The organism is Kribbella sp. NPDC002412, assembly GCF_053592935.1.
This window is the reverse complement of the sequence record NZ_JBSFBL010000039.1, coordinates 1-55,886: the sequence shown is the minus strand read 5'-3', so window position 1 is coordinate 55,886 and position 55,886 is coordinate 1. Positions and strand designations below refer to the sequence as shown.

The following is a 55,886-nucleotide window of genomic DNA, read 5'->3' as shown; positions in this document are numbered from 1 at the left end:
CGGCTCCGGTCGACTCCGCAGTTCCCCGCCGGTGGTGAGATCACCGAGTTGAAGGACAAGCTGCACCATGCCGGCTTCCACGTGATGGAGAGCCAGCGCGAGCGGTACGTCTACCTGATCCGCACCCGCGACGACGCCCAGCGCCTGGTCAACGCGCTCTACCTCCCGGGCACCCCGGACGCCCGCCGCGACACCGCCGCCGGCTGGCTGGCCGACCGCGCCGAGTCCAAGGACGGTCTCGAGGTCGCGATCCCCATCCGCCGAATCACCGCGATGCGTACGAAGTTGGCACTGACCGGAACCTGAACACCCACTTCAACAGCGGCCACGGTAGGTAACGTGTGCCTGTGAGTGCGCTGCGCTGGTTCGTCCGGACGGTCGACCGGGCGCTCGACGGTGAGACGGTCTACCGCGAGCTGCTGGCCGGGGAGACCGTCGCGTTCTGGCTGGACGGCAGCCTCACCGACCGGGCGGTTCGCCGGGTCTCGGTGCTCGGTACGACGCTTGGCGCCGACGCGGAGGTCGTCGTACGGGCGGTTGCCGACGGCGACGTGTTCGCGGAGTTGCAGGCGCTGATGGCGGACAAGGCGGCCCGGCTGGACGGCGTACCGGACGAGCTGGCCGGGCTGTTCAACGGCGGGTACGTCGGCTACTTCGGCTATGAGCTCAAGGCACTGACCGGGGGAGCCGTGGCGCACGAGGCGCCGACGCCGGACGCGCTGTGGATCTGGGCGAACCGGTTCGTCGTCATCGACCACGATCGGGAGATCAGCTACCTGGTCAGCCTGGACTCGGCCGACGACGGCTGGCTGGACCGGGCCGCCCGGATCGCCTCGCACTGGTCGATGGCCGAGATCGAGCCGCCGGCCATCGCACGTCTCGACCTCGAGGCGCACCTGGAGCAGGACCGGGCGACCTACCTGGCCGGGATCGGCAAGTGCATGGCCGCGCTCGAAGCCGGCGAGACCTACGAGGTCTGCCTGACGAACCGGGTCCGGCTGCCCGCCGTCCCCGAACCGTTCGACTTCTTCCTCTGGCAGCGCGCCCACAACCCGGCGCCGTACGCCGCCTTCCTCCGGTACGGCGACCTCGCGGTGGCCAGCTCGTCGCCGGAACGGTTCCTGACCGTGGACGCGGACGGCTGGGCCGAGTGCCGGCCGATCAAGGGCACCGCACCGCGCGACCCGGACCCGATGCAGGACAAGCTGGCCGCGAAGGCGCTCGCCGAAGACGAGAAGACCCGGGCCGAGAACCTGATGATCGTCGACCTGATCCGCAACGACCTCGGCCGGGTGAGCCAAGCGGGGACCGTGCACGTCCCGCAGCTGATGCAGGTCGAGACCTACCGGACCGTGCACCAGCTCGTCACCACGGTGCGCGGCCGGCTGCGGCCCGGGGTGTCCGCGGTCGACGCGGTCCGGGCCTGCTTCCCGCCGGGGTCGATGACCGGCGCGCCGAAGATCCGGACGATGGAGATCCTCGACGAGCTCGAGGACAGCGCGCGCGGGGTGTACTCGGGAGTGCTCGGCTACCTGACCGTGGACGGGCGGGCAGACCTCGGTGTGGTGATCCGTACGGCGGTCCTGACGCCGTCGGAGACCGTGATCGGTGCGGGGGGTGCGATCGTGCTCGACTCGGACGCGGTCGCGGAGTACGACGAAATGGTGCTGAAGGCAACGGCAGCCGTGGGCGGGAACGCCGCGGCCGAAGGGTGGGGGAGATGAGTGGTTTGCAGGTGGCGGATTCGTTCCTGGTGGCCAACGGGCGGGGTCGGGGGATCGACCTGCACCGGGAGCGGTTCGTCGGGTCGTGTGCGGCGGCCGGTGTCGACGCGTCGGCCTTCTGGGCCGAGCAGATCGGCCGGCTGCCCGGGTTCGGGCGCTGGTTCCCGCGGTTCGAGCTCCGGACCTCGGGTGAGCTGGCCGTCCAGCTCCGGCCGGCGCCGCCGGTCGGGGGCCGCCTCCGGGTCGTCGTCCACGAAGGTCCGGATCCGCGGACGGCGCCGCGGGTGAAGGGCCCGGACCTGGAGCTCCTCGGCAAGCTCCGGGAGACCGTTGCCCATCGCGCCGACGAGATCCTGCTGCTCGACCAGGACGGCACTGTGCTGGAAGCGGCGTACTCCGCCATCGCCTGGTGGGACGGCGACGTGCTGTGCTTCCCGCCGTCCGACCGTCCGCTGCTCCCGTCGGTCACGGCCAAGCTCCTTCGCCGGATCGCCGCGGCCCAGGGTGTCGAGGTCGCGGAACGGCCGGCCACTCCCACCGACCTTCAGTCCTGCGAGGTCTGGCTCCTCAACGCCCTGCACGGCATCCGCCCGATCCACGCCTGGTCCGACTCGGCCATCGACCCGCTCCCCAACTCCCGGTCGACCACCTGGCAGCAACGCCTCACCGACCTCGCCCAGCCGCTGTAGCACCCGCCGCTGCCGTCCGGCGGCGGAGCTGCGTTGAAAAAGTGATATCACAATGCTAACTTGAGGCTATCGAGAGGAGCTTGTGATGGCGGACCTGGATGTTGCGGTGGAAATGCCGGCCCCGAAGGTGACCGAGCGGACGGCGCGGGAGATCAACGGGTGGCCGATGGCGGCGCTCGCGTTCGCGCTGGTGGTCGTCGGCGTGGTGCTGTTCGTCCTCGGGATCGGGGGCGGGCAGGGCGCCGTGGTGGTGATCTCGATCCTGGTGTTCCTGGCCGGGCTGATCGTGGCCGGCGGGCTGACGCCCGTGGCGCCGGGCCGCGCGCGGGTGCTGCAGATCCTCGGTCGGTACGCCGGGACGATCCGCACCGACGGGCTCCGCTGGGTGAACCCGATCTCCACCCGCAAGGAGGTGTCCACCCGGATCCGCAACCACGAGACCGCCGTTGCCAAGGTCAACGATGCCGACGGCAACCCGATCGAGATCGCCGCGGTGGTGGTCTGGCAGGTCGAGGACACCGCGCAGGCGATGTTCGAGGTGGACGACTTCGTCGAGTTCGTCGCGATCCAGACCGAGACCGCGGTCCGGCACATCGCGAACAGCTACCCGTACGACGTGCACACCGAGGACGGCGCGCTGTCGCTGCGGGACAGCACCGACGAGATCACCGAGACGCTGTCGGCCGAGATCTCCGCCCGGGTGCAGGCCGCCGGGGTCCGGGTGATCGAGTCCCGGATCACCCACCTGGCCTACGCGCCCGAGATCGCCCAGGCGATGCTGCGCCGTCAGCAGGCCGGCGCCGTCGTGGCCGCTCGGCAGCGGATCGTAGAAGGCGCGGTCGGCATGGTCGAGCTCGCGCTGGCCCGGCTGTCCGAGCACGAGGTCGTGGAGCTGGACGAGGAGCGCAAGGCGACCATGGTCAGCAACCTGATGGTGGTGCTCTGTGGCGACCGGGACGCTCAACCGGTCGTGAACACCGGCACGCTCTACCAGTGAGCGTTCGACGTGGCCGTCGAACGCAAGAAGGTCCTGCTCCGGCTGGATCCCGTGGTGCACGACGCGCTGGCCCGCTGGGCGTCCGACGACCTGCGCAGCACCAACGCCCAGATCGAGTACCTGCTCCGCCGGGCGCTCGCCGACGCCGGCCGGCTCCCGTCCGGAGTCGGTAAGCTGCGCCGGCCGGGCCGCCCGTCCAAGGAAGAAGATGATGAGTAAAGTCGCCTCAGGCAACCATCTGACCCTGGTGCGCGGCACCCGCGGGACGCTGCCGCGCCGGCCGCCGGCCCGGCGCCGTCAGGTCGCCGCGCTGGGCCGGGTGAAGGCTCCGGACGCCTTGGCCGCAAGGCTTTTCCTGCTCGCGTACGACCCGTCGACCGGTCGCCTGGCCGGGCGCTGGACGAGGCTGGGCCGGATCCTCCGGGCGGCTGCGCTCGCCGACCTGCAACTGCGCGGGAACCTTGCCGACGACAACGGCCGGGCCCGGCTGACCAAGGTGGCCGATCCGGTCGACCCGGTGCTGGCCGGGGTGCTGAACGACATCCGCAGGATCGGTCCGCGCAAGTGGCGGACCTGGATCGACCGGCGGCACGGCCGGATCGTCCGTGACGTCCGCGACGAGCTCGAACGCGCCCGCCTGATCAAGGTCGAGCACTACCGCGTCCTCGGTCTGTTCCCCGCCGACCGCATCACCCTTCGGCATCCGCTCGTCCGCCGTCAGCTACTTCGCAATGCGACGGACGCCCTCCGCCCGGCCCGTCTCGTCACCCGGGTCGACCTCCGCGACGCAGCAGTCGTCACCCTCGCCGCTACCGGCGACCTGCGCACCGTCCTGACCAAGGACCAGCGCAAGCGGCACAAGGATCGTCTGGCGCAACTCGCCGTACGGGTCGGCCCGGTGGTGCCGGCTCTGAAGAAGGCCTTGCAGCAGTCGAACAGTCAGGCCGGCGGATGAGCGCTCAGTCGCGCGCCGGAGCCTCGGCCGACCGGCTCGCGAGCACGCTGAGGCTGTGCGCGATGGAAGTCAGCGCCAGCGCCGCAACCGAGTCGTAGGTGCCGGGCTTGAGCTTGGCGGCGGTGCTCGCGGCCTGCTCGGCGTACGCACGGGCCGCCTGCAGGTCCTGCTCCAGGTTCGAAGTCATGACGTGACCTTAGTTGACCGGTGAACCCGGCGTGGTGCTATGGTTCGTTACTCAAGTAATGAACCTAAGAACCTGCCTTGGGTGAGAGGAGGCCGGGATGTTCGACGATCGGAGTCCGATCTACCTGCAGATCGCCGAGCAGATCAAGAACGACATCGTCACCGGCGCGCTCGCCGAGGACGAGCAGGTGATGTCGACGAACCAGTACGCCGCGTTCTACCGGATCAACCCGGCCACCGCGGCGAAGGGGTTCGCCCAGCTGGTCGACGAGGGAGTGCTCTACAAGAAGCGCGGGATCGGGATGTTCGTCAGCCCGAACGCGCGGGAGCTGCTCCGCACCGGCCGGCGCGACTCGTTCTTCGCCGACGTGGTCGACCCGATGATCCAGGAGGCCAAGGCGATCGGCGTACCACTGAAGGACGTCGTCCAGCACATCCGAACCTACGGGGACGCGTGATGACCAACCGCACCTGGGAAACCACCGAGCTCGTGAGTACGACGCGGACCGAGCCGCCGCTCGCGGCGCGGACCGAGAACCTGTCGGTCCGGTTCGCCGGTGAGCCCGCGCTGGACCGGCTCGACCTGCGGCTGGCGCCGGGCAAGATCCACGGCCTGCTCGGCCGCAACGGCTCCGGCAAGAGCACCCTGGCCGCGACACTGGCCGGCTTCCGGCAGCCGGACGAGGGCCGCGTCCTGATCGAGGGCGGCCACCTCGGTACGGCGGCCGAGCCCTACGAGGACGCGGTCGTCACCAGCCGGATCTGCCTGATCCGCGAGTCGGGCGACCTGGTCGCGTCGGCCGCGGTCAAGCACGTGCTCGGTCTCGCCGCCAGCCTGCGCCCGTACTGGGACAGCGAGCTCGCCGGCGACCTGCTGGACCGCTTCGAGGTGCCGACCGGCAAGAAGGTGCACAAGCTGTCCCGCGGCAAGAAGTCCGCGCTCGGGGTCGTGCTCGGGCTGGCCAGCCGCGCGCCGCTGACCATCTTCGACGAGACCTACCTCGGCATGGACGTGCCGTCCCGCAACCTGTTCTACGACGCCCTGCTCGCCGACTACACCGAAGTGCCGCGCACGATCGTGCTCTCGACCCACCTGGTCAGCGAGGTCAGCACGATGCTCGAGGAGGTCGTGATCCTGGACAACGGCCGGCTGGTCACCCAGTCGCCGGTGGACGCGCTGCGCGGTCGCGGCGCCTCGATCGTCGGGCCGGCCACTGCGGTGGACAGGTTCACCGCCGGGTTCACCGTGCTCGCCGAGGAGCGGCTCGGCGGCACCAAGTCCACCACCGTGCTCGGCGACCTCGATCCCGACCTGGTCGCCCACGCCGGGGCGGCGGGGCTCGAGATCGGGCCGGTGGGACTGCAGGACCTGTTTGTGCACCTCACGTCGAACGGCAAGGGGGTCCGCCGGTGACCACGCTCGACAAGGCCGCACCGGCGTACGCGCTTCCGCGTGGTGTCACCGCGACGCACCGGCTGCGGCAGGTGCTGCTGGCGATGGTGGTCGGCACCCGGCCGGCAGTGCTCGGGTACTGGGTCGTGATGCTGGTGTCGTTCACGGCGATCGGCGTCGGGTTCCTGATCGCCACCGGCAGGCTCGACCAGAGCATGTGGGACTTCGGCACCCAGTCGCCGAAGTACTTCTCGATGGCGATGGGCATCACCCTCACGCCGGCGTACTTCACGCTGCTGGTCGCGCAGGGCGTCACCCGGCGGATGATGTCGGTTGCCGCAGGCATCTATCTCACCGGCGCCGCGCTGGCGACCGCGGCGTTGTGGGTGCTGGTGTACCAGGTCGAGCACGTCGTCTACAGCTCGCAGGGCTGGTCGCAGGCGCTGCAGAACCCGCACCTGTTCACCGACACCTCGCAGCGCGGGCTGATCTTCACCGAGTTCTTCCTGCTGATCCTGTCGCACGAGGCGGCCGGCTGGCTGCTCGGCATCACGTTCTACCGGTTCGGCTTCTGGCGCGGCGTGCTGATGCTGCCGCTCGCCGTGATACCGGCCGCGGCCGCCGAGTTCCTGTTGATCGCTCAATGGCTCGCCGATGTGCTGAACCGGCTCGGCTACCAGCGTCCACCACTCGCTGTCGCGGCACCCGCGATCCTGGTGGTCAGCGCGCTCGGGTGCTACGCCGGCTACCTGTTGCTGCGGCCGATGGGACTGAAACCGTCGAAGAGTTGACCCCGGTTATGCACAGGGGGTGTGTATAAGTCGGGTGATACCTGTGGATGGTTGTGGTATCGCTGTGGACGACACGCACTCGATGGCGAATTGACGAAATCTCTAGGAAGGAAAGGGTTGTGCGGCCCCGGAGACGGCGGTAGAAATATCGACACGCCGCTTCTGATCTGAGCGGCGGGTCGAACGGAAACCGAGGACCCTGGCGGTGGGGATCCCCACCGAGGTAGACCGGTGACGGGGTCTGCCGGCCCCACGGATTCGTTCGGGAGGCTGGAGACGTCACCTTCCTTCAGCTATTGCGGGGCCCCTCCGACTCATACTCGGAGGGGCCCCGCTTCCGTGTGCGCAACCGGCACCGACCAGTGCCGTCAACCCATGACGAAACCGGCCGGCGCACAGGACGGATGTGCGTCGGCCGGCGGTCCGGGGCCCCACCGGGTCGGGGGCCCCGAAGTTCAATCAGTTGAGTGTGATCTTCAGTGACGGAGACGAACCGCGGCCCGCCACGTGCACCTCCACTCCACGCGTCGTGGTGACGAGCTGGTACGACGCCGAGCGGCCGTCGAGCGTGACACTCTTGACCGTCGCGCCGGCCGGCAGGACGGCGCCGATCGTGAACTTCGCGCCGACACCCTTGACCTTCACGTCGGTCCGCAATTCCTTGCCTGCAAGGCGTGCGGACACGTCGACGGATCCGCGACCGAGCCGGATGTTGCTACCGGCCACCTTCTGCTGGCCTTCCGGCAGCTGCGGGACCACCGCGACCCTGCCGTGCCCGAGATCCGGCGCGACACCGAGCTGCTGGTGCACGACCGGCCACAGGATGCCGTACGCGCCCCACGCCTGGAGCGACATCGAGCGGTCGTAGAACGGCCGGCCGATGTTCGCCGGTGAGTCGGGCGACGGTGCGATCTCCGGCATCGCGCCCGGCGTCTCCCAGACCGACGGGTCGAGCTGGATCCGCGCGTTGCCGGTCGTGTAGAACTGCTGCTGGTCCTTGCCCAGCCGACCGAAGTTGCCCTCGGCAACAGCCATGATCGCGGTGTTCAGGCCGAACATCGCGCGCTCGCTCTTCACCTGCGAGACGACCGGGTCACACGACGGTCCGGGGTTGCCGGCCGGGTCGGAGGTCGGTCCGGTGCCGGTGTGGTACAGGCCGAACTCCCCTGTGAAACAAGGCCTCTCGCGCTGCTCGAGCGCGATCTGCCCGTGCTCGGCGGACGCCAGCGGGGACGCCGGCCGGCCGGGCCGGGTCAGCACCGCCTCCATCGGCGTGACGCCGATCCAGTGCCGCTGGAAGATCGGCGTGTTGTCGTTGGCCGGGTTCGCGGGGTCGTCGATCGAGTCGGCGTACCCCATCGCCTGCGGGACCCACCACTGCGCCTCGAAGCGGGACTCGAGGTCGTTCGCGCGGGCGGTCGCCCACTGCTGGACCTGGGTGTCGCGCTTGGACGCGGCCAAGTCGGCGAGGTCGCGCAGACCGCGGGCGAGGTAGACGGTGCTGTCGAGCTTCTCGACACCCATGCCGGCCCGCTCGACGTTCGCCAGGCCCTCCGGCCAGCCGTCGCCGTCCTTGTCCAGCTCGCGGTAGACGTACTGCAGGTTGCGGACGCTGAAGTCGTACATCGAGTCCCGGAACCGGTCGTCGCCGGTCCACCGCCACAGCAGTGCGACCGCGCTCGGGAACTTCACCGTCTCGTCGGTGTTGCCCGCGCTCTGGTTGGAGCCGAAGTACACGTCGCCGGTCGGGACCACCTCGTGCGCGACCTTGCCGCTGCGGTTGTTCAGGATGTCGCTGATGTCCCGCAGCGCGCGCAGGTGCTCCTTCACGGTGTCGAACTGACCGGCCGCGACCGCGGCGAAGGCCATGTACTCACCGTCGGTCGCGAAGATCCACGGGTAGTCCGGGAAGCCCGCGCCGAACCAGCGAGCCGCCTCGACGGTTCCCACCGGCGCCGGGTAGTCCTTGCCCTCGTTGACGTCGCGGATGCGCAGGTTGCGTGCCTCCTGCACCGAGTCGGCGAGGTTCTGCTTGCTCCACTCGACACTCTGCTGCAGTAGCCGGTCACCAGGCAGGTCCACCGCGGACAGACTGTCGATCTCCTTGCGGTCTCGGATCTTTGCCTTCAGCAACGCGTCCGGGCTGCTCAGAGCGCGGCGGTACTCGCGCTGCGCGGCGGACGTGCCGTCATCCGACCCGGCCACCGCGAACCAGATGGTCTTCGACTGACCCGCTGCCAACTTGACGTCGTACGTGAGCCGGCCGCCAGTACCCTTGCCGATCAGCGAGTCGTCGCAGCGGGCGGGCGTCGTACCGTCGGCCGGGCAGATCACTGCCGGGTCCTGCGGGCCGCGGTTGTTCGGGCTGAGGGCGTGGCTCGTCGGACGCAGGGACGATCCGACGAATGCGGCGTAGTCGTGCTCGGTCGCGTTCGGGAACGACGGTGTGCCCTGCTCGCGGAACCGCAGTGAGCCGTCCGCGTAGGCGCCCGTGTCCTGCAGGTTGGCGGCGGCCGCGCTCGGCGTCGTCCAGCCCCACGGGTACGAGGCCATCAGTTCGGAGTGCGCGTCCACGTCGAGCTTGACCGTCTTCGCCGTACCGGACTGCAATGTCAGGCCGACCAGCGTCGCCCGGATGCCGTCCGGGACGAAGTCGGTACGGCGGACGCGGACGTCACCGGAGTAGTCGATGCGGCTGTAGCCGTGGCCGCTGGTGTACTTCTGCGCGGCCACGTCCTTGCCGAGCCAGGCGCCGTCGAGGCCGAACCACAGGCCGTCGAGGAGCTTGATCGGCTGGGTCCAGAAGCCGCCCATCTCACCGCGGATGTGCCACCCGGCGGCGGGGTAGAGACCGGTCTCGTCGCCCATCGCGTAGGCGCGGTCGCCGACGACGAGCGAGCGGCGGTCGGCCAGTCTCGTCGTCTCGGACAGCTCTGATGGTTGGACAGTCGGGCCGGCGGACCCCTGGGACGGGGTCGAGCCGGCGGTGGCGGAGGCCGTGCCGGCCAGGATGGCGGCTGCGGCGAGCAGCGTGACACCGGCCGTACGGCGGGCCCGGCGCGGCGGGGCGGTGCTGCGTCTGACGGTTCGGCGTGGAGACATGGCGGGTCCTCCTTCTCGCGGCGCGCGTGCACCGCAATCAGCCAGGGGCTGAACTGCCCCTGATCACCAGTTCGGGTTGCAGCAGGCGTTCGGTCGGCAGGCCGTTCGACGTGCCGGTCAGGATGTCGATGAGCTCGGAGGCGATCTGGTCCATCGGTTGCCGGAGGCTGGTCAGGCCGGGGGAGACGACCGAGGCGAGCGGGGAGTCGTCGAAGCCGGTGACGCCGATGTCGACGCCCGGGGTGAGACCGCGGTCGCTCAGCTCGCGGTGCGCGCCGAGGGCGAGAATGTCGCTCAGGGCAACGATTCCGTCCGGCGGCCGGCCGCTGTCCAGCAGCTCGGCGGTGGCCCGGGCGCCTTCGGCGATGCTGTCCTCGCGGCAACGCACGGCCAGGTTGCCGGTCGGCAGGCCGAGCTTCTTGCAGCGGTTGCGCCAGCCGGTCAGGCGGTCCTCGGCCAGGCCGGACGACTTCGGCCAGCTGAGGAAGGCGATCCGCCGGCGGCCGGCGTCGTACAGGTGCTGCACGGCCATCGCGGACCCCGCTGCGCCGTCCACGTCGACCCAGGGTCCGGGCTGGGTGGTCTCCTTCCACACGCGCCCGAAGGACACGAACGGGATCTGCTTGTCCTTCAGCCAGCCGTGCCGCGGGTCGTGCGTCTCCGTCTGCGAGAGCACGAACCCGTCGACCAGGCGGCGGGCGTGCAGGTCGTCGTACACAGGCATGCCCTGGACCGCGGCCGGGGCGGTGAACAGCAGGATGTGCCGGCCGCTCGTCTCCGCCGCGGCGCAGAGCGCGTGCAGGAACTGGTCCATCACCAGGTGGGTCTGGTTCGGCCAGCTGGGGACGCAGTAGCCGATCAGCTCGACCGCGCTGGTGCGCAGACTGCGGGCATTACGATTGGGCCGGTAGTTGAGCAGCTCGATCGAGCGGTTCACCCGTTCGAGCGTGTCAGGCCGGAGGCGATGCGGTGCGTTCAAGGCGTTCGACACCGTCTGCACCGACACCTCGGCATGCGCGGCGACCTGCTTCAACGTAGCCACCGCAACCTCCCACAGGTGTTTTGAACGTTAAAAACACCCGCAGTCTCCCTCCCACCCCGCCCCCTGTCAACGCCTCGACGCCACTGCTTCGGGTGCGACCTTCTCAGGGCGTCGAGGCAGTGGCGTCATCGGTGCTGCGGGTCAGGCGGTGTGGCCGCCGTCGAGGGTTAGTTCGGTGCCGGTGAGGAAGGCGGCTTGGGGGCCGGCCAGGTAGGTGATGGCGGCGGCTACTTCGGTGGGGGTGCCGAAGCGGCTGAGGGCCAGGTCGGCGATCTGCGGTGCGGCGAAGGGGCCGTCGGCCGGGTTCATGTCGGTGTCGATCGGGCCGGGCTGGACGACGTTCGACGTGATGCCGCGGGCGCCGAGCTCGCGGGCCAGGCCCTTGCTCAGGCCGACCAGTGCGGCCTTGCTCATCGCGTAGAGCGTCATGCCCGGGCTGGTGACCCGAGCCGCCGCGCAGCTGCCGAGGTGGATCAGCCGGCCGCCGTCGGACAGCCTCGGCGCGGCAGCCTGTGCGGCCGCGTAGACACCGCGGATGTTCACCGCGAGCACCCGGTCGATGTCGTCCAGGGTGAAGTCGTTCATCGGCCCGATCGCGCCGACGCCGGCGTTGTTGACCAGGATGTCGAGCCCGCCAAGCCGTTCCGCGGCCAGCGCAACGCCGTCCGCCACCGCGCTTGCGTCGGCCGCATCGACCGGCAACGCGTAAGCGCGCCGTCCGAGCGCCTCGATCTCCTTCACCACCTTCGCCGCCGCGTCCGGGGAGCTGTTGTAGGTGAGCGCGACGTCGGCGCCGCGCTCGGCCAGGGCGATCGCGGTCGCCGCGCCGATTCCGCGGCTGCCACCGGTCACGAGTGCTTTCTTGCCAGTCAGTTCGTTCATGTGTCCAGTTCACCCGCAGCAGCAGGCAGACTCTGGCGAGAAAACGACCCGGGATCCTGACGTCGTTTTCTCGCCATACCTCCATGTCGCAAAACCGCCAGCGACTGTCGGTGGCAGCAGGGATGCTGGAGATGTGTATGAGTGCAGAGAGCGGTGCATCCGCGCGGTCCAGTCGAAGGACGCGCGGTTCGACGGGTGGTTCTTCACCGCGGTGCTGACGACGAAGATCTACTGCCGGCCGAGCTGCCCGGTGGCGCCGCCGAAGGTGGAGAACATGCGGTTCTACCCGAGCGCCGCCGCCGCCCAGCAGGCCGGATTCCGCGCCTGCAAGCGGTGCCGCCCGGACGCCAGCCCGGGGTCACCGGAGTGGAACGACCGCGCCGACCTCGTCGCCCGCGCGATGCGCCTGATCGCCGACGGCGTCGTCGACCGGGACGGCGTACCAGGACTTGCCGGCCGGCTTGGCTACAGCGTCCGCCAGGTGCAGCGCCAACTGCAGGCCGAGCTCGGCGCCGGCCCGCTCGCGCTCGCGAGGGCTCAGCGTGCACAGACCGCGCGCCTGCTGATCGAGACCAGCGAGCTGCAGATGGCGGATGTCGCTTTCGCGGCCGGGTTCTCCAGCGTGCGGACCTTCAACGAGACGGTGCAGGAAGTGTTCGCCCTCCCACCGACCGAGCTGCGCCGCAGGGCCAAGAAAGGTACGGCGACCTCCGCGCCGGGCACGATCTCGCTGCGGCTCCCGTTCCGCGCCCCGCTGACACCGGACAACCTGTTCGGCCACTTGATCGCGACCGGCGTGCCGGGAGTGGAGGAGTGGCGCGACGGTCACTACCGGCGCACGCTGCGGCTCCCGCACGGCCACGGTGTGGTCGCGCTGAAGCCGATGCCCGACCACATCGCCTGCCAACTGTCCCTCACCGATCAGCGCGATCTGGCGATCGCGATCAGCCGGTGTCGCCGGATGCTCGACCTCGACGCCGACCCGGTCGCGGTGGACGACCTGCTCAGCAGCGATCCGGTGCTCGCGCCGCTGATCGTGAAGGCGCCCGGCCGCCGGGTTCCGCACACGGTCGACGGTGAGGAGTTCGCCGTACGGGCGGTGCTCGGGCAGCAGGTGTCGACCGCGGCCGCCCGGACGCACGCGCATCGGCTCGTCCTGCAGCACGGCGAGCCGATCGATGACGCGGCCGGTGGGCTCACGCATCTGTTCCCGACCATGGAGGCGCTCGCCGGGCTCGATCCGGAGACGCTCGCGTTTCCGAGATCCCGTCGTACGACGCTGATGACCTTGATCCAGACGCTGGCCGCCGGTGAGATCGACCTGGGGGCGGGCGCCGACTGGGACAAGGCGCGCGAGCAGTTGACCGCGCTGCCGGGGATCGGGCCGTGGACGGTCGAGTCGATCGCGATGCGGGCGCTGGGCGACCCGGACGCCTTCGTGGCCAGTGATTTGGGTATCCGGTACGCGGCCCGTGATCTAGGCTTGCCCGAGGCCCCCAAACCACTGACCGCCCACGCGTTCGCGTGGCGGCCCTGGCGTGCCTACGCGGTGCAGTACCTGTGGGCCACCGGCGACCATGCGATCAACAAGATCCCCGCGGAGTGAGAATGACCGAACTGTCCACCAACCGTCTCCTGCTGCGCCAGTGGCGCGAGTCCGACCGCGAGCCGTTCGCCACGCTGAACGCGGACCCGGCGGTGATGGAGCACTTCCCGTCGATCCAGACCCGGGACGTGAGCGACGCCCTGATCGATCGGAACATCCCCCTGATCGACGAGCGCGGCTGGGGTCTGTGGGCCCTCGAAGTGCGCGAGACCGGCAGGTTCATCGGCTTCACCGGGTTGTCGGTGCCGAGCTTCGACGCGCACTTCATGCCCGCGGTCGAGATCGGCTGGCGACTCGCGAAAGAGGCCTGGGGCAACGGTTATGCGACCGAGGCGGCCCGGGCCGCGCTGGCGCACGGGTTCGGTCCGGCCGGGCTGGAGGAGATCGTGTCGTTCACCGCGACCACCAATCTGCCGTCCCAGCGGGTGATGCAGCGGATCGGCATGACGCATGACGCGGCCGGAGACTTCGACCACCCTCGCCTGCCGGACGGTCACCGGCTGCAGCGCCACGTCTTCTACCGGATCGCCCGTGCGCAGTGGGAGGCGATGCGGTGACCTACGCCATGATGGACAGCCCGCTCGGCCCACTCATGCTGGGCGAGCGGGAGAACTGTCTGGCCGGTGTCTACATGGATCGGCACCGGCACCGCCCGCCGATCGAGACCTTCGGCGCCCGCGACGACTCGGTCCTGCCCGAGGCAGCCGAGCAACTGGCCGAGTACTTCGACCACGGCCGGACGACGTTCGACGTACCACTGAACCTGGTCGGCACCCCCTTCCAGCAGCGCGTGTGGACCGCACTCCTGGACATCCCGTACGGCGAGACGACGACGTACGGCGAGCTCGCCCGAACCCTCGGCCTGGTCCCGGGCGCATCCCGCGCGGTCGGACTCGCCAACGGCAAGAACCCGATCAGCATCATCGTCCCGTGCCACCGGGTGGTCGGTTCGACCGGCAGCCTGACCGGGTACGGCGGCGGCCTCGAGCGCAAGCAGGCCCTGCTCGACCTCGAACGCGGTCAGAAAGTGCTCATTGGTTGAGCACTTATCCGGCGCATGCTGTCAGGTATGAGCACGCTGACTGATGTGGACGCGCTGGAACTGACCGCCGACGAGTGGCGGGGCTGGCTGGCCGCGAACGGGCGGACCGAGCGCTCGGTCTGGCTGGTCGTGCACCGGGACGCGGCCGGCCCGAACCTCGCGGAGGCGGTGGAGGACGCGTTGTGTTTCGGCTGGATCGACAGCAAGACCGTGAAGCGCGACGACAAGACGACGTACCAGTGCTTCACGCCGCGGAACCCGCGCAGCACCTGGAGCAAGGTCAACCGCGAGCGCGTCGAGCGCCTGACTGCAGCCGGGCGGATGGAGCCGGCGGGGCAGGAGCTCATCGACCTGGCCAAGCGCACCGGCACCTGGGACCTGCTCGCCGACGCGCAGAACCTGATCGTCCCGGCCGACCTCGCCGCGGCGCTCGCCGAGAAGCCCCAGGCCGACAAGCACTTCCGCGCCTTCCCGCCGTCGGCGCGGCGGGCGATCCTCGAGTGGATCACGCTCGCGAAGCGGCCGGAGACCCGTGCGCGCCGGATCGAGGAGACAGTCGCGAAGGCTGCTCTGAACCAGCGCGCACGGTGACTCAGGTGCTCGCGGGTTCTTCCAGCCGTTCAGCGGTCGGCGCCTGCTTACGGGCGGTGAGGCGGCGGGCGATCGGTTCGGTGTAGCGGGCGGCGATCGGGCCGAGGATGACCAGGATCAGCACGTACGCCGTCGCCAGCGGACCGAGCCGTGGTTCGACACCGACCGCCAGACCGGCGATGACGATCGAGAACTCGCCGCGCGCGACCAGCGTCCCGCCGGCCCGCCAGCGTCCGGCCGTCCCCACGCCGGCCCGGCGGGCGGCGAACCAACCGGTGGCGACCTTGGTCAGCGAGGTCACCAGCGCGAGCCCGAGCGCGATCGCGAGCACCGGCGGGATCGCCCGCGGATCCGTGCTCAACCCGAAGAACACGAAGAACACCGCGGCGAACAGGTCCCGCAGCGGGCTGAGCAGGTTCCGCGCGCCATGCGCGACCTCACCCGACAACGCGATCCCGACCAGGAACGCGCCGACCGCCGCCGACACCTGCAGTTGCTGCGCGATGCCCGCGACGAGCAACGTCAGTCCGAGTACGACGAGCAGCAGCATCTCCGGGTTGTCCGACGACACCGCCCGGCTGATCACCCGTCCGTAGCGCAGGGCGACGAACAGCACGACGCTCACCGTGCCGAGCGAGATCAGCAACGTGATGCTGCCACCCGCGAGCCCGACGCCGGCGAGCAGCGCGGTCAGGATCGGCAGGTAGACCGCCATCGACAGGTCCTCGAGGACCAGGATCCCCAGCACCACCGGGGTTTCCCGGTTGCCAAGCCGGCCGAAGTCGCCGAGCACCTTGGCGATCACGCCCGACGACGAGATCCAGGTGACACCGGCCAGGGCGACCGCGGCGACCGGGCCCCAGCCGAGCAGCAGCGCGACGGCCGCGCCCGGCAGCGCGTTGAGCAGGAAGTCCACGGCGCCCGAGACGTACTGCGTCTTCAGCGTGCCGACCAGGTCCGACGCGGTGTACTCGAGGCCGAGCAGCAACAGCAGCAGGATGACGCCGATCTCGGCGCCGGTCGCGACGAACTCCTCACTGGCCGCCAGCGGCAGCAGGCCGCCGTGCCCGAAGGCCAGGCCGGCGAGCAGGTAGAGCGGGATCGGCGAGAACCCGAACCGGGAGGCGATCCGGCCGAGGATGCCGAGGGCAAGGATGACCGCGCCCAGCTCGATCAGCAGGGCGGTGATGTTCTCGTGCACGTCACCCTCCCGCGATCAGGTCGTGCACGGCGTCGACGCCCTCGCGGGTGCCGACCACGACCAGGGTGTCCCCGGTCGCGAACCGGAAGTCCGGGGTGGGCGACGGGGTCGCGCCGGTCCGCCGCAGCACGGCGACGATGGAGGCGCCGGTCCGGCTGCGGGCCTGGGTGTCGCCCAGTGTGCGGCCCGAGTACGGCGACTTGGCCGTGACCGGGACGTGCTCGGTGATCAGGTCGATCTCGATCTCGTTGCGGACCGGGTCGAGCGGCGCCGGGATCAGCAACGCGGACAGCGCGGCCGCCTCACCGGGATCCAGCGGGACCGAGTCCTTGCAGTTGTCGTCGTCGTCGGGATCGTGGAACCCCAGGAACCGCCGGCCGTCGTTGTGCACCACCACCGAGACGTGCTTGCCGCCTTCGGTGATCAGGTCGTACCGGGTGCCGATGCCGGGCAACGTCGTCCTGGTCGGGTGGGCCTGCTGGTCCATGGTTCCTCGATCCCGCGATAGATGGCGTCTGCAACCATTCTTTCAAATCAACAACCGCCGCCGGGGTGTGATTCCGCTTGCAATCAGGTGCACTGCAACGAGTTGCATAGGTACAGTGCTGGTCATGGCGCTGGAGCACGCGATTCTGGTCTCGCTGACCGAGCGGTCCGGGTCCGGTTACGAGCTGGCCCGGCGGTTCGACCGCTCGATCGGCTACTTCTGGCCGGCCACCCACCAGCAGATCTACCGGGTGCTGCGCCGGATGGACGAGGCCGGCTGGGTCCGGCACACCGAGATCGCGCAGGACGGCCGCCCGGACAAGAAGGTGTACCGGATCTCCGCGGCCGGGAGGGCGGAGCTCGCCCGGTGGCTGGCCGAGCCCGAGGACCCCGCGATCCTGCGGGACGGCCTCGGCGTGAAGCTACGCGGGGCGTCGTACGGCGATCCCGGCGTCGTCCTGCGCGAGGTCGAGCGGCACCGCGCCGAGCACGCCACCCGGCTCGAGGTCTACCGCGGGATCCAGAAGCGCGACTTCCCGAAGCCGGCCACGCTGAACGGCCGCGACCTGCATCAGTACCTCGTTCTCCGCGGCGGCATCCGCGCGGAGGAGTCGTTCGTCGAGTGGTGCGACGAAGTGATCGAAGCCCTCCGGAAGGACAACTCATGACCGGCTATCCGCACCTGCTCGAGCCGCTCGATCTCGGGCACGTCGTGCTGCCGAACCGGGTGATCATGGGGTCGATGCACACCGGCCTGGAGGACCGGGCGAAGGATCTGCCGAAGCTGGCTGCGTACTTCGCCGAACGCGCCCGCGGCGGGGTCGGCCTGATGGTGACCGGCGGCTACGCACCGAACCGGACCGGCTGGCTCACGCCCTTCGGATCCAGGCTCACCAGCCGCCGCCAAGCCCGCAGGCACCGGATCGTGACCGACGCGGTGCATGCCGAGGGTGGCCGGATCGCGCTGCAGATCCTGCACGCCGGCCGGTACGCGTACCACCCGTTCAGCGTCTCCGCCTCCGCGATCAAGGCCCCGATCAACCCGTTCAGACCCCGCGCCCTGACCGACCGCGGCGTGCGGAAGCAGATCAAGGCGTACGTCGACTGCGCGGCCTACGCCCGCGATGCCGGGTACGACGGGATCGAGATCATGGGGTCCGAGGGCTACTTCATCAACCAGTTCCTGGCCGAGCGCACCAACCAGCGCACCGACCGCTGGGGCGGCAGCCCGGAGAACCGGCGCCGGCTCGCGGTCGAGATCGTCCGCCGGACCCGGGAACGGGTCGGCGACGACTTCGTCATCATCTACCGGCTGTCGATGGCCGACCTGGTCGAAGGCGGCCAGAGCTGGGACGAGGTAGTTGCGCTGGGCAAGGAGATCGAGGCGGCCGGCGCGTCGATCATCAACACCGGTATCGGCTGGCACGAGGCCCGGGTGCCGACCATCGTGACCTCGGTGCCGCGGGCCGCCTTCACGTCGGTGACCGCGGCGTTCAGACCGTACGTCGGCATCCCGGTCGTCACGTCGAACCGGATCAACCTGCCGCAGGTCGCCGAGGAGGTGCTGGCCCGCGGCGACGCCGACCTGGTCAGCATGGCCCGGCCGTTCCTGGCCGACCCGGACTGGGTGCTCAAGGCAACCACCGACCGGGCCGACGAGATCAACGTCTGCATCGCCTGCAACCAGGCCTGCCTGGACCACGTGTTCGCCAAGCGGAAGGCGAGCTGCATGGTCAACCCGCGGGCGGCCCGCGAGACCGAGCTCCAGTTGCTGCCCACTCGCCGTACCAAGAACATCGCGGTCGTCGGGGCGGGACCGGCCGGGCTGGCCGCGGCGGTGACCGCGGCCGAGCGGGGCCACTCCGTGGAGCTGTTCGAGGCGGCCGACGAGATCGGCGGGCAGTTCGGGATCGCGCAGCGGATCCCCGGCAAGGAGGAGTTCGCCGAGACGATCCGGTACTACCGGCGCCGGCTCGAGCTGACCGGCGTCAAGGTGCACCTCGGCCGCCGCGCGAGCGTCGACGACCTGGCCGGCTTCGACGAGATCGTGCTGGCCACCGGTGTCGTCCCGCGCATCCCGGCCATCCCCGGCATCGACCACCCGAAGGTCCTCTCGTACGTCGAGGTCGTCCGCGACCGCAGACCCGTCGGGGCGACCGTGGCCGTGATCGGGGCGGGTGGCATCGGTGTGGACGTGAGCGAGTTCCTGACCACCGAGTCGTCGCCTGCGCTGGACCTCGAAGCGTGGAAGGCCGAGTGGGGTGTGACCGATCCGACAGTCGCGCCCGGCGGACTCACCACGCCGCGGCCCGAGCCGTCGCCCCGCCGGGTCTACCTGCTGCAGCGCAAGCCCGGGAAGATCGGCGCCGGCCTCGGCAAGACCACCGGCTGGGTGCACCGCGCCGCCTTGAAGAACAAGCAGGTCGAGCAGTTGCGGGGCGTCAACTACGAGCGCATCGACGACGCCGGCCTGCACCTGACGTTCGGCCCGGATCGCAAGGACGCAAGGGTTCTGGACGTCGAGACCGTCGTCGTCTGCGCCGGTCAGGAGCCGGTCCGCGACCTCGCCGACGCGCTGCGCGACACCGGCCGCCCGGTGCACCTGATCGGTGGAGCCGACGTCGCCGCCGAGCTCGACGCCAAGCGCGCGATCGACCAGGCCACCCGGCTCGCGCTCACTCTGTGAGCCCGTCCGGGCACTGAACGCAAGGCTGACAGCTCAATTAGGTGCGCACGGGCGACGTGCTGAACTGGATCAACGGCCGGTCCGGGCGAGCGATCACGTATGTTCTCGACCAGCGGTTCCCGCGGGTGCTGTCCGCCGTACTGTGCGGCGCCGCCCTCGCGTTTGCAGGTACGACGGTCCAGGCGGTGTGCCGGAATCCGTTGGCCGAGCCGGGCATTCTCGGGATCACGGGCGGCGCCGGCGTCGGTGCTGTGATCACCCTCGTGCTGTTGCCGTCAGCAACCATCTGGCTGCTGTCCGGGGTCGCCGCGGTGGCAGCGCTGGGCACCTTCGCGCTGGTCTACCTGGTGTCGTGGCGGGGTGGTCTGAGCTCGGACCGGTTGGTGCTGATCGGCGTCGGGGTGTCGTCGGGGGCGACCGCGATCATCACGCTGCTGATCGTCGCCACCGATCCGTGGAACCTCAGCATGGCGATGACCTGGTTGTCCGGCAGCACCTACGGGCGGACGTTGCCGCAGGTGGCGCCGGTCGCGATCGCGCTGCTCGTTCTCACCCCGTTGACCGTGCACTCCCGGCGTGAGCTGGATCTGCTGGCGCTGGACGACGACGTACCGCGGATCCTCGGCGTACGGCTCGAGCGCCGGCGGCTGACCGCGTTGCTGTGCGCGGCGCTGCTGACGGCTGCGGCCGTGTCGGCGATCGGGGTGGTCGGGTTCGTCGGACTGGTCGCACCGCACGCGGCCCGGGCGCTGGTCGGCGGCCGGCACACCCGCATCCTGCCGGTCGCGGCGTTGCTCGGCGCGATCCTGGTCGGCGTTTCGGACAGCCTCGGCCGCACCCTGCTGGCCCCAGCGCAGATCCCGGCCGGCTTGCTGACCGCGCTGATCGGAGCGCCGTACTTCGTCTACCTGCTCTGGCGAACCCGGGTCCCGAACCGCTGATCAGCCGGCGGAGGCCTTTGCGGCGGCCTTCTTCGCCTGCTTGTACTCGCGGACCTTGAGCAGCGAGTCCGCGTCGACGACGTCCGCGACCGAGCGGTATCCGTCGAGCGCGTAGTCGCCGGCGGCCGCTTCCCAGCCCTCGGGCCGGACGCCGAGCTGCTTGGCCAGCAGCGCCACGAAGATCTGCGCCTTCTGCTTGCCGAAACCGGGCAGCTCCTGGACGCGCTTGAGCAGCTCCTTGCCGGTCGTCGGCTCGGTCCACAGCCGCGTCACGTCACCGTCGTACCGGGTCTCGACCAGCGCGGCCAGCTCCTGCAGCCGGGCCGCCATCGAGCCGGGGAACCGGTGGATCGCCGGGGGCCGGGAGCACAGCTCCTTGAACTCCTCCGGGTCGGCGGCGGCGATCGCGGCCGGATCGAGGGTGCCGAACCGGCTGAGCACCTTGAAGCCGCCGCGGAAGGCGTGCTCCATCCCGTACTGCTGGTCCAGCATCATCCCGAGCACGACAGCGAACGGGTACTCGTCGAGGACGCGGTCGGCGTCCGGCACGTTGGCGATCTGGAAGCCCATCGCCGCATCATCTCACGGGCCGTGGGGGTGCGGGATGTCCCTTGTGCTGGGGGAAGGTCCCTGCCGAAACGCCCCGAACCCGCCTATGCTCAGCCGGGGGCGCCGACGGGAGGAGCACGGATGGAGATCCGGGATCTGGATCGTAGGGCCGGTGCGGTACTCGGGGAAGTGGTGATGCAGGTGCGCCCCGAGCACCTGTGGTTCCCGACTCCCTGCCCGGACTGGACCGTCCGCGGCCTGCTCCGCCACATCGTCAGCGAGAACGAGGGCTTCGCCGCCGCGGCGCTGAACGGGTCGGCGCCGGTGCAGGCCTGGAACGGCGGCCGGCTCGGCGACCACCCGTCCGGCGCCTACCGGAGGTCCAACGCGCGGATCGCGGACGCGTTCGCCGACGGCGGCGCGCTGGACCGGCTGATGGAGGTCCGCGAGTACGGCTCGTTTCCGCGCCGGATCGCGCTGACCTTCCACCTGCTCGACTGCGTCATCCACGCCTGGGACCTGGCCCGCGCGATCGACGTCCCGTACGACCCGCCGCCGGACTTGGTCGAGCAGGCGTTCGGGCTGGCCCGCAAGATCCCGGACACCGACGCGGTCCGGGGCCCCGGCGCAGCGTTCGAGCGCAGCGTCAAGGTCCCCGGCGACGCCCCCGACTTCGACCAGCTACTCGGTCTCCTCGGCCGCAACCCCGACTGGGTCTCCCCGCTCGACTGAGTAGTCCTTCAGCTCGATCCTGTCCGGTACGGCGGCCGCCATCTTCCCCAGCGCCGGCGCGAGCAGCCGCGTCGTCATCAGCCGGGTCGACGCGTCGCGGAACCGGATGCCGAGCGCCGTCATCGGCATCGCCATCTTGATCCCGCCCGGCGGGAGCTCCATCCGCTGGTCGACGTACGCCTGCAGCTGAGCCTGGTACGACGGGAACGCCCGGACGTGATCGCCGTCCGCGGCGGCCAACTCGCCCGCGAGGACGTAGGCGCCGACGAGGGACAGCGCCGTGCCGTGCCCGGCCAGCGGCGAACCGCAGTACCCGGCGTCACCGACGAGGACGACCCGGCCGCGTGACCAGTCCGGTACGACGACCCGGCTGGTGCTGTCGAAGTAGAAGTCATCCGCGTCGCGGAGCGCGGCGAGGATGTGGTCGGTGTGCCAGCCGAGACCGGTGAATCGCCGTACCAGCAGGGCCTTCATGGCGTCGGTGTCGTGCCGGTCGTACCTGAGCACGGGGGAGCGGAAGCTCAGCAGGGCCTTGGCGTACCGCTCGTCGTGGTCCGGCCGAAGCCCGACCCAGCGACCGCCGGGTGCGGAGTGGATCTTCATCCAGTGGTTCAGCGGCTCGGGTGACTCGACGGTGAAGTACGACGTGTAGCCGCCGAGGTGGTGGACGAACTGTTCCTCCGGTCCGAAGGCCAGCTTCCGGACCCGGGAGTGCACGCCGTCCGCACCGACCACGAGGTCGAACCGTCGCCGCGGACCGCTGGTGAAGGTGACGTCGACGCCGGTCGTGTCCTGCTCCAGCGCCGCGATCGAGTCGCCGTACAGATAGTCGACGTCGTCGATGGTCGCGGCGTGCAGGATGCCGGCGAGGTCGCCGCGGAGGATCTCGATGTCCGCGATCGCGCCCGCGCCGTCGAGCAGCTCGACCGGCATCGCGGCGGCGGTGCGGCCGTCGGCCCGGACGTACGCGAGGCCGCGCTCGTGCAGCTGGGCCTTCTTGATCGCCGGCATCAGGCCCATCCGCTCGGCCACCACCTTGGAGATCCCGCGGAGGTCGACGGTCTGCCCGCCGGGTCGCGGCGCCGGCGCGAGCTCGACGATCGTCGGGGCGAACCCATGCCGCCGCAGCCAGTACGCCAGAGCCGGTCCGGCGATCCCGCCGCCGGAGATCAGAACGGTCTTGGTCATCGTGGTTCCTCTCGTCGAGCTAGTGCACGTACGGTGTACACGTACACCGTGGAGCGCACTACTCAGGGAGTCCAACAACCGCGTGGAGCGCACTAGTGCAGGAGGTTTGATGAGCGAGGCGCCGTACCAGGTGATCGCGGCCGAGATCCGGCGCCGGATCGAGGCGGGCGAGCTGGCCCCGGGCGATCGGGTGCCGTCGACAAGGGCGCTCGTCCGGGAGTTCGGCGTCGCAATGGCGACCGCCACGAAGGCGCTTCAGATGCTTCAGCAGCAGGACCTCGTCCACGCCCAGCCCGGAGTCGGCACCGTGGTCGGGTCGCCGCGCGCCGCGGTCCGGCCGGCCCGGGAGCAGCCGCTCGAGCTCAACCGCGAGCAGGTGGTGCGGCGAGCGATCGCGATCGCCGATGCCGAAGGGCTGGCCGGGGTGTCGATGCGGCGGATCGCGGCCGAGCTCGGGGTGTCGACGATGGCGCTGTACCGGTACGTCGGCGGCAAGGAGGCGCTCGTCCTGCGGATGGTCGACACCGCGATCGGCGAGTTCCCGTTGCCGGCCGAACCAGCAACGACCTGGCGGCAGGGGATCGAGGCCACAGCCCGTTTGCAGTGGGCGGCGTACCGGCGGCATCTCTGGCTGGCGAGCGCGATCAGCCTGAGCCGGCCGCAGGCGCTGCCCAACCTGCTGCCGCACACCGACGCCGTACTGCGTGCACTAGGTCCCTTCGGGCTCGACGGGAGTACGGCGCTCTACACCGCGATCACCGTGTTCGCGTACGTCCGGGGCGTCGCGCTGGCGATGGAGGCGGAGGTGCAGGCCGAGCAGGACACCGGGATGACCGCCGACGAGTGGGCCGACGAGCACCTGGAACCGATCAGCACCATGATCAGCCTGGAGGGCCTGGCCGGATTCCGGGCCGTGTTCCAGCCCGGTTTCGACTTCGACTACGACCTGGACCGTCTGTTCGAGTTCGGTCTCGAACTGGTTCTGGACGGGCTCGAAGTGAAACTCTCCCGGCTACGCTGAGTACGGACAGTGTCGACAGCCGCGGAGGTGTGCCGATGGAGCCGGTGTTCGCACCCGACGTGCCGGACGGCGTACGGCGGCTGCACCGGAACCGGCCCGAGCTGTTCGTCCCGGCCGGGCAGCCGAAGCCGAAGCGGGAGACGTCCTGGTCGGTCGCGCCCGGGAACACGTTCGGCACGTTGCTGGTCTGGCTCGCGGTCTGCGTCGGCGGCTGGATCCTGGCCCTCATCGTGATGGCCGCGACCCTGCCGGCGGAGGTGGCGGCCTGGTCCGCGGTCGTGCTGGCCGGGATCGCCGGCGTCGCCACGGTCGGGGTCCTGGTCAAGACCGGGATCGAGGACCGCGGCCACAAGGCGGTCCGGCTGCAGCACGGCAAGTACCTGCTGCCGGACGACTTCGACGAGGAGGCCGGCCGGCTGCTCGGCCGGGCCCAGCGCGCGGTGAAAACGGTGCTTGAGGCAACAGTCACCCAGCAGGGGTTGCTGGACGACGTGAAGAACGACCTGGTGCTGCCGGAGCAGCTCTGGGACATCGCGCAGGTGCTGCGCGAGCAGACCGTGCTGCGGGCCCGGCAGCGCGAGGTCGCGCGCGGGATGGCGACCGCCGAACTGGAGGCCGTGCTCGGACCGCAACGCCGCGCACTCGCGCTCTCGGTGGACGCGATCAAGCGCAAGGTCGACCTGCTCGACCGGTACGCCGACCGGGTCCGATCGGCCGACGCCGCCCTTCGGGCCGAGGCCGCGCTCGGGGACGGCGACCGCTACATCGAGCTTCTCGCCCGGACCGAACCGGCCGGCGACACCTCGGTCGTCCAGAGCTTCGCCGACGAAGCGAGTGCCCTCCGCGACACCCTGACCCGCAGTATCAACGCCGCCCGCGACGCCGGCCGGACCCTAGCTCTCCCCGAGTAGGCGCCGCTCTTCCTCGGGCGACAGGCCGAAACCAAGCTCGGGCTCGCCGCGCGCCTGGTCCCAGGCGATCAGGTCGACGAGCGTCTGGCGCAGCGGCGTGACCGGCATGCCGGCGGCTCGAGCCTTCGCCGGGTTGCGGCGGCGCTCGCCCCACTCGGCCTCGGGCTCGATCAGCGGGAAGCGCGGAGGTACGGCGTCGGCCGGGATCCGCACCAACTCGACCGTGCTGCCGGACAGGTCGGCAGAGGTCTCGATCAGTTCGGCGATCGTGGCGAACGGACCGACCGCGTTGAAGGCACCGGATCGATCGTCGGTGACCAGCTGTACGACGAGTCGTCCGAGGTCGCGGCTGTCGGTCAGTTGCAGCGGTTGCTCCGGCTTCGTCGGCAACGCGACCCGGCCGCCTCGTGCGCCCCGCCGTACCCAGTAGAGGACCGTGCTTGCCGTGTCGCCGGGACCGGTCACTCGGCCGGGCCGCACGATCGTCGCGCGGTCGCCGTACCGTTCCAGGACGTCGTCCTCGCAGGCGACCTTGCACGGGCCGTAGGTGTCGTTGGTGAGGACATCGGCCGCGCGCATCGGCGGCCGGCGGGTTGCGGTCTCGTCGGTGCCGGCCGGGAGGTCGCGGACGTAGACCGCGTGGCTCGAGATGAACACGTACCGTCCGACCCGGTCGCCGAGCACCTCCGTCGCCTCGTCGACGTGCCGGGTCTGGTAGCCGCTCAGGTCGACGACCGCGTCCCACTCGCCGGCGCGGAGCGACTCGTAGTCGCCGGTGTCACGATCCCCGACCAGCTGGGTCACCTCCGGCGGCAGGTCGGTCCCGCTCTTGCCCCGGCTGAACGACGCCACCTCGGCACCCTGCTCGAGCGCGTCCGCAACGACCGCGCGCCCGACGAACCCGTTTCCGCCCAGCATCAGAATCCGCACAACCGCCGACTCTAACCCGGCGCCGTACCCGATTAAGCTCGGCGCCATGACTGAGACGGTGGTGGTTGCCGGAGGCACCGGTGCGTTGGGCGCGGCGGTGACGGCGGAGTTCCTGCGGTCCGGCTGGCGGGTGGTCGTCCCCGGGCGGACCGAGGAGTCGCTGGCCCGGCTCGGCGCCGATCCGGCGCTGAACCCGATCGTCTCCGACCCCTTCGACCCGGCCGGTACGGCGGACGTCGTCGCGCTCGCCACCTCCGACGAGGCCGCGCCGCTGACCGCGCTGGTCAACCTGGTCGGCGGGTTCGCGTCCGGGGGGCGGGTGCACGAGACGCCGGTCGAGGACTTCGAGCGGCTGCTCCGGCTCAACCTGCGGCCGACGTACCTGATCACCCAGGCGGTGCTGCCGCACCTGCTCGCCGGCGGTGGCGGAGCAATCGTTTGTACGTCGAGCGGCGCGGCGCTGCGACCGTTCTCCGGGGCGGCCGGGTACATCACCGGGAAGGCCGGGGTGCTCGCGTTCGCCGACGCCCTGCACGCGGAGTACGCGGCCGACGGCATTCGGGTGAACACGATCATCCCCGGCACCATCGACACCCCGGCCAACCGCGCCGCGATGCCGAAGGCCGACACCAGCCGGTGGAGCCCGCCGGAACGCATCGCGGTTGTGGTACGCACCCTCGTCGAAACCCCGGGCCTTGCGGGCAGTCATCTGCCCGTGTGACAACCGATCACCCCTGTAACACGTCTGAGGAGGTACAGGTGCGGGTACTTGACGCACACTGGTGCTGGGGACGGCGACAGGGGAGCCATGGGGAAACGCGGTGCGGAGAGTTCCGAGGTGGCTGATGCCGTTCCGCCGCGCCGGCCGCGGTCGGTGCCGCGGCTGCTCGGGCTGACCCTGCTCGGCGCGCTGCTCCCGGGCCTCGGGCTCATCGCCGGCGGTCGCCGCCGGATCGGCGCGTTCATCCTGACCCTGACCCTCGGGTTGATCGGACTCGGCGTGTACGTCGCCCTGACCCGGCGCGAGGAGGTGCTCGCGGCGACCGTCGTACCGAGCCGGCTGCTGATGACCTCGGTCGCGATCGGGGCGCTCGCGGTGCTCTGGATCGTGGTGATCGTCGCCTCGCACCGTTCGTTGCGTCCGGCAACACGTGGGGCCGGCGGCCGGGCCGTCGGCGCGCTGCTGGTCGGGGTGCTGTGCTTCGCGATCGCGGTGCCCGCGGCGATCGGCGTACAGAGTGTGCTGGCGCAGCGCGACCTGGTCCAGGACGTGTTCGTCGCGCAGGGCGAGAGCAAGAGCGCGACCCGGCCGACCGAGATCGACACCAAGGACCCGTGGGAGGACAAGCCGCGGCTGAACCTGCTGCTGCTCGGCGGCGACGACGCTCCGAGCCGGCCCGGGGTCCGGACCGACACCGTGATCGTGGCGAGTATCGACACCAAGACCGGCAACACCGCGCTGATCTCGATGCCGCGGCAGCTGACCTTCATGCCGTTCCCGAAGGACTCGCCGTTGCACAGGATCTACCCGAACGGCTACGGCCAGGAGGGGCTCAGCCTGGAGGGCCGGCTGGAGTGGATGCTGACCGCGATGTACCAGAACATCCCGGCGGCGCACCCCGGCATCCTCGGCCCGTCCGACAACGAGGGCGCCGACGTGCTCAAGCAGTCCGTCGGTGAGGCGATCGGGCTCAAACTCGACTACTACCTGCAGGTCAACCTGAAGGGCTTCGCCGAGCTCGTCGACGCGCTCGGCGGGATCACCGTCAACGTCAACGAGCGGGTCGCGATGGGCGGCGTCAGCAGCTCACACATCCCGCCCAGCGAGTGGATCGAGCCGGGCCCGAACCAGCACCTCGACGGACGGCACGCGCTCTGGTTCGCCCGCGGCCGGTACGGCGCCGACGACGACCAGCGGCAGATCCGGCAGCGCTGCGCGATCAAGGGCATCGTCGACGCGGCCGACCCGCAGACCCTGGCGACCAAGTACAAGGCGATCGCCAGAGCCGGCCAGCAACTGCTGCGCACCGACATCCCGCAGGAACTCCTGCCCGCGCTGGTGCAGCTGGGGTTGCGGGTCAAGTCGGGGACCGTCTCGAACGTCCACCTCGACGCCAGCAAGCTGCGGCTGAAGTACCTGCACCCGGACTACGACGCCCTCCGCGACACGGTCGAGAAGGCCCTGGAGCAGCCCACACCGCCGGCGACCACCGCCCCGAAGACTGCGCCGAGCACGACCAAGCCCACTCGCAGGCCGATCACCACCACCGCGACGCCGGCTCCCACCCAAGACCTCGTAGACGCCTGCGCCTACCACCCGGAAGGCGATCAGCCGAACTGAATCGGGGTCGTCTGGGCCAGCGCCAGTCGCCAACCCGCCGAGGTCCTGAGGGCTGCGTAGGTCAGTGCGCCATTGGTCGGCAGCGCATCGGGATCGGCGTCCGCCCGCTCGTCGTGGACCGTCTTCACGCAGCTGACCAACGCCACGTCCGCGGTCAACGCCCGGACGTCGACGATCTCCACGCTGGTCCGCACGTCCTTCAGGTCGGAGCCGAGCGCCGCGGCCATCGCCTGGCTGAACGCGTCCCGCCCGAACAGCCGGCGTCCGGCGATGTTGACGATCACCATCTCGGCCGTGTGCAGGTCAGGCAGCACGTCCGCATCACTCTGCGCGGTGTCGGCCGCCTGCACCAGCTCGCGGATGGCCTGCTCGTCCTGTGCGGTCAGTTCAGTCATGACCGACAGTCTTCAACCTCAAGTCGAGTTCAGGTCAAGGGACGGCCGCGTCGATGTGCTGAACTTCCCCGGAGCGCGGGTGTCGATCTGGCGGTGAACCGCTCGACGTGAGAGTAAGGATCCGACCGAAACGACGAGGAGCACTGCGATGCGATTCATGATCATCAACAAGGCCGACGCCGACAGCGAGGCCGGCAAGTTCCCGCCGGACGAGATCGCCGAGGCCGTCGGCCAGGCCGTCGAGGCGATGTCCAAGGCCGGCGTCCTGCTGTTCGCCGAAGGCGTCCACCGCAGCGCCCTCGGCGCCCGCGTCAAGGTCGACGCCGGCAAACGCACCGTCACCGACGGCCCCTTCGCCGAGACCAAGGAACTCATCGGCGGCGTCATCGTCGTCGAGGTCCGCAACCGGGACGAAGCCATCGAATGGGCCGCCCGCCTGGCCGAAGCCCTCACCTCCGAGGTAGAAGTCCGCCGCGTGGTGGAGGAAGCCGACTTCGACCCGAACTCGGAGATCTACCAGAACTGACGTGTCGCGTGTCCATCCGGCGGGGTGCCGTTCGTGGTGATGCCATGAACAACACACTGGAAGTTCCCGGGGCGGAGTTGTACTACGAGGTGCGGGGAAGCGGGCCGCTGGTGGTGCTGGTGGGGGCGCCGATGGATGCGGACTCGTTTGCGCCGTTGGCGGAGCTGCTGGCCACCGACCACACCGTGCTGACCACAGACCCGCGGGGGATCAACCGCAGCGCCCTGCACGGGGAGGGGTCTACGCCGGAGGAGCGTGCGGACGATCTTGCCCGGCTGATCAGGTACGTCGATGCGGGGCCGGCGACCGTGTTCGGGTCGAGTGGGGGTGCGGTGACGGCGTTGGCGCTGGCGCAGGCGCATCCGGAGTTGGTGAGTGCGGTGATTGCGCACGAGCCGCCGCTGGACACGCTGGTCGAGGATGCCGACGAGTTGCTGGCGGCGACCGAGCGGATGATTGCCGACTACCTGGCCGGGGACGTGCTCGGCGCGTGGCGGCAGTTCTTCGTGATCGCGAACATCCAGCTGCCGGACGACATGCTGAAGCTGATGTTCGGTGGCGAGCGGGATCCGCGAGTGGTCGCCGACGAGCGGTTCTGGTTCGAGCACGAGCTGCGGTCGAGCGTGACCTGGCGGCCGGACCTCGGCGCGTTGCGCGACGGCGGGGTCCGGTTCGTGGCCGGGATCGGCGAGGAATCGGGCGGTCAGCTGTGCGACCGGACCACGACCGCGCTGGCCGCCGGGCTCGGGATCGAGCCGACCCGGTTCCCCGGTGACCACATCGGGTTCGCGGAGGACCCGGCGCCGTTCGCCGCCGTACTGCGGGAACTGCTCTGAGATGAGACTCCGCCCGTGGCTCCGCGGGTGGAGTATGTGAAGCTGGTGGTGACCGGTGCGGGCCTGTGTGAACGGGCCTGGACCGGGCACTGGTCGGAGGTGCCAGCCGGGACCTGAGAGCTGCACCACCTGGCCCGCGTGGCGCCTTGACCTCAACCGTGGTTGAAGTTTCAAGCTGGTGCCGCTGAAACAGGACATCGGAGATATCGGCCCTCGCGGGGCCCCGACGAAGGAGCAGAGTTGACCACGTACACGCTTCCCGACCTCCCCTACGACTACGGCGCACTGGCGCCGTCGATCGCCGGCGAGATCATGGAGCTGCACCACTCCAAGCACCACCAGACCTACGTCAACGGCCTGAACGACACCCTGGAGAAGCTGGCCGCGGCCCGCGAGAAGGGCGACTTCGGCGCGATCGTCGGCCTGGAGAAGTCGCTCGCCTTCAACCTCGGCGGGCACGTCAACCACTCGATCTTCTGGAAGAACCTGTCCCCGGACGGCGGCGACAAGCCGGACGGTGAGCTGGGCGCGGCGATCGACGAGTACTTCGGCTCGTTCGACGGCTTCCAGGCCCACTTCACCGCGGCGGCGACCACCATCCAGGGCTCCGGCTGGGCGATCCTCGGCTGGGACGCGCTGGCCGGCCGGCTGCTCGTCCACCAGCTGTACGACCAGCAGGGCAACCTGCCGGCCGGGCAGATCCCGATCGCGATGCTGGACATGTGGGAGCACGCCTTCTACCTGCAGTACAAGAACGTGAAGCCGGACTACGTCAAGGCCTGGTGGAACGTGGTGAACTGGGCCGACGCGCAGGCCCGCTTCGACGCGGCCCGCGCCAACGCCGGCGGCCTGATCACCGGCAGCTGAGCGCACAGCAACGACAGGGGCGCCCGGACCAGGTGGTCCGGGCGCCCCTGTCGTTCCAGCGCAGGAAACTCAGCGCAGGAAACCGGCGATCACCGGCGCGATGGCCGACGCCTTGATGACGTGGTTCTGGCCCGGCACTTCTTTGTGCTGCGCACCGGGGACGGCGGTCGCGAGCGCCTTCATCGACGTCTTCATCCAGCCCGGGCTCTTCCCGCCGTTGACCACCAGGACCGGCTCGTCGATGCTCGCCCACTGCGAGGCGTCCAGCGGCTGCCCGAAGCAGTTCTCGCCGAGCAGCGTCGCGTCGTACGGCAGCGTGTGCGCGACCGCTTTCATGCCCTTCCAGGCCGGCATCAGCTTCATCAGCGCGACCACGATCCCGGGCAGCCCGATGCCCTTGGTCATGAAGTACTTGACCGCGTCGCCCGGATCGAGCGCCTTCAGGTCCGACACCCAGGTCCGCGGGATCTGCTTGCGGCTGTCGTCCACGACGTACGGCGCTTCGAAGGCGACCAGCCGCGAGATGGGCAGCCCGGCCGCGGCCGCTCGGAGCGCAAGGGCCGCGCCGGACGACGTGCCGTAGACGTACGCCGATCCGCCGGCCGCCTCGATCACGGCAGCGAGGTCCTCGATCTCGCGTTCCACGTCGTACTCGGCCTGGTCGCCGCTGTCGCCGCGGCCACGCCGGTCGTAGTTGTACACGGTGAACTCGGACGCCAGTTGCTCGGCCAGCTCCGGCATCGGGCCCTGCGCCCGGCTGCACAGCGCGCCGTCGACCAGCACCAGCGCGGGCCCGTCGCCACGCCGGTCGTAGGCGATCGTCGTACCGTCCTTCGAGACGACAGTGTTCATGCGTGGATCCTCCCGCGTCGGTGGGCCACTTGGCTGGCCTCACCGACGCGTCGAACCTCGGCCGCGGAAATCGACCGCTGCGTAGGAAAACCCGTGCCGAATGTGACTTAGACCACATTCAGGTCGCGCAGCGCATCTGCTGGATGACAGTCTGCAGTCAGCACAAGCGTCCGCCCCCGCTTGTCGCACCGCATGGGCGGACGTTCCGGCTGGGGACGGGCTTGGGGGCCTCGCGACGTTCCCGGCGCCTGACGGAACTGGGAGGAACCCCGTGAAAGCACGCACCTGGCTGGCCGGCCTCGCCGCCGGCGCAGTCGCACTGACGCTCACCTCACCCGGGCTCGCGAACAGCGCCCCGCCGGACCCGGTGGCCAAGAGCCCCGAGGTCCGCAAGCTAGACGGCCCGACGGGCGGTGGCGCCGGCCTGGTCGCCAAGCGCGACTCGCTCGGCCGCGCGCACTCGATCCGGCCCGCGACCCCGCTCAAGGCGCCGGCGTCCGTCGCGTCGAAGGCCGCGCGGTCCGCCACCAGCAAGCCCGACTCGCTGGCTGTCGCCAAGGCCCAGGTGGCCACGGTCGCGCCGTACTTCGGCGCCCGTCCCGCCGACCTGGTCGCCAGCACCAGCACACTGACCGAGTACGGCTCGCAGATCCGCTTCCAGCAGACTGTCGACGGCGTTCCGGTGTACGGCGGCGAGATCGTCACCAACCTGGACAAGGCCGGCGCGCTCGAGTCCGCCAACGGCGAGGTCGCCCTGGCCACGTACGGCGCTTTCCCGGTCGCCGACAAGGTGGACGCGGCCAAGGCGGCAGCCACCGGCGCCGCCGTACAGGCAGTGGCGCAGCGGGCCAAGGTCGACGCCGGCAAGCTGTCGGCCGAGCTGACCGGTCCGCGCTGGTTCGACCTCGGCCTCGTCACCCGCCAGCCGGGCTCTGTCGCCGTCCCGGTCTACCTGTTCGAGGTGACCGGCCCCGGGGACGTGCGCTGGCAGGCGATGGTGCACGCCTCGGCCGGCCAGGCGCTGCTCGCCTGGAACCTGAACGAGAACATCAACCGGGTCGTCTGCGACGCGAACCGCGCGATCATCGAGACCGGTTACGAGGACGTTCGCTGCGGCACGGTGTTCCAGCCGACCCGGGTCGAGGGCGGCCCGGCGTCGACCGTGACCGACGTCAACCAGGTGTTCGAGTTCTTCGGTGACACCTCCGATACCTACGCCGCGCTCGGCACCGACCTGACCGAGCTGATCGGCGTGGACTACGGCGACGGCCTGGGCAAGGCGCTGCGCGGCACCGTCCGGGTCTGCGTCGAGGGCGGCTGCCCGTTCGCGAACGCGTTCTGGAACGGCGAGCAGATGGCCTTCGGCGAAGGCGTCAGCACCGACGACGTGACCGGCCACGAGCTGACCCACGGCGTCACCCAGCACACCTCCGGCCTGGCCTACCTGTGGGAGGCGGGCGCGATCAACGAGGCGTTCTCCGACATCATGGGCGAGTTCGTCGACCTGACCAACGGGTCGGCCGACGACGTCCCGGTGAACCGCTGGCAGATCGGCGAGGGCTCCAGCCTCGGCGTGATCCGGAGCATGTCCGACCCGACCCGGTACAACGATCCGGACCGGATGCGCAGCGCGAAGTGGTTCGACGACACCTTCTTCCAGGACAACGGTGGCGTGCACAGCAACTCCGGTGTGGCGAACAAGGCGGCGTACCTGATCGCGGACGGCGGCTCCTTCAACGGCCAGAAGCTGCTCGGCATCGGCCTGGCCCGCTCCGAGGTGCTGTGGCACGAGACCCAGAAGGTGCTCACCACCGGCGCCGACTACGGCGACCTGGCCGAGGGGCTGCGGGCGACCTGCGCCAAACTGGCCAAGAAGAAGAAGTCCGGGATGACCAAGGCCGACTGCGCCCAGGTCGAGCTGGCGATCAAGGCGACCGAGATGGACTTCGAGCCGGGGATCGGCAAGCCGGCCCAAGCGCCGGTCTGCGACACCGCCGGCGCGAAGGCCAAGAACCTGTTCCGGACCAGCTTCGCCGAGTACCCCGACGGCAAGGTCGTCCGGGACGCGGGCTGGGTGCTGGGCAAGGCCGAGGGCCTGGACGGCTCGCTGGTCGACACGTCCTACTCCCTCGACGGTGACGACTCGATGCTCGGTGTGGCGACCGACCCGGACGGCTCGATCAGCCTGCAGACCGCGAACGGGACGAAGATCAAGAAGCCGAAGACGTACCTGCGCTTCACGCACGCGTACAACTTCTACAACGTGTTCATCAGCTTCGGCGTCCGCACCGGTACGGCCACCCTGGAGTACTCCGACAACGGCGGCGCGACCTGGAAGGACAGCGCCGGGCTGAGCTGGGTCAACGGCCCGACCGTCGACAAGAACTTCGCCGACGAGCCGGCCGCCTGGCACGGCAACTCCGGCGGCTGGGAGACCAGCCGGCTGGACCTGACCGAGTTCCAGGGCAAGCAGCTCAAGTTCCGCTGGACCGAGCACGGCGAGGACTTCGCCGACCTGATCCCGGCGAACTGGTGGCTCGACAACGCCACCGTCTACACCTGCTCCAAGTAGTCAGCAGGCCGCGGCGCGTTCCAGCAGGAGAGTGCGTTCGCGTTCGTTGCGCGTGAGTGCGGCGGCCTTCTCGAACTCGGCCCGGGCCTCGTCGAGCCGGCCGAGTTTGAAGAGGAGGTCGCCGCGCACGCTCGGCAGCAGGTGGTAGTCCTTCAGCGACGGCTCGTCCGCGAGCGCGTCGACGGCCTCGAGCCCGCGCTCGGGGCCGAACGCCATCGAGATCGCGACCGCCTGGTTGAGCTCGACGACCGGTGACGGGGTGACTTGCGCGAGTACGGCGTACAGGCCGGCGATCCGCGCCCAGTCGGTGTCGTCGGGGTCGGCCGCGCGGGCGTGGCAGGCGGCGATGGCGGCCTGCAGCAGGTACGGGCCGGGTGGCTTGTCCAGCGCCCAGGCCCGGTCGAGCCCTTCGAGACCGCGGCGGATCAGCAGGCGGTCCCAGCGCCGGCGGTCCTGGTCGAGCAGCAGGACGGGCTCACCGTCCGGGCCGACCCGGGCGTTGGCGCGGGACGACTGGAGCTCCATCAGCGCGAGCAACCCATGGACTTCGGGCTCCTGCGGCATGAGCTCGGCCAGCAGGCGGCCGAGGCGCATCGCCTCGTTGCAGAGCGCCGGCCGCATCCAGTCGTCGCCCGCGGTCGCCGAGTAGCCCTCGTTGTAGATCAGGTAGACGACCTCGAGCACGGACGTGAGCCGCTCGAGCAGGTCGTCGCCGGACGGCACCTCGAACTCGACGCCGGCCTTGGCCAGGTTGCGCTTGGCCCGGACGATCCGCTGGGCGATCGTCGCCTCCGGGGCCAGGAACGCGCGGGCGATCTCGTCGGTCTTCAGGCCGCCGAGCAGCTTCAGCGTCAGCGTCACCCGGGCGTCCATGGTCAGCACCGGGTGACAGGCGGTGAACACCAGCCGGAGCAGGTCGTCCTCGATGTGGTCCTCGAGGATGGCTTCCACGTCGTCCTCGACGCTGTCGCCGTCGATCTCCAGCTCGTGGCCCATCTCGGCGAGCTTGCGCTGGTAGGTCTCCTTGCGCCGGATCAGGTCGATCGCCCGCCGCTTGGCGATCGCCATCAGCCAGGCGCCGGGGTTGTTCGGCACCCCGGACTCCGGCCACTGCTCCAGCGCCGCCACCAGCGCGTCCTGCGCCAGCTCCTCGGCCAGCCCGACGTCGCGCACGATCCGGGCCACCCCGGCGATGATCCGCGCCGACTCGATCCGCCAGACCGCGTCGACGGCCCCATGAGCCTCCACAACCGTCACCCGCCGATAGTAGTCCGGGCACTGGCCGCCGGCCGGGGACGAATAGACTTCCTCCCGATACCCCTCGGAAGAACGCTTGAGGTTTGTTGTGCTCACCATGCAGGACGCGCTGCTGGCGCTGACGAAGTACTGGACCGACCGCGGGTGCATGGTCGTGCAGCCGTTCAACACCGAGGTCGGCGCCGGAACGCTGAACCCGGCGACCATCCTGCGGGTGCTCGGTCCCGAGCCGTGGCGGGTCGCGTACGTCGAGCCGAGTGTCCGGCCCGACGACAGCCGGTACGGCGAGAACCCGAACCGTCTGCAGACGCACACCCAGTTCCAGGTGGTGCTCAAGCCGGACCCGGGCAACCCGCAGGAGCTGTTCCTGGACAGCCTGACCGCGCTCGGGATCGACATCGACGCGCACGACGTCCGGTTCGTCGAGGACAACTGGGCCAACCCGGCGACCGGCTCCTGGGGGCTGGGCTGGGAGGTCTGGCTGGACGGCCTGGAGATCACCCAGTTCACCTACTTCCAGCAGGCCGGCGGCATGACGCTGGACCCGGTGTCGGTGGAGATCACCTACGGCATCGAGCGGATCATGATGGCGCTGCAGGGCGTCTCGCACTTCAAGGACATCGACTACGCCCCCGGCATCTCGTACGGCGAGGCGTTCGGCCAGGCCGAGTACGAGATGAGCCGGTACTACCTCGACGACGCCGACGTCGACAGCCAGAAGCGGCTGTTCGAGGAGTACGCGAACGAGGCCCGCCGGATGCTCGACGCCCGGCTGCCGGTGCCCGCGCACGTGATGGTGCTGCGCTGCTCGCACACCTTCAACGTGCTCGACGCCCGCGGCGCGGTCAGTACGACGGAGCGCGCCAAGGCCTTCGGCCGGATGCGTGGGCTGGCCCGCGAGGTGGCGCAGCTGTGGGCCGAGCGTCGTACCGAGCTCGAGCACCCGTTGGGGATCGCCGAGTTGCCCGCAGCGGCGCCGGAGCCGACCGAGTTCCCGACCGTCACCGGGACCCGGCAGCTGACGTTCGAGATCGGCACCGAGGAGATGCCGCCGTCGGAGGTCACCAAGACCGCCGAGGCCGTCCGGACCGCGCTGACCGAGAAACTGGCCGCGACCCGGCTGGGTCATGGCGACATCACGACGTACGCAACGCCTCGCCGGGTGGTCGCGTTCGTGGCGAGCGTCCAGGCGGGCGAGCCGGACGCGGAGCGGGTGGTCCGTGGTCCGCGGAAGTCGGCCGCGTACGACGCCGACGGCAACGTCACCAAGGCCGCCGCCGGGTTCGCCCGCGGTCAGGGCGTCGATGTCAGCGAGCTGCACGACCTGGACGTCGACGGCGTCGAGTACGTCGCGGTGACCAAGCCCGACCCGGGTCGCGGCGCGGCCGAGGTGCTGAGTGGCGTGCTGAGCGAGATCGTCAGCGGCCTGCGGTCGGACAAGAACATGCGGTGGAACGACGCCAAGCTGTCGTTCACCCGCCCGGTCCGCTGGCTGGTCGCGCTGCTCGGCGACCAGGTGGTGCCGGTCTCGGTGTCGTCGCTGGCCGCCGGACGGACGACGCGGGTGCACCGGACCGCCGCCCAGCCGCAGGTGGAGATCGCCGCGGCCGAGGGCTACCTGGACCTGCTCCGGATCCACGGCATCGAGGCCGACCCCGCGCGACGCCGTTCCCAGATCGTCTCGGCCGCCGGTGAGCTCGCGGCAGGTGTCGGCGGCACGATCGACGTCGAGGGCGAGTCCGCGCTGATCGACCAGATCGTCAACCTGGTCGAGGAGCCGACCGCGATCCTGGGCGGCTTCTCCGCCGACTACCTGACGCTGCCGGGCGAGATCCTGACCACGGTGATGCGCAAGCACCAGCGGTACCTGCCGGTCCGCGACGGCGACGGCAAGCTGCTGCCGCACTTCGTTGCCGTGGCCAACGGTTCGGTCGACGAGGACGTCGTCCGCGGCGGCAACGAGGCGGTGCTGCGGGCGCGCTACGAGGACGCCGCGTTCTTCTGGCGGGCCGACCTGGAGACGCCGCTGGAGACGATGAAGGGCGAGCTGGAGAAGCTGGCCTTCGAGGAGCGGCTCGGCTCGATGGCCGACCGGGCGTCCCGGATCGGCCGGATCGCCACCTCGCTGGCCGCGGTCGTGGGGCTGGAAGGCGATGACCTGACCACGCTGAAGCGGGCGGCCGAGCTGGCGAAGTTCGACCTCGGCTCGCAGATGGTCGTCGAGCTGACCAGCCTGGCCGGGACGATGGCCCGCGAGTACGCGCAGCGGGCTGGTGAGACCGAGGCCGTCGCGCAGGCGCTCTACGACATGGAGCTGCCGCGGTCCGCCGGTGACCCGGTGCCGTCGACCACGCCGGGTGCGCTGCTCGCGCTGGCCGACCGGTTCGACCTGCTGGCCGGCCTGTTCGGCATCGGCGCCAAGCCGACCGGTAGCTCCGACCCGTTCGCGCTGCGCCGCGCGGCCGCCGGTGTGGTCGCGATCCTGCGCGAGCACCCGGAGCTCAAGGCGATCACTCTCACCGCCGGTCTGCGGGCCGCCGCGGACGAGATCGGCGCGCAGGGCATCGACGTACCGGCAGACTCGCTCGACGAGGTCGCCGAGTTCACCGTACGGCGCTACGAGCAGCAGCTGATCGATCGCGGCGACGACCACCACCAGGTGGCCGCGGTGTTGCCGCTGGCAACGGCTCCGGCGGTCGCGGACGAAACGCTGGCCTCGCTGCAGCAGCTCGTCACCAGCACGGACTTCGCCGACCTGGTCGCCGTCCTGCAGCGGGTGCGCCGGATCGTCCCCGAGGGCACCGAGGCGTCGTACGACGCCGGCAAGCTGACCGAGCCGGCCGAGGTTGTCCTGCACGAGGCGGTCCAGAAGGTGGGCCAGGCGCCGACCGCGCTGGCCGACTTCGTCACCGCCGCGTCCGTCCTGGTCGAGCCGGTCACCACGTTCTTCGACGAGATCCTGGTGATGGCCGAGGACCCGGACCTGCGCGCCGCGCGGCTCGGGCTGCTGGCGACGATCAGCTCGCTGGCCGCTCCGGTGCTCGACTGGCAGGCGCTGGGCACCAGCCTCAGCCCCGCTGAGTGAGTGCGCTGACGATCAGCTCGTTGCGCGCGTCCTGACCGAGCGGGACGGTGGTGTGCACACCGTCCCGCAGGTACGGCCCGGGGATACCGGCGGCGTCCGCGCGACGTTGGTGCTCAGTCGTCCAGCGTGAGCAGCGCAGCGAGCCGCTCGCCGATCAGGCGGTAGCCCTCCGGTCCGGGATGTACGTCGTCGACGTACAGCGCCAGCGCTTCGTCCGCGGTGAGGATGGTGCGCCCGTCGATGATCCGGACCGCCGGGTCCGTCCGGGCGCCGAGCTCCACACAGGCGCGTACGTCGTCCAGCGTGAGCCCGACCGCGTTCGGTTTGCCTTCGAGGTGTGGGGCGACGAGTGGGGTGATGACGACGACCGGCGTCTTCGGATGGCCGTCGCGGACAGTCGACACGAACGCCTCGACCTGGCCTGGCAGCGTGCGCCCGCTGTAGGTCTCGCCGCCGTAGATGTTGATGCCGAGGCACATCGAGATCAGCCGGGCGGGTGTGTCCCGGATGGTCCGCGCCGCGATCGGGTCGAGGTGGCACTCGCCGGCGAACCCGAGCGCGACCAGATCCCAGCCGTGCTTCCGCGCGACGACCGCGGGCCAGGTCTCGGACGGCCCGAAGGCGCCCGTGCATTGGGTGATCGAGCTGCCGTAGGTGACCCACCGCGGCCCGGTCGGCGCGAGCGGCTCGGCCGCACCGTCGAAGGTGATGTCTCGGACTGCGATCACACCTGACTGCGGGAGCCAGATCTCGACCTCGGCCGGCCGGCCCGGCAGGTCGGCGACGAGACGCTGTTCCCCGTCCCGGACCTCGATGCGGCGGTGCAGTTCGCCGTCGACCAGCACGTCGAGCGGGCCGAGCATCGAGTAGATGCCGAGGCTCGCGCGGATCTCCAGGCCGACCGACGAGGCCGCCGTACGCCAGGAGGCCCGGACGCCGGCGGGAGTCGCGGCGCGCTCCCAGAGCCGGTGACCGGGGCGCTCCGGGTAGCCGGTCCAGTCGATCATCCGGAAGTCGCGACCGCGCGGGTCCAGCCGCCAGTACGTCGTCCAGCCGTCCGCATCCGCCTCGCGGTACTGGTACCCCGTCCAGAAAGCGTCGCTCATGATCGTCCTCCTCGGATGCCCCGGAGTGACCGGGCGACGGGCTGGGCGGCGGCGGACGTGAGGCGGGCGACCGCGCGCGCACCGAGGCTGGCGTCGACGTGGGCGAGCATGACCGCGGCGGCGGTCTTGGCGTCTCCGGCCGCGATCGCACCGACCAGTGCGAGGTGCTCGGCGTGGGTGCGGTCCAGGTCCTCCTCGGTCCGGCCGTCCTCGAGAGCAAGCCTGCGGTACCGGTCCGCCTTGTCCCACAGCCCGTCCAGGGTCTGGACCAGCAACTGGTTGTGCGAGGCGGTGTAGATGGCGACGTGGAAGCGCCGATGGGTCGCCAGCTCGGCCGGCCCGGGGTCGCTCTGCAGCGGCAGCAACTCGTCCGCGGTCTGCCGGATCAGCTCGAGATCCTGCCGGGTACGGCGCTCGGCCGCGAGGCCGGCCGCCAACGGGTCGAGCGAGCGCCGGATCTCGATCAGGTCGCGCGCCTCTTCCGCCGTCAGCCGGGTGACCCGGGCGTCCCGGTGCGCGTCCAGCTCGACGAGGCCTTCGGTCATCAACCGGCGCAGTGCTTCGCGCAGCGGCGTCGTGCTGATGCCGAGCTCACGGGCCAGGGCCGCCTGCTGGATGACTGCGCCCGGGACCAGGTCGCCGCGCAGGAGTTGCTCGCGGACCAGCTCGTACGCGGTCTCGGCCTTGGTCGCCAGCTTGGCCTCGGTCACGGGCGCACCTCCACGGTTATAACAGCGTCACGGCAAAGATTACCTCAAGACCAGGCTTCGAGACGATCACAGGCAGAGGTTGACGCAGAAGGTTATAACGACTCACACTCACTGCCATGGCAGACGAGTACAGGCTGGGTGTGTTGTCCGGTGACGGCATCGGGCCGGAGGTCGTGCCCGCGACCGTCCAGGTCCTCGACGCGGCCGTGGCTGCTGCCGGTGGCGCGCCGATCGAGTGGGTCCCGCTCCCGGTCGGCGCCGAGGCGATCGAGACACACGGCAGCGCGCTGCCGCCAGTCACGCTGGAGACGCTGGAACAGCTCGACGGCTGGCTGCTCGGTCCGCACGACAGCGCGGCGTACCCGGAGGAGCATCGCGTCCAGCTGAACCCGAGCGGGTTCCTGCGCAAGCACTACGACCTGTTCGCGAACATCCGCCCGGCGAAGGCCTTCGAAGGGACGCCGGCGCTGGTGCCGGGGCTCGACCTGGTCGTCGTCCGGGAGAACACCGAGGGCTTCTACGCCGACCGCAGCACGTACCGCGGCACCGGTGAGTACATGCCGACCCCCGACGTGGCGATCGCGATGGGGATCTTCACCCGGCCGGCGATCGAGCGGATCGCGCGGCAGGCGTTCGAGCTCGCGATGCGGCGCCGCAAGCACCTGACGATCGTGCACAAGGCGAACGTGCTGCGGCTGACGACCGGCTTCTTCCGCGACATCTGCCGTGAGATCGCCGCCGACTACCCCGAGGTGCGGGTCGACGACTTCCACATCGACGCGATGACCGTCCACCTGGTCCGGCACGGCGCCGACTTCGACGTGCTGGTCACCGAGAACATGTTCGGCGACATCCTGTCCGACCTGGCCGGGGAGCTGGCCGGATCGCTCGGGATCGCGCCGTCGATCAACGCGTCCCACCAGCGGGCGATGGCGCAGGCCGCGCACGGCTCGGCGCCCGACATCGCCGGCCGCGACCTGGCCAACCCGACCGCGATGATCGCGTCCGGCGCGATGCTGCTCGACTGGCTCGGCTCCAGGCGGGCCGCCGTACTGGTCGATGAAGGGCTCCGGGCAGCGGTCGGGAGTGGCGTCCGTACGGCGGATCTCGGCGGCACCGCGGGGACGGCCGAGTTCACCGACGCGGTCGTCGCGTCGATCAGCGAGCTGACATGACCGGGCACCGCATCCAGCCGCTGCGAGGGATCGCGCCGGACCACCTGCCGCGGACCTTGCGCATCCTGCTCGAGAACGCGCTCCGGCACGGCACGGCGAGCGACGTGCTGCGGGACTGGATGCCCGGGGCGGTCGGCGAGCTGGAGGTGCACCCGTCGCGGGTGTTCCTGCACGACACGAACGGCGTTCCCGTGCTCGTCGACCTGGCCGCGATGCGCGAGGCGATGGTGGCCCAGGGCAAGGATCCGGCGCTGGTCGACCCGGTGGTCCCGGCCGAGCTGGTGGTCGACCACTCGGTGATCGCGGACGCCTTCGGACGGCCGGACGCGATGCAGCTGAACGTGGCGCTGGAGTACGAGCGCAACACCGAGCGGTTCCGGTTCCTGCGCTGGGGGCAGCAGACGTTCCGGCAGCTGAAGGTGGTGCCGCCTGGCGCCGGGATCATGCACCAGATCAACCTGGAGCACCTGGCCCGGGTGGTCGAGGAACGCGACGGCTGGTTGTTCCCGGATCTCTGTCTGGGCACGGACTCGCACACCACGATGGTCAACGGTCTCGGTGTGCTCGGCTGGGGGATCGGCGGGATCGAGGCCGAGGCGGCGATGCTCGGTCAGTCGGTGTCGATGGTGCTGCCCAAGGTGGTCGGCGTACGGCTGACCGGTTCGCTGCCGGTCGGGACGACGGCGACCGACCTGGTGCTGACGATCACCGAGACGCTGCGGGCGCACGGGGTGGTCGGGAAGCTGGTCGAGTTCGGCGGGCCGGCGCTGGCCGAGCTGCCGGTGCCGGACCGGGCGACGATCGCGAACATGAGCCCCGAGTTCGGCTCGACCGTGGCGTACTTCCCGATCGACCAGCGCACGCTGGACTACCTGCTCTTCACGGGACGGACGCCGGAGAAGGTCGCGCTGGTCGAGGAGTACGCGCGAGAGCAGGGGCTGTGGCACGAGCCGTCGGTCGAGCTCTTGTACGACGAGTACGTCGACGTCGACCTGGGCAGGGTGGTCCCGTCGATCGCCGGGCCCCGCCGACCGCAGCAACGCACGTCTCTCGCCGATTCACGTGCGGCGGTCGAGACCGAGTTGCCTGCAGGTCCGCGCACTGCCCAGACCCCTGGACATGGCGCTGTCGTAGTTGCCGCGATCACCTCGTGCACCAACACGTCCAACCCCGCGGTGATGGTCGCCGCCGGTCTGCTCGCGCGCAACGCGGTCGAGCGCGGTCTCACCAGCAAGCCGTGGGTGAAGACGACGCTGTCCCCAGGATCGCGCGTGGTGATGGACTACCTCGGCGATGCGGGACTCACGCCGTACCTGGAGAAGCTCGGCTTCCATCTGGCCGGCTTCGGCTGTATGACGTGTATCGGCGCCTCCGGTGCCCTCATCGATGAGGTGGGGAAGGCGGTCCGCGAACAGGATCTGACCGTCGCGGCCGTGCTCTCCGGCAACCGGAACTTCGAGGGCCGGATCCAGCCGGACGTGCGGCTCAACTACCTCGCGTCGCCGCCGCTCGTGATCGCCTACGCCTTGGCCGGCCGGATGGACATCGACCTGCTCACCGAACCACTCGGTGTTGACGACAGCGGCCGGCCGACCTACCTCGCCGACCTGTGGCCGAGCGCGACGGACATCGACGAGGTGATCGGGCAGACGCTCAAGCCCGAGCTGTTCAACGCTGTCTACGACGACGTGTTCCCCGGGGACGAGCGGTGGCGGCGACTCGATGCGCCCGGCGGTGAGACGTTCGCCTGGGGTGACTCGACGTACCTGCAGCGCCCGCCGTACTTCGACCAGCCGCCCGCGGTGGGTCCGTTGACCGGAGCTCGCGCGTTGGTGCGGCTGGGGGACTCGGTGACCACGGACCACATCTCGCCTGCGGGCGCGATCCCGCCGGACAGCGTGGCCGGGCGCTACCTCCAGGAGCTCGGGGTGACGCAGTTGAACACCTATGCGTCGCGACGGGGCAACCACCTGGTGATGATGCGCGGCGCCTTCGGCAACGTTCGGCTGCGCAACCAGCTTGCCCGGGGCGTCGAAGGACCGGTGACGCCCGGGCCGGACGGCGTACTGACGTCGATCTTCGATGCCGCAGAGGCTTATCGCGCGGCCGGTGTGCCGGTCGTGGTCGTCGCGGGCAAGGAGTACGGGACGGGATCGTCGCGGGACTGGGCGGCGAAAGGGCCGGCGCTGCTGGGGGTGCGGGCGGTGCTCGCGCAGTCCTTCGAGCGGATCCACCGGTCGAACCTGGTCGGGCTCGGCATCCTGCCGCTGGAGTTCCTGCCGGGTGAGGGCGACGACCTCACCGGTGCGGAGCCGATCGACATCGCGCTCGGCACAGACGGGTTCGCGACCGCGACGTCGGCCGGCAAGTCGTACCGGCTGAAGGTCCGGCTCGACACCCCGCGTGAGGCGGACTACTACCGCCACGGCGGGGTGCTGCCCTACGTGCTGCACAAGCTGACCGTTGCCGGGTCAGGAAAGTAACGGGTAGACTGTTGTAACAGGTGATGCAATTTAACGAAGGTTACGCTCACCTAACCCGCGGAAGGAAATATCCCCAATGACCGCGTCAGTAGCGGAAGTACAACCCCCCGAGATCCACCACTCGCACCGTGACGTCACCGGTGGCTGGCTGCGGCCCGCGACCTTCGGCGTGATGGACGGCCTGGTGTCGAACTTCGCCCTGGTCGCCGGTGTGGTCGGCAGTGGCGCGACCGGCAAGGTCGTGATCATCACCGGACTCGCCGGCCTGGTCGCCGGCGCCTGCTCGATGGCGTCCGGTGAGTTCACCTCGGTCTCGTCCCAGACCGAGCTGATGAAGGCCGAGATCGAGGTGGAGCGGCGCGAGCTGCAGATCCACCCCGAGGAGGAAGAGCGCGAGCTCGCCATGATGTACGAGGCGAAGGGCCTGCGCCCCGAGCTCGCCGCCGAGGTCGCTCGTGAGCTGACCAGCGATCCGGCGGTCGCGCTCGACGTCCACGTTCGTGAAGAGCTCGGCGTCGACCCCAACGACCTGCCGTCGCCCTGGCTGGCCGCCGGCTCGTCGTTCGCCGCCTTTGCGATCGGCGCCGTGATTCCCTTGCTGCCGTTCATCTTCGGCGCCATCAGCGTGTGGCCGGCGCTCCTCCTGAGCGCGCTCGGCCTCGTCGTCACCGGCGGCATCGTCGGCAAGATCACCGCCCGCCCGTTCTGGTACGGCGGCGGCCGTCAGCTACTCCTGGGCGGCCTGTCGGCCGCGGTCACCTTCGTGATCGGGCTAGCAGTCGGTACTGGACTGTCATAACAGAGATGGAGGGCGGCCGGTGCGTGTCGCGGCTTTGATCAAGCAGGTGCCCAAGGGTGACCACAGTGGGCGCCTGGATGCCGACGGGCGGCTCGAGCGGGCCGGGGCTGTCACGGAGATGAATCCGTGGTGCCGCCGGGCTGTCGCTCAGGCCGTGCGGCTGGCGCGGGAGTCGGGTGGTCGCAGTACGGCGATCACCATGGGGCCTCCGGTGGCGGCCGACGTACTGCGCGAGGCGCTGGCGTGGGGTATCGATGACGCCCTGCACCTCACCGACCCGGCGCTGGCCGGCTCGGACTGCTTGGTCACGGCCCGCGCCCTGGCCGCCACCATTTCGGTGCTGGACGAACGCCCCGACCTGATCCTGGTCGGCGCCAGCTCCGTCGACGGCAGCACCGGCGCAGTAGGCGCCATGCTCGCCGAGCTCCTCGGCCTGCCCTTCACCGGCCCGGTCCTCACTCTGGAGCCCTCAGGCAGCACCCTCCACACCACCGTCCAACACGACACCGGCACGGAGACGGTCGCCGTACAACTCCCCGCTGTAGTAGCCATAGCCGAACGCTCCTGCCCGCCCGCCAAGGTTCCCGCCGACACGTGGCCCACCGGCGATGCGATCCGCCGGGTAACCACTGCCGACCTGGCTCCCGGCAGCTGGGGCCTGGCCGCCAGCCCAACAAAGGTCGCCAACGTCCACCCCGCACCCCTGACCCGAGACCCGGTAATCTTCCGCGGCCGCACCGAAACCCAGGTAACCCGAGCAATCACAGAACTACTAGCCCGAGGCTGCTTCCAGCCCCAGCCAGCCGCAGATGCCGCGCCCGTGCCCACCTCACCCCTCCCCGGCGAGCGGCCCGCAGGGCCGCGAGACGGTGGGGAAGTGGTGGTGTTGGTGGGGGCTGGGCCGGAGGCCGGGACTCAGGCGTTGCTGGGGGCCGCCGCGGTGTTGGCTGGTGAGGTTGGTGGGTTCGTGACTGCCGTGCGGACCGCGGAGAGCACCGAGGAGCTTGCGGTGTGGGGCGCGGACGCTGTGGTGACGCTTACTGATGACGAGCCTCGGCCTGTTGCTGAAGCGCTGGTCAAGTGGATGGCTGGGCGGAATGCGTGGGCCGTGCTGGGGGCGGCTTTGCCTTGGGATCGGGAGGTGTTGGCTCGGTTGGCCGTGGCTACGGGGGCCGGGTTGATGTCCGATCTGGTGAGTTTGCGAGTGAGTGGTGGGCGGTTGTCGGGCTTGAAACCGTCGGGTGGCGGCACGTTGGCTGAGATCGTCAGCGACGGATCGCCTCAGATCGCGACGATCCGGACCGGCTTGCTGCCCCTACGGGCCCCACGAGCCGACCGGCCGGTCGACGAGCACACGCTGCACGTCGCAGACGATCCAGGGGTACGGCGGGCTGAGCGTCGTACCGGGAGCGAAGGGGACGCGCTGGACCGGGCCGACGTGGTCATCGGGGTCGGGCGAGGCGTGTCGCCTGACGCCTACGCCGAGCTCGAGCCCATGCGCCTGCTGCTGAACGCGGAGCTGGCCGCGACCCGCAAGGTGACCGACGAGGGCTGGCTGCCGCACGGCAGGCAGCTCGGGATCACCGGGCGGAGTGTCGCGCCGCGGATGTACTTCGCGGTCGGCCTGTCCGGCAACCTGAACCACCTGGCCGGCGCGAGCCGGGCCGGGACCGTGCTGGCGATCAACACCGACCCGGCCGCGGAGGTCTTCGCGCACTGCGACGTCGGGCTGGTCGCGGACTGGCGGGAGGTGATGCCGCATCTGGTGGAAGGACTACGGGCTCGGGTGAGCGGCTAACCTGTGCGGCATGGCGACGACCCGACGGACGAAGGCTGCGGTGAACGGCTCCGAAGCCTGGCTGCTGCTGATCTACAAGGTGCCCAGCGACTCGTCGCGGGCGCGGGTGGCGGTCTGGCGGGAGCTGAAGCGGCTCGGCGGGTTCTACGTCCAGCAGGCGGTGTGCGTGCTGCCGGACCGCGACGAGCTGCGGGCCGGGATGGCGAAGGTGCGGGAGCGGGTCGCCGAGCTCGGCGGGTCGAGCGTGTTCCTCACCCTCACCGACGTCGACGAGGACGCGCGGACGCAGTTCGTGGAGGGCTTCCGGAGCCAGTCCGCGAAGGAGTACGCCGAGATCGTCGAGGAGTGCGAGACCAAGTTCGTCAAGGAGATCGAGTTCGAGCGGTTCCGGGAGAACTACACGTTCGAGGAGGCCGAGGAGATCCGCCAGGACCTGGAGAAGCTGCGCCGCTGGCTGGCGAAGGTCGAGGGCCGCGACTGGATGGATGCCGACGGCAAGGAGCTCGCCCGCGCCAAGGTCGCCGACTGCGAACGCCTCCTGGAGGAGTTCGAAGCCGACGTGTACGAGCGCACGGAGGGCAAGGTCTAGCGTCGTTTGCGGGGTACGGCGGTGCGGGGGAGGCCGAGGATGGTCTCGTCCGCGAGTGGGTAGCCGTTCAGCTGCTCGCGGAGCTGGTTCATCCGTTCGGTGTTGCTCAGCGCACGGTCGCGGTCGTGCGCTGCGACGGCGATGGTCAGCGCCTCCAGCAGGATCAGCACCATCGCCTGGCTGGTGAACGTGCCCGGGCGGCTCATCCGGGTGGACAGTACGACGGCCACCTCGTCACGCAACGCCTCACCGAGGGTGTCGGTCACCAGGATGACGGGCACGCCGGCCTCCGTGCAGTGGTCCAGGACGATCCGGGCCTCGCGGTTCAGCCGGTTGTGCGCCATCACGACGACGACGTCCTCGGGGCCGAGCAGCAGGATCCGGTCCGCCAGCCGGTAGCCGGTGTCGCTCGCGATCCGGGCGCGGTGCCCGATCCGGATCAGGTGGGTGGCGATGTACTCCGAGACGCCGTCCAGGCCGGCGAACCCGCAGAGCACCGTCTCCCGCGCGCCGTGGACCAGCTCGACGGCCCGGCGGAACTCGTCGGGGTCGATCAGCTGCTCGGCCATCGCCAGGTGCTCGATGTGGTCGCGCAGGATCGCCCGCAGCACGCCCTCGGGTCCGTCGCCGACGGTCTCGAGGCTGGCGCTGAGCCGGTTGGCCGGGGTGAGCAGGGTCTGCAGGTGGCCCTGTAGCGAACGCTTCAGCCCGGGCAGGCCGTCGTACCCGAGGGCTTTGGCGGTCCGGACGACGCTGGCGTCGCTGGTGCCGGTCGCCCGGCCGAGCTCCTCGGCGGACGAGAACGCGGCCTCCTGCGGGTGGGCGGACAGGTACTCCGCGACTTTCCGCTCGGTCGCGGTGAGTTCGCCGAGGCGTGCCGCAACCCGCTCCTGCAGGGTAGGCGGCTTGGTTTCCGCTGTGGTCACGAAGGTCCCTCCGTCCGGGTCGGCTCAATCATTTCACCCGACCAACCGTTGACAGCGATTGTAGCAATCACTACCGTCAAGTGAATATTCGTAGTAAACACAACGAAGTGGTCGTCCAGGGAGCATCCGTGATCGCAACCATCGACATCGCAGCGGCGGACCCGCGGGAACGCGGCCGGCAGTACGGCGAGGCCGCGCGCGAGCAGATCGCCGCGTCGGTCGCCTTCTACGCCGAGTCCGTGGCGCACAAGACCGGCCTGCGCTGGCCGGAGGTGCAGGAGCGGGCCGGCGCTTGGGTGCCGATCATCGAGGGCTACCTGCCGGGCATCGTCCCCGAGCTGCGCGGGATCGCCGACGGCTCCGGCCGCGCCTTCGAGGAGATCCTCGCGCTGAACAGCCGCGGCGAGCTGACCCGCGGCAACCCGTTCGAAACCGGCGACCGCGAAGGCACGCCCGAGGACGACGAGGGCTGCACCTCGTTCGCGATCCTGCCCGCGGCCAACCCGCTCGGCCGCACCTGGGCCGGGCAGAACTGGGACCTGTGGGCCGGCGTCGCCGACACCGTCGTCGGGCTCCGGATCGCACAGCCCGGCAAGCCGACGATCCTCTGCCACGTCGAGGCCGGCCAGGTCGGCCGGCACGGCGCGAACTCGGCGGGCATCGCCCTGAACGCCAACGGCCTCGGCGCCGGCTTCGGCGCCGGTCTCGGTGTCCCGGGCGCGTTCGTCCGCCGCAAGGTGCTGGAGAGCTGGGACTTCCACGTGGCGCTGAAGGCGATCTTCGACGCCCGCCAGACCCTGTCCAGCAACCTGCTGCTCACCCACTCCGACGGTTTCGCCATCGACGTCGAAACCACGCCGGGACGCAACGCCTGGATGTACCCGACCGACGGGTTGCTGGTGCACGGCAACCACTTCCAGGCGTTCGTCCCACCGCAGATCGAGAACACCTACCGGCCGTTCTCGGTGGACTCGCTCTACCGGGTGCCGCGGGTCGAGACCGGCCTCGACCGGATCCGCCGCGAAGGCACCACGGAAGAGCACCTCGCTCAGCTCGTGCGCACCACGATGAGCGACCACTTCGGTCACCCCGACGCCGTCTGCCAGCACGTCGATCCGCGCCGGCACGAGCTCGACCGCTACGCCACCATCGTGTCCAGCCTGGTCGATCTGACCACGGGCACCTACCGGCTCACCCCGGGCCTGCCGTGTGCGAACAGCTACCAGCAGCTCCCGTGGAACCTGTACGACGGCCCCGGCGCCGCCGACCGTCCCGACGTCCCCGGTCCGGCGCAAGTCCTCGCCGGCATCCGCTGACCCTGCTTCAGCTCAAGGAGCAACGTGCCATGTCTCACTCCGCCACGAAGGTACGGCGTACTGCCGCCACCCTCGCCCTGTTCGCCGCCGCGGCTGCCCTGACCGGCTGCGGCGGCTCGTCCTCCCCCGCGACCGGCGCGGCGCCGAACGCCGACCGCGCTGCGGCCGCCGAGGGTGTCAGCCCGGACGTCAACCTGGACCAGTGCGGGAAACCGACCCGCACCGTCAAGCACGACCTCGGCAGCACCACGGTGACCGGCAGCCCGACCAAGGTGGTGGCGCTGGAGTACTCCTTCGTCGACGCCCTGGTCGCGGTCGGCATGTCGCCGATCGGTGTCGCCGACGACGACCAGCCCAAGCGGATCATCCCCGCGCTGCGCGAGAAGGTCGGCGAGTACAAGTCGGTCGGCCTGCGGGCCACCCCGAACATCCAGGTGATCACCGCCCTCAAGCCGGACCTGATCGTGGCCGACAGCGGCCGGCACAAGGCGATCTACGCCCAGCTGTCCAAGATCGCGCCGACCATCGCCTACCCCAGCCTGAACGGCAACTACCAGCAGGTGCTGGACAGCGAGATGTCCACCGCGATCGCGCTGAACAAGTGCGACGAGATGAAGACCCGGCTGTCCGAGCACGCCAAGATCATGGCCGACCTGAAGGCCGTCGCGCCGGCCGACGAGAGCCGCAAGGCGCTCTTCGTCCGCGCGTCGGACAAGGGCTTCACCGGGTTCCCGCCGAAGGCCTACACGCCGGGCGTGCTGGCCGTGATCGGCATCAAGTCGCCGCTGCCGGACGAGTCCGGGGACGCGTCGGTGTCGCTCACCCTGGAGACCCTGGTCGCCACCAAGCCGGACGTCATGTTCATCGCCCCGAACGACGGGCCGACCTTGCGCGACACCTGGGCGAAGAGCCCGCTGTGGAAGGAGATCCCGGCGGTGAAGAACAACGCCTCGTTCGACGTCGACCCGAACGAGTGGTCGCGGTCGCGCGGGCTGATCGCCTCCGAGGTCGTCGCCAAGGAAGCCGTCAAGCTCCTCTACGGGAAGTGACCCGGTCATGTCCGTAGGCACTGTGCCCAGACCGGCCGAGGACGCCGCGACCCACAAGCGTCCGAAGATCGTCACCAACAGGCAGCGGGTCACCTGGGTGACGCTGGCGCTGCTGGTGGTGGTCGTGGCCGGCGTGGTCTGGGGCCTGTCGATCGGAAGCCAGCAGATCCCGCTGTCGCGGATCCCGGGCGCGATCTTCAAGGCCGATCAGCCCGACGAGCTGATCCTCCAGGCGATCAGGATGCCGAGGGTGGTGCTGGCGCTCTGCGTCGGCGCCGCCCTGGCGGTCGCCGGCGCGTTGATGCAGGCGGTCGCCGCGAACCCGCTCGCGGCGCCGGAGATCATGGGCGTCAACGCCGGTGCGGTGTTCGTCGTCGTACTCGCGATCACCGTGGTGCCGTCGCTGTCCGGTGCGCCGACGATTCTGCTGTCGTTCGGCGGCGCGGCCGCGGCGGGTGTGTCGGTGATGATGCTCGCGGGGTCGGGCCGGGGCCGGGTCAGCCCGATCCGGCTTGCGCTGGCCGGTGTCACGGCGAGCAGCCTGCTGATCTCGCTGACCCAGGTGCTGATCATCTTCGACGAGAACTCGGCCGACAGCGTGCTGTTCTGGCTGGTCGGCGGGGTCAACTTCGCCGCGTGGGCGGACATCCGCAACCTGCTGCCGTGGCTGGTGCTGGGCCTGATCGGCGCGTTCGCGATGGCCCGGCCGCTGAACCTGCTGGCACTCGGTGACGACATGGCCCGCGGTCTCGGCCAGAACGTCGAGCGGACCCGGATGATGGGGTCGGCGCTGGTGATCGTGCTGTGTGGCGCCGCGGTGTCGGTGGCCGGTCCGGTCGCCTTCATCGGCCTGATCGTGCCGCACATCATGCGCCGGCTGGTCGGTTCCAGCTACACGGTCCTGCTGCCGCTGTGCGCGGTGGCCGGCGGTGTCCTCGTGCTCTACGCCGACATCGTGTCCCGCTACGTCAAGCCGCCGTTCGAGGTGCCGGCCGGTGTGGTCACCGCGCTGATCGGCGCTCCGATCTTCGTCTACCTCGCTCGCCGACAGAAGGTGACCAGCTCATGACCAGTTCGGCGATAGTTGCGCAGCACGTACGGCGTACGTCGCTGGCCAAGCGCCATCCCGGGTTCCTGATGGGATCGCTCAGCGTGCTGGCCGTGGTGCTGAGTTTCTACAGCCTCAGCGTCGGCGCGACGGAAGTGTCGATGGGCGACGTGTTCAACGCCGTGATCGGCAACACCAGCGAGCAGGCGGCGCAGATCGTCACGCAGTTCCAGCTGCCACGCGTCCTGCTGGCCTGGCTGGTCGGGATCGCGCTCGGGGTGTCCGGCGCGGTGATGCAGGGTGTGATCCGCAACCCGCTCGCCGCCCCTGACGTCGTCGGCGTGACCAAGGGCTCCGGCTTCGCGGGCATGCTGTTGCTGCTCGCGATCCCGGGGATCCCGGTCGCGGCCGTCGTACCGGCTGCCTTCGTGGGCGGCCTGGTGGCCGCGGGCCTGGTGTATCTGCTGGCCTACCGTCGTGGCGCGACGCCGGTTCGGATCGCGCTGGTCGGTATCGCGGTCAGCGCGGCGTTCGAGGCGGGGATCCGATTCCTGCTGGTGCGCAACCCGCTCGACGTGAGCGCGGCGCTGATCTGGTTGACCGGCAGCCTGTTCGGCCGGTCGATGCGGTCGGTGCTGGAGATCCTGCCCTGGGTTCTCGTCCTGGTGCCGCTGATCGTGATCTGGAGCCGCAAGCTCGACGTCCTCGGGCTCGGTGACGACCTCGCCGCCGGGCTCGGTGAGCCGGTCGAGCGGACGCGGCGGACGCTGCTGCTGTTCTCGGTCGCGCTGGCCGCGGCCGCGGTCGCGGTGTCCGGCACGATCGGCTTCGTCGGCCTGATCGCGCCGCACATGGCCCGCCGGGTGTTCGGCGGCCGGCACCTTGCGTCGATCCCGGCCGCTGCGCTGTTCGGCGTACTGCTGATGCTCTTCGCCGACATGCTCGGCCGGGGCATCGCCCCGCCGCTCGAGATCCCCGCCGGGCTGGTGACAGCCGTCGTCGGCGGACCGTACTTCCTCTACCTGCTCGTGAAGACCGGAAAGTAGGAGAACCGCCATGCGTCTGCAGGCACAGAGCGTCCAGCTCGCCTATGACCAGCGGGTCATCGCTCGCGACCTCACCCTGACCATCCCGGACGGAAAGGTCAGCGTGCTGATCGGGCCGAACGGCTCCGGCAAGAGCACCGCGCTGCGGGCGCTGGCCCGGTTGCTGCCCCCGCAGAAGGGAAGTGTGATCCTGGACGGGAAGTCGATCCAGGAGACCCCGACCAAGGAGGTGGCCCGGCTGCTCGCGATCCTGCCGCAGGTCCTGGTCACGCCCGAGTCGATCTCGGTCGAGGACCTGGTCTGGTTCGGCCGCCATCCGCACCGGGCCTCGCTGAAGGTCCCGAGCCCGGCCGACAAGGAAGCCGTCGAGTGGGCGATGGAGGTGACCAGTACGGCGGAGCTGCGGCACCAGCACGTGGACCAGCTGTCCGGTGGCCAGCGGCAGCGGGTGTGGATCGCGCTGTGCCTGGCCCAGGGCACGGACCTGATCCTGCTCGACGAGCCGACGACGTACCTGGACGTCGCCTACCAGCTCGAGGTGCTCGACCTGCTGCACCAGCTCAACCAGGAGCAGGGCAAGACGGTGGCGATGGTGCTGCACGACTTCAACATGGCCGCGGAGTACGCCGACCACGTGTTCGTGATGAAGTCCGGCAGCCTGGTCACCCAGGGGCCGCCGGAGGACGTGTTCACCTGCGACATCATCCGGGACGTGTTCGGGGTGGAGTCGAAGGTCGTCCCGCACCCGGTCAGTGGCAAGCCGATGTGTATCCCGCTGAGGGCCGGCCTGCGGGCCGAGTTGTCAGTGGCAACCGGATAGGAGTACTGCATGACGTTGAGCCCCGCGGAGGCCGCCGAGCGGTCCGAACAGGTCGCGCCGCGACTGCGTGCGCACCTGCCGCCCACGCCGTTCGTCCGGTTCGGCGCGTTCAGCGACGAGCTCGGGGCGGAGGTGCTGGTGAAGTGCGAGCACCTGCAGCGCACCGGCTCGTTCAAGGCCCGTGGTTCGATGGCGAAGATCCTGACGCTGACCGACGAGCAGCGCGAACGCGGCGTGGTCACCGCGTCGACCGGCAACCACGGCCTCGGGGTCGGGAACGCGCTGGCGACGCTCGGCGGCCGCGGCCTGGTCTACCTGCCGGAGAACGCGTCGCCGAGCAAGGTGGCCGCGCTGCGCCGGCTCGGTCTCGAACTACATGCCGAGGGCAACGACTCCGGCGTGCTCGAACCGAAGGCGCGGGCGTACGCGGCCGAGCACGACCTGGCCTACATCCCGCCGTACAACGACCCGGACATCATCGCGGGGCAGGGCACGGTGGCCGTCGAGATCCTCGAGCAGCTGGGCCGGGAGCCGCTCGACGCGGTGGTCGTCGCGGTCGGTGGTGGCGGACTGGTCAGCGGCGTCGCGGCGGTGCTCAAGAAGCATCTGCCCGGCATCCGGGTGTACGGCGCTTCGCCGGTGCGCGACGACGCGATGGCCGCGTCGGTGCGGGCCGGGGAGATCGTCCAGGTCGAGGCGCAGGAGACGTTGTCCGACGGTACGGCGGGCAGCGTCGAACCGGGCAGTATCACGTTCGACCTGTGTCGTGAGCTGGTCGACGACTGGGTGCTGGTGAGCGAGGACGCGATCAGCGCCGCCCTGCGGATGGTGATCGACACCGAGCACCAGCTGGTCGAAGGATCCGCCGCGATGGCGTTCGCGGCGGCGCGGGCCCGCCGTACCGAGCTCGAAGGCCGACGCGTCGCCGTGGTGTCGTGCGGCGGCAACATCTCGGCCGGCACGCTGGTGGCCGCCCTGGCGTAACCCCTCCCGCCGAAGCACCCGAGGACCCCCTCCCCTCGGGTGCTTCGGCATGCCCGCTTTCCGCCGATTTCTGCGCACATTGACACTCTCAGAACTGTGTAACTATCGTTTCGTGCAGCATATGTTTCAACTGAGACGAGGATGTGGGAGATGGATGCGGCAACCTGGGGGTTGATCATCGCGACATTCGTCGCGTGCTTCGTGGAGATGGTGGAAGCCACCACGATCGTGATGGCGATGGGGTACACCCGGAGCTGGCGGTCGGCGCTGGCCGGCACCTTCGCGGCGCTCGGCGCGCTCGCGGTGGTCACGCTGGCGGCCGGGTACGCACTGGCGAACTGGCTGCCGGAGTCGGCGCTGCAACTCGCGATCGGCGGTCTGCTGCTGATCTTCGGGCTGCAGTGGTTGCGCAAGGCAATTCTGAGATCGTCCGGGCGCAAGGCGATCCACGACGAGGACGCGATCTACAAGGAAGAGGTCGCGGCGGCGAAGGCGGCCGGTGAGAGTGCGAAGGGCCTGGACCTGTTCGCGTTCATGGTCTCCTTCAAGGGTGTCTTCCTCGAAGGCATGGAGGTCGTGTTCATCGTGCTGACGTTCGGCCTGAACGCGGGCAACATCCCGGGCGCCGCGCTCGGCGCGCTCGCCGCCGTGGTGATCGTGCTCGGCGTCGCGGTCGCGCTCCGCCGCCCGCTGTCGATGATCAACGAGAACCTGCTCAAGTACGGCGTCGGCCTGCTGCTCGCGTCGTTCGGCACCTACTGGGCGGTCGAAGGGCTCGGCATCTTCCGGGGTGACCGGGAGAGTCTCGACTGGCTCGGCCACGACCTGATGCTCATCGTCCTGCTGGCCGCGTGGCTGCTGCTCAGCCGGATCTTCGTCGCGGTGCTGCGGGTTCCGGCGGCGCCGGTCGCGGCCGCCGACGTTGCTGTGGAGGTGAAGAAGTGAAGTTTCTCAAGGCCTTCGGGCAGTTCTGGTACGACTTCATCATCGGCGACGACTGGAAGATCGCCGTCGCCGTGGTGCTCGCGCTGGGTGTGACGCTCGCGGTGATGGCTACCGGCGTCCTCGGTGACACGGCCCTGACCGCGCTGGGCGGTGTCGCGATCTTCGTCGCGTTCGCCATCAGCCTGGCGATCGACGTCCGTCCGAAACGCTGACCTCTCCGATGGGCGCTGTAGCAAACACAACGCCTTCTCAGAATCTCGTAGTGTCTGCTACAGTGCCGGAGAGGCGCCCGTTCCCCTTCTGTATCGGAGGTCCCGAAGTGTCCGATTCACCGGTGATGCGCGACACCGCCGAGGCGGTGCTCGGCCTCCTTCCCCCGGATGTGCAGTACGGCGACATCCGCGTCGTACGGCGGACGCACGAGCAGGTGCTGGTCGAGCTCGACGGCCCCGGCGAGGTCGGGTACGACGACTCGACCGGCCTCGGCCTGCGAGTGCTGATCGGCGGGCAGTGGGGGTTCGCCGCCACGCACCGGCTCGATCGCCGCGGTCTCGACGCCGTTGTGGCGCAAGCGGTCGGCCAGGCCCGCGCGGCCGGCGGTGGTGGGCGCGTGTCGCTCGGGTCGCCGGTGACGACCCGCGACCGCTGGAGCTCGCCGATGCAGGTCGACCCGTTCACGGTGCCGCTGTCCAGCAAGCTCGACCTGCTGGCGGCGG

The 55,886-nt window shown here is 70.2% G+C and carries 55 protein-coding genes (1 of these 55 running past the window's edge); 40 read left to right on the top strand and 15 right to left on the bottom strand.

Annotated elements, in window-relative coordinates:
- The 6 genes from ACWCOV_RS27900 to ACWCOV_RS27875 form a co-directional block, all read left to right on the top strand.
- On the top strand, positions 1–306 hold the 3' end of the coding sequence (locus ACWCOV_RS27900; RefSeq protein ID WP_449832275.1) for a class I SAM-dependent methyltransferase. Its footprint begins 474 nt before the window's first position; 306 of the gene's 780 nt are visible here — the last part of the coding sequence; the start codon falls outside the window, past its left edge; it ends in the stop codon at positions 304–306.
- A gap of 41 nt (positions 307–347) precedes the next feature.
- Positions 348–1,724, top strand: coding sequence for an aminodeoxychorismate synthase component I (gene pabB, locus ACWCOV_RS27895; RefSeq protein ID WP_449832274.1), 1,377 nt, complete (start codon positions 348–350; stop codon positions 1,722–1,724).
- Complete coding sequence (locus ACWCOV_RS27890; protein WP_449832273.1) at positions 1,721–2,413, top strand: aminotransferase class IV; 693 nt, start codon at positions 1,721–1,723, stop codon at positions 2,411–2,413. The genes pabB and ACWCOV_RS27890 overlap by 4 nt, the downstream gene beginning before the upstream one ends.
- Before the next feature lie 85 nt (positions 2,414–2,498).
- A complete protein-coding gene (locus ACWCOV_RS27885) occupies positions 2,499–3,410 on the top strand; it encodes an SPFH domain-containing protein (protein WP_449832272.1) in 912 nt (303 codons plus the stop codon).
- 9 nt (positions 3,411–3,419) lie between these two features.
- Positions 3,420–3,629 (top strand): hypothetical protein, encoded by a 210-nt coding sequence (locus tag ACWCOV_RS27880; protein ID WP_449832271.1) that lies wholly within the window; start codon positions 3,420–3,422, stop codon positions 3,627–3,629.
- Positions 3,622–4,365 (top strand): GOLPH3/VPS74 family protein, encoded by a 744-nt coding sequence (locus tag ACWCOV_RS27875; protein ID WP_449832270.1) that lies wholly within the window; start codon positions 3,622–3,624, stop codon positions 4,363–4,365. The genes ACWCOV_RS27880 and ACWCOV_RS27875 overlap by 8 nt, the downstream gene beginning before the upstream one ends.
- Before the next feature lie 4 nt (positions 4,366–4,369).
- Here ACWCOV_RS27875 and ACWCOV_RS27870 read toward each other — a convergent pair whose 3' ends face one another.
- Complete coding sequence (locus ACWCOV_RS27870) at positions 4,370–4,552, bottom strand: hypothetical protein (RefSeq protein WP_449832269.1); 183 nt, start codon at positions 4,550–4,552, stop codon at positions 4,370–4,372.
- 97 nt (positions 4,553–4,649) lie between these two features.
- Here ACWCOV_RS27870 and ACWCOV_RS27865 point away from each other — a divergent pair, with 97 nt between their 5' ends.
- The 3 genes from ACWCOV_RS27865 to ACWCOV_RS27855 are packed head-to-tail and all read left to right on the top strand — an operon-like array spanning position 4,650 to position 6,735.
- Positions 4,650–5,009, top strand: coding sequence for a GntR family transcriptional regulator (locus ACWCOV_RS27865; protein ID WP_449832268.1), 360 nt, complete (start codon positions 4,650–4,652; stop codon positions 5,007–5,009).
- On the top strand, positions 5,009–5,965 hold the full coding sequence (locus ACWCOV_RS27860) for an ATP-binding cassette domain-containing protein (RefSeq protein ID WP_449832267.1): 957 nt from the start codon (positions 5,009–5,011) through the stop codon (positions 5,963–5,965). Before ACWCOV_RS27865 ends, ACWCOV_RS27860 begins: the two co-directional genes overlap by 1 nt.
- Positions 5,962–6,735: a hypothetical protein gene (locus ACWCOV_RS27855; protein ID WP_449832266.1), complete on the top strand. Its 774-nt coding sequence runs from the start codon at positions 5,962–5,964 to the stop codon at positions 6,733–6,735. The genes ACWCOV_RS27860 and ACWCOV_RS27855 overlap by 4 nt, the downstream gene beginning before the upstream one ends.
- A 459-nt stretch (positions 6,736–7,194) precedes the next feature.
- Here the strand turns inward: ACWCOV_RS27855 and ACWCOV_RS27850 are convergent, their stop codons facing one another.
- The 3 genes from ACWCOV_RS27850 to ACWCOV_RS27840 form a co-directional block, all read right to left on the bottom strand.
- Positions 7,195–9,837, bottom strand: a complete 2,643-nt coding sequence (locus ACWCOV_RS27850; RefSeq protein ID WP_449832265.1) for a glycogen debranching protein — start codon at positions 9,835–9,837, stop codon at positions 7,195–7,197.
- A gap of 37 nt (positions 9,838–9,874) precedes the next feature.
- Positions 9,875–10,879, bottom strand: a complete 1,005-nt coding sequence (locus tag ACWCOV_RS27845) for a LacI family DNA-binding transcriptional regulator (RefSeq protein WP_449832264.1) — start codon at positions 10,877–10,879, stop codon at positions 9,875–9,877.
- A 141-nt stretch (positions 10,880–11,020) separates the two neighbouring features.
- Positions 11,021–11,761, bottom strand: coding sequence for an SDR family NAD(P)-dependent oxidoreductase (locus tag ACWCOV_RS27840; RefSeq protein WP_449832263.1), 741 nt, complete (start codon positions 11,759–11,761; stop codon positions 11,021–11,023).
- Positions 11,762–11,894: 133 nt separating this feature from the next.
- Between ACWCOV_RS27840 and ACWCOV_RS27835 the strand changes: the two genes are divergently transcribed.
- Genes ACWCOV_RS27835 through ACWCOV_RS27820 form a run of 4 tightly spaced genes read left to right on the top strand, consistent with a single transcriptional unit; the run spans position 11,895 to position 15,000 of the window.
- The gene (locus ACWCOV_RS27835; RefSeq protein ID WP_449832262.1) at positions 11,895–13,367 is read left to right on the top strand and encodes an AlkA N-terminal domain-containing protein; all 1,473 of its coding nucleotides are present in this window, start codon (positions 11,895–11,897) and stop codon (positions 13,365–13,367) included.
- 2 nt (positions 13,368–13,369) lie between these two features.
- The gene (locus ACWCOV_RS27830; RefSeq protein ID WP_449832261.1) at positions 13,370–13,924 is read left to right on the top strand and encodes a GNAT family N-acetyltransferase; all 555 of its coding nucleotides are present in this window, start codon (positions 13,370–13,372) and stop codon (positions 13,922–13,924) included.
- A complete protein-coding gene (locus tag ACWCOV_RS27825) occupies positions 13,921–14,409 on the top strand; it encodes a methylated-DNA--[protein]-cysteine S-methyltransferase (RefSeq protein WP_449832260.1) in 489 nt (162 codons plus the stop codon). Before ACWCOV_RS27830 ends, ACWCOV_RS27825 begins: the two co-directional genes overlap by 4 nt.
- Positions 14,410–14,436: 27 nt before the next feature.
- A complete protein-coding gene (locus ACWCOV_RS27820) occupies positions 14,437–15,000 on the top strand; it encodes a YdeI/OmpD-associated family protein (RefSeq protein ID WP_449832259.1) in 564 nt (187 codons plus the stop codon).
- 1 nt (position 15,001) lies between these two features.
- Here the strand turns inward: ACWCOV_RS27820 and ACWCOV_RS27815 are convergent, their stop codons facing one another.
- Both ACWCOV_RS27815 and ACWCOV_RS27810 read right to left on the bottom strand, forming a co-directional pair.
- Positions 15,002–16,201, bottom strand: coding sequence for a cation:proton antiporter (locus tag ACWCOV_RS27815; protein WP_449832258.1), 1,200 nt, complete (start codon positions 16,199–16,201; stop codon positions 15,002–15,004).
- Between the two features lies 1 nt (position 16,202).
- The gene (locus tag ACWCOV_RS27810) at positions 16,203–16,688 is read right to left on the bottom strand and encodes a cation:proton antiporter regulatory subunit (RefSeq protein WP_449832257.1); all 486 of its coding nucleotides are present in this window, start codon (positions 16,686–16,688) and stop codon (positions 16,203–16,205) included.
- A 124-nt stretch (positions 16,689–16,812) separates the two neighbouring features.
- Here ACWCOV_RS27810 and ACWCOV_RS27805 point away from each other — a divergent pair, with 124 nt between their 5' ends.
- From ACWCOV_RS27805 to ACWCOV_RS27795, 3 genes are read left to right on the top strand one after another with little or no spacing between them, the layout of a single operon-like run.
- Positions 16,813–17,355, top strand: coding sequence for a PadR family transcriptional regulator (locus ACWCOV_RS27805; RefSeq protein WP_449832256.1), 543 nt, complete (start codon positions 16,813–16,815; stop codon positions 17,353–17,355).
- Positions 17,352–19,373 (top strand): oxidoreductase, encoded by a 2,022-nt coding sequence (locus ACWCOV_RS27800; protein ID WP_449832255.1) that lies wholly within the window; start codon positions 17,352–17,354, stop codon positions 19,371–19,373. The genes ACWCOV_RS27805 and ACWCOV_RS27800 overlap by 4 nt, the downstream gene beginning before the upstream one ends.
- A gap of 41 nt (positions 19,374–19,414) precedes the next feature.
- Positions 19,415–20,314: an iron chelate uptake ABC transporter family permease subunit gene (locus ACWCOV_RS27795; RefSeq protein ID WP_449832254.1), complete on the top strand. Its 900-nt coding sequence runs from the start codon at positions 19,415–19,417 to the stop codon at positions 20,312–20,314.
- Here the strand turns inward: ACWCOV_RS27795 and ACWCOV_RS27790 are convergent, their stop codons facing one another.
- Positions 20,315–20,884 (bottom strand): HhH-GPD-type base excision DNA repair protein, encoded by a 570-nt coding sequence (locus ACWCOV_RS27790; RefSeq protein ID WP_449832253.1) that lies wholly within the window; start codon positions 20,882–20,884, stop codon positions 20,315–20,317.
- A gap of 120 nt (positions 20,885–21,004) precedes the next feature.
- Between ACWCOV_RS27790 and ACWCOV_RS27785 the strand changes: the two genes are divergently transcribed.
- The gene (locus tag ACWCOV_RS27785) at positions 21,005–21,595 is read left to right on the top strand and encodes a TIGR03086 family metal-binding protein (RefSeq protein WP_449832252.1); all 591 of its coding nucleotides are present in this window, start codon (positions 21,005–21,007) and stop codon (positions 21,593–21,595) included.
- Here ACWCOV_RS27785 and ACWCOV_RS27780 read toward each other — a convergent pair.
- The gene (locus ACWCOV_RS27780; RefSeq protein WP_449832251.1) at positions 21,545–22,783 is read right to left on the bottom strand and encodes an FAD-dependent monooxygenase; all 1,239 of its coding nucleotides are present in this window, start codon (positions 22,781–22,783) and stop codon (positions 21,545–21,547) included. The genes ACWCOV_RS27785 and ACWCOV_RS27780 overlap by 51 nt on opposite strands.
- Positions 22,784–22,892: 109 nt before the next feature.
- Between ACWCOV_RS27780 and ACWCOV_RS27775 the strand changes: the two genes are divergently transcribed.
- Complete coding sequence (locus tag ACWCOV_RS27775) at positions 22,893–23,804, top strand: GntR family transcriptional regulator (RefSeq protein WP_449832250.1); 912 nt, start codon at positions 22,893–22,895, stop codon at positions 23,802–23,804.
- Positions 23,805–23,839: 35 nt separating this feature from the next.
- The gene (locus tag ACWCOV_RS27770) at positions 23,840–24,715 is read left to right on the top strand and encodes a hypothetical protein (protein WP_449832249.1); all 876 of its coding nucleotides are present in this window, start codon (positions 23,840–23,842) and stop codon (positions 24,713–24,715) included.
- Here the strand turns inward: ACWCOV_RS27770 and ACWCOV_RS27765 are convergent.
- A complete protein-coding gene (locus ACWCOV_RS27765) occupies positions 24,698–25,645 on the bottom strand; it encodes an NAD-dependent epimerase/dehydratase family protein (protein ID WP_449832248.1) in 948 nt (315 codons plus the stop codon). The two genes, ACWCOV_RS27770 and ACWCOV_RS27765, sit on opposite strands and share 18 nt — an antisense overlap.
- Before the next feature lie 46 nt (positions 25,646–25,691).
- On the opposite strand from ACWCOV_RS27765, the gene ACWCOV_RS27760 reads away from it, so the two are divergent.
- Complete coding sequence (locus ACWCOV_RS27760) at positions 25,692–26,366, top strand: SDR family oxidoreductase (RefSeq protein ID WP_449832247.1); 675 nt, start codon at positions 25,692–25,694, stop codon at positions 26,364–26,366.
- A 117-nt stretch (positions 26,367–26,483) separates the two neighbouring features.
- On the top strand, positions 26,484–27,986 hold the full coding sequence (locus ACWCOV_RS27755; RefSeq protein ID WP_449832246.1) for an LCP family protein: 1,503 nt from the start codon (positions 26,484–26,486) through the stop codon (positions 27,984–27,986).
- Here the strand turns inward: ACWCOV_RS27755 and ACWCOV_RS27750 are convergent.
- Complete coding sequence (locus ACWCOV_RS27750; RefSeq protein ID WP_449832245.1) at positions 27,974–28,381, bottom strand: SgcJ/EcaC family oxidoreductase; 408 nt, start codon at positions 28,379–28,381, stop codon at positions 27,974–27,976. The two genes, ACWCOV_RS27755 and ACWCOV_RS27750, sit on opposite strands and share 13 nt — an antisense overlap.
- 148 nt (positions 28,382–28,529) lie before the next feature.
- On the opposite strand from ACWCOV_RS27750, the gene ACWCOV_RS27745 reads away from it, so the two are divergent.
- The 3 genes from ACWCOV_RS27745 (at position 28,530) to ACWCOV_RS27735 (ending at position 30,610) form a co-directional block, all read left to right on the top strand.
- Positions 28,530–28,907: a YciI family protein gene (locus tag ACWCOV_RS27745; protein ID WP_449832244.1), complete on the top strand. Its 378-nt coding sequence runs from the start codon at positions 28,530–28,532 to the stop codon at positions 28,905–28,907.
- A 44-nt stretch (positions 28,908–28,951) separates the two neighbouring features.
- Positions 28,952–29,743 carry an alpha/beta fold hydrolase gene (locus ACWCOV_RS27740; RefSeq protein WP_449832243.1) on the top strand — a complete coding sequence of 264 codons (792 nt, stop codon included), beginning with the start codon at positions 28,952–28,954 and terminating at the stop codon, positions 29,741–29,743.
- Between the two features lie 240 nt (positions 29,744–29,983).
- Positions 29,984–30,610 carry a superoxide dismutase gene (locus tag ACWCOV_RS27735; protein WP_449832242.1) on the top strand — a complete coding sequence of 209 codons (627 nt, stop codon included), beginning with the start codon at positions 29,984–29,986 and terminating at the stop codon, positions 30,608–30,610.
- Between the two features lie 69 nt (positions 30,611–30,679).
- Here the strand turns inward: ACWCOV_RS27735 and ACWCOV_RS27730 are convergent, their stop codons facing one another.
- The gene (locus ACWCOV_RS27730; RefSeq protein WP_449832241.1) at positions 30,680–31,462 is read right to left on the bottom strand and encodes an alpha/beta fold hydrolase; all 783 of its coding nucleotides are present in this window, start codon (positions 31,460–31,462) and stop codon (positions 30,680–30,682) included.
- A 271-nt stretch (positions 31,463–31,733) separates the two neighbouring features.
- On the opposite strand from ACWCOV_RS27730, the gene ACWCOV_RS27725 reads away from it, so the two are divergent.
- Positions 31,734–34,034 carry a M4 family metallopeptidase gene (locus ACWCOV_RS27725; RefSeq protein ID WP_449832240.1) on the top strand — a complete coding sequence of 767 codons (2,301 nt, stop codon included), beginning with the start codon at positions 31,734–31,736 and terminating at the stop codon, positions 34,032–34,034.
- Here the strand turns inward: ACWCOV_RS27725 and ACWCOV_RS27720 are convergent, their stop codons facing one another.
- Positions 34,035–35,291, bottom strand: coding sequence for an RNA polymerase sigma factor (locus ACWCOV_RS27720; protein ID WP_449832239.1), 1,257 nt, complete (start codon positions 35,289–35,291; stop codon positions 34,035–34,037).
- A 76-nt stretch (positions 35,292–35,367) separates the two neighbouring features.
- Between ACWCOV_RS27720 and ACWCOV_RS27715 the strand changes: the two genes are divergently transcribed.
- A complete protein-coding gene (locus ACWCOV_RS27715) occupies positions 35,368–38,376 on the top strand; it encodes a glycine--tRNA ligase (protein ID WP_449832238.1) in 3,009 nt (1,002 codons plus the stop codon).
- Positions 38,377–38,489: 113 nt separating this feature from the next.
- On the opposite strand, the gene ACWCOV_RS27710 is transcribed toward ACWCOV_RS27715, so the two are convergent.
- Positions 38,490–39,482, bottom strand: coding sequence for a GDSL-type esterase/lipase family protein (locus ACWCOV_RS27710; RefSeq protein WP_449832237.1), 993 nt, complete (start codon positions 39,480–39,482; stop codon positions 38,490–38,492).
- Positions 39,479–40,192, bottom strand: a complete 714-nt coding sequence (locus tag ACWCOV_RS27705) for a GntR family transcriptional regulator (RefSeq protein WP_449832236.1) — start codon at positions 40,190–40,192, stop codon at positions 39,479–39,481. Before ACWCOV_RS27705 ends, ACWCOV_RS27710 begins: the two co-directional genes overlap by 4 nt.
- Before the next feature lie 116 nt (positions 40,193–40,308).
- Between ACWCOV_RS27705 and ACWCOV_RS27700 the strand changes: the two genes are divergently transcribed.
- The 5 genes from ACWCOV_RS27700 (at position 40,309) to ACWCOV_RS27680 (ending at position 47,036) form a co-directional block, all read left to right on the top strand.
- Complete coding sequence (locus ACWCOV_RS27700; protein WP_449832235.1) at positions 40,309–41,367, top strand: isocitrate/isopropylmalate dehydrogenase family protein; 1,059 nt, start codon at positions 40,309–40,311, stop codon at positions 41,365–41,367.
- Positions 41,364–43,850, top strand: coding sequence for an aconitate hydratase AcnA (gene acnA, locus ACWCOV_RS27695; RefSeq protein WP_449832234.1), 2,487 nt, complete (start codon positions 41,364–41,366; stop codon positions 43,848–43,850). Before ACWCOV_RS27700 ends, acnA begins: the two co-directional genes overlap by 4 nt.
- Positions 43,851–43,926: 76 nt before the next feature.
- Positions 43,927–44,649 carry a VIT1/CCC1 transporter family protein gene (locus ACWCOV_RS27690; protein ID WP_449832233.1) on the top strand — a complete coding sequence of 241 codons (723 nt, stop codon included), beginning with the start codon at positions 43,927–43,929 and terminating at the stop codon, positions 44,647–44,649.
- A gap of 19 nt (positions 44,650–44,668) precedes the next feature.
- Positions 44,669–46,447: an FAD-binding protein gene (locus ACWCOV_RS27685; protein ID WP_449832232.1), complete on the top strand. Its 1,779-nt coding sequence runs from the start codon at positions 44,669–44,671 to the stop codon at positions 46,445–46,447.
- A 10-nt stretch (positions 46,448–46,457) separates the two neighbouring features.
- The gene (locus tag ACWCOV_RS27680) at positions 46,458–47,036 is read left to right on the top strand and encodes a Chromate resistance protein ChrB (protein WP_449832231.1); all 579 of its coding nucleotides are present in this window, start codon (positions 46,458–46,460) and stop codon (positions 47,034–47,036) included.
- On the opposite strand, the gene ACWCOV_RS27675 is transcribed toward ACWCOV_RS27680, so the two are convergent.
- Complete coding sequence (locus tag ACWCOV_RS27675; RefSeq protein ID WP_449832230.1) at positions 47,033–47,962, bottom strand: MurR/RpiR family transcriptional regulator; 930 nt, start codon at positions 47,960–47,962, stop codon at positions 47,033–47,035. The genes ACWCOV_RS27680 and ACWCOV_RS27675 overlap by 4 nt on opposite strands.
- A gap of 128 nt (positions 47,963–48,090) precedes the next feature.
- Between ACWCOV_RS27675 and ACWCOV_RS27670 the strand changes: the two genes are divergently transcribed.
- The 9 genes from ACWCOV_RS27670 to ACWCOV_RS27630 form a co-directional block, all read left to right on the top strand.
- On the top strand, positions 48,091–49,278 hold the full coding sequence (locus ACWCOV_RS27670; protein WP_449832229.1) for a C45 family autoproteolytic acyltransferase/hydolase: 1,188 nt from the start codon (positions 48,091–48,093) through the stop codon (positions 49,276–49,278).
- 29 nt (positions 49,279–49,307) lie between these two features.
- The gene (locus ACWCOV_RS27665; RefSeq protein ID WP_449832228.1) at positions 49,308–50,327 is read left to right on the top strand and encodes an ABC transporter substrate-binding protein; all 1,020 of its coding nucleotides are present in this window, start codon (positions 49,308–49,310) and stop codon (positions 50,325–50,327) included.
- A gap of 7 nt (positions 50,328–50,334) precedes the next feature.
- The gene (locus ACWCOV_RS27660) at positions 50,335–51,396 is read left to right on the top strand and encodes a FecCD family ABC transporter permease (RefSeq protein ID WP_449832227.1); all 1,062 of its coding nucleotides are present in this window, start codon (positions 50,335–50,337) and stop codon (positions 51,394–51,396) included.
- Entirely contained in the window at positions 51,393–52,421 is a 1,029-nt protein-coding gene (locus ACWCOV_RS27655) for a FecCD family ABC transporter permease (protein WP_449832226.1), read from the top strand. Before ACWCOV_RS27660 ends, ACWCOV_RS27655 begins: the two co-directional genes overlap by 4 nt.
- 10 nt (positions 52,422–52,431) lie before the next feature.
- Entirely contained in the window at positions 52,432–53,241 is an 810-nt protein-coding gene (locus ACWCOV_RS27650) for an ABC transporter ATP-binding protein (protein WP_449832225.1), read from the top strand.
- A 9-nt stretch (positions 53,242–53,250) separates the two neighbouring features.
- Positions 53,251–54,225 (top strand): threonine/serine dehydratase, encoded by a 975-nt coding sequence (locus ACWCOV_RS27645; RefSeq protein ID WP_449832224.1) that lies wholly within the window; start codon positions 53,251–53,253, stop codon positions 54,223–54,225.
- A 150-nt stretch (positions 54,226–54,375) separates the two neighbouring features.
- Complete coding sequence (locus tag ACWCOV_RS27640) at positions 54,376–55,170, top strand: COG4280 domain-containing protein (protein WP_449832223.1); 795 nt, start codon at positions 54,376–54,378, stop codon at positions 55,168–55,170.
- Complete coding sequence (locus tag ACWCOV_RS27635) at positions 55,167–55,382, top strand: hypothetical protein (RefSeq protein ID WP_449832222.1); 216 nt, start codon at positions 55,167–55,169, stop codon at positions 55,380–55,382. The genes ACWCOV_RS27640 and ACWCOV_RS27635 overlap by 4 nt, the downstream gene beginning before the upstream one ends.
- A gap of 107 nt (positions 55,383–55,489) precedes the next feature.
- A partial coding sequence (locus ACWCOV_RS27630) for a PmbA/TldA family metallopeptidase (protein WP_449832221.1) occupies positions 55,490–55,886 on the top strand: 397 nt, incomplete at its 3' end.

Excerpts from the sequence above, each read along its gene's own strand:
- ACWCOV_RS27890 (WP_449832273.1), top strand. The coding sequence starts at position 1,721 with ATGAGTGGTTTGCAGGTGGCGGATTCGTTCCTGGTGGCCAACGGGCGG.
- ACWCOV_RS27885 (WP_449832272.1), top strand. The coding sequence starts at position 2,499 with ATGGCGGACCTGGATGTTGCGGTGGAAATGCCGGCCCCGAAGGTGACC.
- ACWCOV_RS27875 (WP_449832270.1), top strand. The coding sequence starts at position 3,622 with ATGAGTAAAGTCGCCTCAGGCAACCATCTGACCCTGGTGCGCGGCACC.
- ACWCOV_RS27870 (WP_449832269.1), bottom strand. The coding sequence starts at position 4,552 with ATGACTTCGAACCTGGAGCAGGACCTGCAGGCGGCCCGTGCGTACGCC.
- ACWCOV_RS27865 (WP_449832268.1), top strand. The coding sequence starts at position 4,650 with ATGTTCGACGATCGGAGTCCGATCTACCTGCAGATCGCCGAGCAGATC.
- ACWCOV_RS27860 (WP_449832267.1), top strand. The coding sequence starts at position 5,009 with ATGACCAACCGCACCTGGGAAACCACCGAGCTCGTGAGTACGACGCGG.
- ACWCOV_RS27850 (WP_449832265.1), bottom strand. The coding sequence starts at position 9,837 with ATGTCTCCACGCCGAACCGTCAGACGCAGCACCGCCCCGCCGCGCCGG.
- ACWCOV_RS27840 (WP_449832263.1), bottom strand. The coding sequence starts at position 11,761 with ATGAACGAACTGACTGGCAAGAAAGCACTCGTGACCGGTGGCAGCCGC.
- ACWCOV_RS27830 (WP_449832261.1), top strand. The coding sequence starts at position 13,370 with ATGACCGAACTGTCCACCAACCGTCTCCTGCTGCGCCAGTGGCGCGAG.
- ACWCOV_RS27820 (WP_449832259.1), top strand. The coding sequence starts at position 14,437 with ATGAGCACGCTGACTGATGTGGACGCGCTGGAACTGACCGCCGACGAG.
- ACWCOV_RS27810 (WP_449832257.1), bottom strand. The coding sequence starts at position 16,688 with ATGGACCAGCAGGCCCACCCGACCAGGACGACGTTGCCCGGCATCGGC.
- ACWCOV_RS27805 (WP_449832256.1), top strand. The coding sequence starts at position 16,813 with ATGGCGCTGGAGCACGCGATTCTGGTCTCGCTGACCGAGCGGTCCGGG.
- ACWCOV_RS27800 (WP_449832255.1), top strand. The coding sequence starts at position 17,352 with ATGACCGGCTATCCGCACCTGCTCGAGCCGCTCGATCTCGGGCACGTC.
- ACWCOV_RS27790 (WP_449832253.1), bottom strand. The coding sequence starts at position 20,884 with ATGGGCTTCCAGATCGCCAACGTGCCGGACGCCGACCGCGTCCTCGAC.
- ACWCOV_RS27785 (WP_449832252.1), top strand. The coding sequence starts at position 21,005 with ATGGAGATCCGGGATCTGGATCGTAGGGCCGGTGCGGTACTCGGGGAA.
- ACWCOV_RS27780 (WP_449832251.1), bottom strand. The coding sequence starts at position 22,783 with ATGACCAAGACCGTTCTGATCTCCGGCGGCGGGATCGCCGGACCGGCT.
- ACWCOV_RS27775 (WP_449832250.1), top strand. The coding sequence starts at position 22,893 with ATGAGCGAGGCGCCGTACCAGGTGATCGCGGCCGAGATCCGGCGCCGG.
- ACWCOV_RS27770 (WP_449832249.1), top strand. The coding sequence starts at position 23,840 with ATGGAGCCGGTGTTCGCACCCGACGTGCCGGACGGCGTACGGCGGCTG.
- ACWCOV_RS27760 (WP_449832247.1), top strand. The coding sequence starts at position 25,692 with ATGACTGAGACGGTGGTGGTTGCCGGAGGCACCGGTGCGTTGGGCGCG.
- ACWCOV_RS27750 (WP_449832245.1), bottom strand. The coding sequence starts at position 28,381 with ATGACTGAACTGACCGCACAGGACGAGCAGGCCATCCGCGAGCTGGTG.
- ACWCOV_RS27745 (WP_449832244.1), top strand. The coding sequence starts at position 28,530 with ATGCGATTCATGATCATCAACAAGGCCGACGCCGACAGCGAGGCCGGC.
- ACWCOV_RS27740 (WP_449832243.1), top strand. The coding sequence starts at position 28,952 with ATGAACAACACACTGGAAGTTCCCGGGGCGGAGTTGTACTACGAGGTG.
- ACWCOV_RS27730 (WP_449832241.1), bottom strand. The coding sequence starts at position 31,462 with ATGAACACTGTCGTCTCGAAGGACGGTACGACGATCGCCTACGACCGG.
- ACWCOV_RS27710 (WP_449832237.1), bottom strand. The coding sequence starts at position 39,482 with ATGAGCGACGCTTTCTGGACGGGGTACCAGTACCGCGAGGCGGATGCG.
- ACWCOV_RS27700 (WP_449832235.1), top strand. The coding sequence starts at position 40,309 with ATGGCAGACGAGTACAGGCTGGGTGTGTTGTCCGGTGACGGCATCGGG.
- acnA (WP_449832234.1), top strand. The coding sequence starts at position 41,364 with ATGACCGGGCACCGCATCCAGCCGCTGCGAGGGATCGCGCCGGACCAC.
- ACWCOV_RS27690 (WP_449832233.1), top strand. The coding sequence starts at position 43,927 with ATGACCGCGTCAGTAGCGGAAGTACAACCCCCCGAGATCCACCACTCG.
- ACWCOV_RS27680 (WP_449832231.1), top strand. The coding sequence starts at position 46,458 with ATGGCGACGACCCGACGGACGAAGGCTGCGGTGAACGGCTCCGAAGCC.
- ACWCOV_RS27665 (WP_449832228.1), top strand. The coding sequence starts at position 49,308 with ATGTCTCACTCCGCCACGAAGGTACGGCGTACTGCCGCCACCCTCGCC.
- ACWCOV_RS27660 (WP_449832227.1), top strand. The coding sequence starts at position 50,335 with ATGTCCGTAGGCACTGTGCCCAGACCGGCCGAGGACGCCGCGACCCAC.
- ACWCOV_RS27655 (WP_449832226.1), top strand. The coding sequence starts at position 51,393 with ATGACCAGTTCGGCGATAGTTGCGCAGCACGTACGGCGTACGTCGCTG.
- ACWCOV_RS27650 (WP_449832225.1), top strand. The coding sequence starts at position 52,432 with ATGCGTCTGCAGGCACAGAGCGTCCAGCTCGCCTATGACCAGCGGGTC.
- ACWCOV_RS27645 (WP_449832224.1), top strand. The coding sequence starts at position 53,251 with ATGACGTTGAGCCCCGCGGAGGCCGCCGAGCGGTCCGAACAGGTCGCG.
- ACWCOV_RS27640 (WP_449832223.1), top strand. The coding sequence starts at position 54,376 with ATGGATGCGGCAACCTGGGGGTTGATCATCGCGACATTCGTCGCGTGC.